Raw genomic sequence first — 57,671 nt, 5'->3', positions numbered from 1 at the left:
CACAATGTGTTCAATCCTAGGTTCACTACAACAGTAATGACAACAACAGCTAAACTGACACGCAATAAAGATTTAGGCTTTTTGTATAAAAATACCCCATAAATCAGTCCGCCTAGAAAAGCTGATAATGTGAAGCCTGGGAAAAACGGTCCTCCACTGCCAAACAAAAATGTCCCTGCTAAATCTGCCAGTGCTCCAGCTACCCCTGCAGCTAAGGGTCCGAATAACATCCCAATCATAGCGGAAGGTAAAAAGCCGAAACTGATCCGTACAATAGGTGTCTGAATGGCGATAAATCGAGTTAAGACTATGTCTAACGCCATTAATAAAGCAATTCTCGAGATGGTCCTAGCATCCCATTTTATATCTTTCATCTTGAAGATCTCCTTTATAGAGCTCCCCACACATTAATTATGCAGCGAATGCAAAAATAAAACCGCAAACCAACTTAGTCGGTTTTTCGTCTGAAGGCAACATCCCATCCATTCAGCACTTGACGCTTTATTTTCTACTCTGATTTTTAAAGAATTATTTCAAATTCTCCACAGACCACTATACTATGTTTCACACCTTTCTACAATGTACTTTTCATTTCTAGAATAAAGCAAAGTTCATTTAGGAAATGAATTTGATTTTAGACTAAAGAAGAATTTTCATCTTCTTTTTCAGCATTCAAAAAAATAAAAATGAGTTTTTTCAAATTTTTCTATTGACATCCTCATAAATTACCGTTATATTAAGACACAAGTTAAACAACAAGAAACGCAACGAAAAGAAGAGTACGTTTTGGCAAAACTTTTAGAGAGCTCATGGTTGGTGAAAATGAGCAGCGGAGCCTGGCAGAAGATGGTCTTTGAGTGGAATAAGCGACTACCCTAAAAAGGATATAGCTTATTACGGGAGCACCCGTTACAGTGCCGCAGTATAAAAAGACGCGTTGGTCTTGAGTACTGTATGAGGTGAATTCAGTGATGAATTTACAAATTAAGGTGGTAACACGAAGCGAAATTAAGCTGTCGTCCTTAACAAAAGTCTTTTACAGGCTTTTGTTAAGGACGACTTTTTTTTTACAATTTTATACAGAAAAAATGCGATGACGAGAAAAGTACTTCTTTGTAAAGCAACAACAGAGAGCCTGGATGCTGAGAACAGGTTTGCTGGAGAAGAAGGAAAATGGCCTCCGAGCGGGATACCGAATGTGAAAACATAAGGCTATCATGGATGCACCCATTACAGTGCCAGAGTCTCTAAACAAAACTGTTTAGGTACTTGATGAGAAGATTTCTGTGAAGGAATCTTGAAAAAAGGTGGTAACACGAACAGAAGCGTTCGTCCTTTTCTATAAACAAATTATAGAAAGGACGAGCGCTTTTTTTTAGAGAGTGGAGTGAGGCGCTTAGCTTACTGTATATAAGAAGAATTCGACCAGTTAGGCGCACTTCCTAACAGGACGAACTCAGCTTATATACACGTAAGCTGCCTCGCGCAACTCGTTTTAGACAGAGAGCGAAACAGAGCGTTAAGGATTCCGTAGAGTTCGATTTCCTCTTTTTTATTGGGTGTTCTTCCCAATAAAAAAGAGGAAACGAAATCATAGAAAGTTTGGCTTTCGCAACGCATTTTGAAGTGGAGAAACTCGTTTAAACCAAAAGGAGGAAAATAAAATGATCACATTAAAAGATGTCGGAGTTGCTTTCAAAGGAACGCAGGGAACCATAAACGCTGTAGAAAAAGTCAACCTCTCCATTGATAAAGGGGATGTTTACGGAATCGTTGGTTACAGCGGCGCAGGAAAAAGTACTTTGGTTCGAACGATCAATTTGCTGCAAAGACCTACTAAAGGTTCTGTGTGGGTAAACGGTCAAAACATGTTGGCTTTAAGCCCTAAAGAGCTGCGGAATGCGCGAAAAAAAGTGGGAATGATCTTCCAACACTTTAATCTGATGGATTCGCGCATCGTAGCTGGAAATATCGCTTACCCATTGAGAAAATCTGGTTTAAGCAAAACAGCTATCAAAGAAAAAGTGATTGAGCTGCTGGAGTTGGTGGGTCTTTCAGATAAATACGACGCCTTCCCTTCTCAACTCTCTGGAGGTCAGAAACAACGTGTAGCGATCGCTCGAGCATTAGCCAATGATCCCGACGTTCTCTTATGTGATGAAGCTACCAGTGCTCTAGATCCTAAAACGACTCTTTCGATTTTAGAATTGCTGAAAGAACTGAATAAACGATTAGCTTTGACCATTGTTATCATTACTCATGAAATGCAAGTCGTGAAAGAAATCTGCAATAAAGTAGCGGTTATGGAAAATGGGCACGTTGTTGAGAATGGCGATGTCGTTTCTATTTTCACCCAACCTAAAGAACTCATTACAAAAGAATTCATCAATACAGCTACACACATTGACCAAGCTTTAGATAAAATCTTAAGCCACCCTACTTTGCTGAATTTGCAGGAAAACGATACTTTAGCAAATATTTCATATGTCGGAACTAATACAAGTGAGCCATTAATTTCTCACTTATCCAGTCGCTTCCATATCGCTACCAATATTCTTTATGGGAATGTAGAAATCTTACAAGGAATTCCTGTTGGCAATTTATTGGTCGTTTTATCCGGAGATCCTATTCAAAAACAAAAGGCTTTTGCCTATTTAGAAAGCAAAGACGTTTCAATAGATACCTTAAAAAACCAATCCGAAAAAATCGTTCAATTTAAACAAAAAATCTGTTAAGGAGGACTTATCTTATGTCGCAATTTTTAACCCGCTATTTTCCAAATGTGATTGAAATCCAAGAGGAAGTGATCGAAAGTACTTTTCAAACGATTTATATGGTTCTTGTAACCGCAGCTGTCGCAGGTATCCTTGGGATTCTTTTAGGAGTTGTTTTAGTAGTTACCAGTCCTAATGGAATACTTGAAAATAAACGGATCTATAATTTCTTGGATCAATTTGTCAATATTTTCCGTTCTTTGCCTTTCATTATTATGATGGCCCTTATTGTTCCCTTTACTCGCCTGCTGGTCGGAACGTCCATCGGTACTTCAGCCGCTATTGTTCCCTTAGTAGTTGGGACTACTCCCTTCTTCGCTCGCCAAATTCAAAATGCTTTATTAGAAGTCGACGAAGGAATCATTGAAGCAGCACAAGCCATGGGATCTACTCCACTAGAAATTATTTTTAGGGTTTATTTGAAAGAAGGATTGATTCCGATTATTCGTGTCTCTTCCTTAACAATCATCAACTTGATTGGTCTAACAGCTATGGCAGGAGCTATTGGCGGAGGCGGTCTAGGGAACTTAGCTATTGCCAGAGGCTACAATCGTTTCCAAACAGATGTCACTCTTGTAGCTACTGTTTTGATTCTCTTGCTTGTTTTTATCAGTCAAGGAATCGGAAATTATTTGATTCGAAAAATCAGTCACTAATACTTACCATCAAACAACTAAAAAGGAGTTTTTAACATGACAAACAACAAAAAATTATTCGCTAGTATTATATTAGGTTTTGGAGCTTTCATTCTAGGCGCTTGCGGCAACGCAGCTTCTGGAGACGAGAATACGACAGTCACTTTAGGCGTTGTCGGTGAGGATCAAGACGTTTGGGATTTCGTTTCAGACAAATTAGCTGATGATGGGATTACCTTGGAACTAGTCAAATTTACAGACTATGCTCAACCAAATAATGCACTAGCAGAAGGCGAGATAGATCTAAACTCTTTCCAACATCAAATATTCTTGGATTCTTATAACGCAGACAGCGGCACCGACCTAACTGCCATTGGAAATACGGTTATCGCTCCGCTTGGGGTCTACTCTCAAAACATTTCTTCTATCGAAGAGATCAAAGATGGCGACAGTATCGCTATCCCTAACGATGTTACAAATGGTGGGCGCGCATTATTACTGCTGCAAACTGCAGGATTGATCACAGTTGATCCTGAAGCAGGATCAACACCTACTGTAAACGACATTACAGAAAATCCTTTGAACCTAGACATCCAAGAATTAGATGCTGCTCAAACAGCACGTGCACTTCCTGATGTAGCGGCTTCTATCATCAACAGCGGTATGGCCGTTGACGCTGGATTCGTCCCAACAGAAGACTCTATTTTCTTAGAACCAGTCGACGAAAACTCTGAACCCTACATCAACATCATCGTTGCAAAATCTGAAGACACAGAAAACGAAGTCTACCAAAAAATAGTCGAAGCCTACCAATCAGAAGATACCAAAGAAATCATAGAAGAAACCTCAAAAGGATCATCCGTCCCAGCTTGGTAGAGAGCGGAGCAGAGCGTTAAGGATTCCGTAGAGTTCGATTTCCTCGTTTTTCATTGGGTGTTCTTCCCAATAAAAAAGAGGAAACGAAATCATAGGAAGCCTGCTCTGCGCAGCTCGTTTTAGACAGAGCGTAGAGAAAGCCGTTTAAACTTTTGTAGAGTTCACTTTTGACTTTTAGGTGTTGCTCTTTACCACCAAAAAGTCAAAATGAAATCATAGAAAGTTTGGCTTTCGCAACGCGTTTTAGAGTAGAGAGTGCAGAAAAGCGTTTAGCCTATCGGGTATAAGAAAATCCCAATGGACAGGTGCTTTTTACCTGGCAGTTGGGATTGGCTTATAAACGCGAAAGCTGCTCTGTGCAGCTCGTTTTAGACAGAGCGTGGAGAAAGCCGTTTAAACTTTTGTAGAGTTCACTTTTGGCTTTTAGGTGGTGCTCTTTACCACCAAAAAGCCAAAATGAAATCATAGAAAGTTTGGCTTTCGCAACGCGTTTTAAAAATCAAATAACTACAACCTAACCCCAATTTCAAGGAGGAATTTATTATGACAACGTTAACCAAATCAACTATTAAGGAAGAAATACAACAAGGGGCAGATGAGGTCATCGCTTTGAGAAGATATTTCCATCAACATCCTGAACCTAGTTTAAAAGAATACGAAACGATCAAACGAATCAAGCAAGAACTGACTAAGTTAGACATCCCTTTTGAATCAGTCGGCGAGACAGGTGCTATAGGTACTATTACAGGCGGAAAAGGACCAGGAAAAACGATTCTGTTACGAGCTGACATCGATGCTCTTGAGTTGCCTGATGCAAAAGACAAACCTTATAAATCGTTGAAGCCTGGTTTACACCATGCTTGCGGACATGATGGTCATACTGCAGCTTTATTAGGAGCAGCAAAAATTTTGAAAAATCACGCTGCTGATTTCAACGGCACCGTCAAATTAGCTTTTCAGCAAGCGGAAGAAATCGGTGCAGGCGCTCGTCAATTTGTACAAGGTGGTTTTGTGGACAATGTCGATCAAGTATTCGGCATCCACCTCTCCTCTGCTGTACCTACTGGAAAAATCGAAATCACTTCCGGTGCTTCTAATGCTTCGTGCGACATTTTTAAAATTAATGTTCATGGAGAAAGCAGTCACGTGGGAAAACCGCATTTAGGAAAAGATGCTTTATTATCAGCAGCGGCTATCACTGTGGAATTACAAAGCATCGTAGCTCGTGAAGTCGATCCACTAGATCAAGCTGTTGTAGCTGTAGGTGTTTTAAACGCCGGGACTCGTTACAATATCGTAGCAAATGAGGCTAGTTTAGAAGGCACCGTAAGAACTTTCAGCCACGAAACACGCCGATTCGTCTTGGAAGCGGTGGAACGAGTCGCTCGTGATGTCGCAAAAGCACACCGTACAACGATCGACTTTGAGAATTATGATGCTGCTGCTCCTTTGATCAATGATTCGATTGCAGCAAAACGGGCGCGAAAAGTGGCGGCTCAAATCATTGGTGAAGAAAATATTATTACAGATGTGCCAAAAAGCATGGGAGCAGATGATTTTGCTGACTTTTTAGCGGTTGCTCAAGGAGTTTATGCTTTTGTCGGAACACGTAATCTGGAAGATCCAGATACTTGGTATGGACATCATCATGAAAATTTTGATATTGACGAAAACGGATTGGCTATCGCTACTGAATTACATGTCAACTATGCCCTCGACTTCCTAAACGAAATTTAAATAAAAATTTCCATTCAAAAAACTTAGATATTTTTTCTAAGTTTTTTTTTTTTCAAAAACTCGTTTACTCGAGCTTTCATATACTTTTCAAATAACAAGCACAATCGTTCCTCAAAATCAAGGCTAAAAAACTTTGTTTTTATGAGGTATAATAGATGAGGTTTCACAACATATAGATTATAATCATTAATAAATACACTACATATAGTGTTCTACTACTTTGATTATGGACTTATATTCTACAGATTGGAGTGCTGGTTATGGCGATGAATGTATCATCAAAAATTACTTTAAATAAAGAACAATTGAATAAGGATATAAAGGGGTTCTCTCAAGTTCACCCTATCACGGAGGATATGAGACTGACTTTTGAAGGGGTCTCTCGTTTAGTTATGCTGGATCGTTATTCATTTAAAGATACTTCCAAAATAACTCTTTCTACTGGTGATTTAGTCGTCTTGACGATCAAAGACGATCCGCAATACCCTGCTCGAGGCGTTGGGTACATCAAAGAGTTGAATCATCAAAAAAATCAAGCAACAGTCATCGTAGAAGAAGAGTACAGAAGTATTCTAGAGCACGATCACGAAAGAGAGTCTGGAGAAATCGTACGCAGCATCGATGCCATCGAAAAACCTTTAGAAGTCTTCTATGAACAAATTGCTAAACGAAACGCAACAGGTTTAGCTTCTGTTGAAACTGATCCTGAGAAAAAGGCAGCAGCCTTTGATACGTTTTATACTGAATTGAAATCATTGAATTTTGTTCCTGCAGGACGTGTATTGTATGGTGCAGGATCCGAAACCGATGTGACTTATTTTAACTGTTACGTCATGCCTTTTATCCAAGATTCACGTGAAGGGATTTCAGAACACCGTAAACAAGTCATGGAAATCATGAGTCGTGGCGGTGGTGTCGGAACGAACGGTTCAACTTTACGTCCTAGAAATACCTTAGCACGCGGAGTAAACGGAAAGTCTTCTGGTTCTGTATCTTGGTTGGATGATATTGCTAAACTAACTCATTTGGTCGAACAAGGCGGCAGCCGTCGAGGTGCTCAAATGATCATGCTGACTGATTGGCACCCTGACATTATCGAATTCATCATCTCTAAGATGCAGAATCCGCGTATTCTTCGATTCTTGATCGAACAAACAGAAGATGAGCAAATCAGAGAACTAGCTCAGGAAAAACTGAAATTTACACCTTTTACAGAAAAAGAAAAAGCTCTATACCGAGGAATTTTGAATTACAAACATATTCCTGGAACGGGCGGATTTGATGCAGCTACGATAAAAGAAGCTGAAGATAAACTAACGGCTGGAGGAACGTATTCTGTTCATAAACCAGACTTTTTAACAGGTGCTAACATCTCTATTTGTTTAACAGACGACTTTATGGAAGCTGTAGAAAATGATGGAGAATACCAATTGAAATTCCCGGATGTTGAAAATTACAGTCCTGAAGAAATGGATTACTACAATACTCATTGGGCAGATTGTGGAGATGTGCGCGAATGGGAAGCTCAAGGACATGGTGTCCGTGTCTACCGCAGCGTGAAAGCTCGAGAGTTATGGAAACTGATCAACATTTGCGCTACGTACTCTGCTGAGCCTGGAGTTTTCTTCATTGATAATGCCAACAAGAAAACCAATGCTGCAGCTTACGGCCAAAAAGTCGTGGCTACTAATCCATGCGGCGAACAACCGCTAGCACCTTATTCAGTTTGTAATCTGGCTGCTGTCAACTTGGCTTTGATGGTAGATAAAGAATCGAAAACAGTCGATTTTAACAAATTGACTCAAACTGTTAAGACCGGTGTAAGAATGCAAGACAATGTTATCGATGCTACTCCTTATTTCTTACCAGAAAATGAAAAACAAGCCCTTGGCGAACGTCGAGTTGGTTTAGGTGTTATGGGACTAGCTGACTTATTGATTTACGCAGGAGAAGTTTACGGTTCTAAATCTGGGAACCAATTAGTTGACCAAGTCTTCCAAACTATTGCGGTTTCTGCCTACGAAGCTTCTATTGAATTAGCTAAAGAACGTGGAAGTTTCCCATTCTTAATCGGTGCTTCTCAGGAAGAAACTCAACAATTGAGAGAAAACTTTATCAACAGCGGCTACATGAAAGACATGCCTGAACACATTCGTGAAGGTGTATTGAAACACGGTATCCGCAACTCTCACCTATTGACTGTAGCGCCGACAGGTTCAACAGGAACCATGGTAGGAGTCGCAACAGGGTTAGAACCTTACTTCTCTTTCTCTTACTTTAGAAGCGGCCGTTTAGGCAAATTTATTGAAGTCAAAGCAGATATCGTTCAAGAATACTTGGACAACCATCCTGAAGCAGACACTCAAAACTTGCCGGACTATTTCGTTTCAGCTATGGAACTTTCTCCTGAAGCGCATGTGGATGTACAAACAACAATCCAACGCTGGGTAGACAGTTCGATTTCTAAAACAGTTAACGCTCCTCAAGGGTACAGCGTAGAACAAGTGCAAAAAGTTTACGAGCGATTGTACAATGGCGGCGCAAAAGGCGGAACAGTCTATGTTGACGGAAGTCGTGATACTCAAGTCTTGACTTTGAAAGCTGAAGACAATAACTGGAATGACGAATCTTCATCAATCGTTGAACAACCGGTTGAATCCTCTCCACAAACTTCAACGTCAGATATAGAAGTTTCTTACGGAAATGAGGTTGGCGACACATGTCCGATCTGTCGTCAAGGAACCGTTGAAGATTTAGGCGGCTGCAATACATGTACCAACTGCAATGCACAATTGAAATGCGGCTTATAATAATCGAGTAGGAGATAAATAATTAATTTATTTATCGTCCTCTCACACCACCGTACGTACCGTTCGGTATACGGCGGTTCAATTTCATATAACATGCTTTTGTCTTAAATAGTAACTATCTGGAGATACTAGACCTTTGAAGGCTAGTATCTTATTGGTTACTGTGGTTGTCATAACCCAGGACAGGGCTATTCGGGCAGTTCCTTTGGAACTGTGGCTATTCATGTAGGCGTTGTAGTCGCTCATCCCTAGTTTAGTGAGGGCTCTTCTTCGATTTTTGGCTGTTTTCCATTGGTGCCAGATACACATCCTCAGTCGATAACGAAGATGACTCGCTATTTTCTTGAGTTTTGTGTGCATATTTCCTATTTTGAAATAGTTCACCCATCCTCTGATGACTTGATTCAATTTAACGATGCGGTAAGCCATATCAATGCCCCAGCTTTTCTTGCTTAGCTGATGAAGCTTATATTTAAACGTCTCGATTGATATGGCATGAGGCTTTGCTTGATAGCCTTTATCTGCTTTCGACCAATAGAATCCAAATCCCAAGAATTTAAAGGTTGGGTCATTAGGTTTAATGATTTTCGATTTACTCGTGTTCACAGTTAAACCCAGAGTTTCCTCAATATATCGTGTAACCGAACGCATTACGCGCCTTGCTGCGAATTCGCTCTTAACGAGGATAATGCAGTCATCTGCGTATCGCACGAAGTGTAGACCTCTTCTCTCTAGTTCTTGGTCGAGTTCATTTAAGAGGATATTACTCAATAATGGCGAGAGGTTTCCCCCTTGGGGAGTGCCAACTGGACTTTCCTCATATTCTCCGTTTACCATAATGCCACTCACGAGATATTTCCGAATCAATGATATCACATCACCATCGGTTATTTTCCGAGAAACTAGATTCATCAGTCGATCATGGTTAACAGTGTCAAAGAACTTCTCTAAATCAATGTCGACAATCCAGTGATAACCTTCGTTCATATCTCTTAGCCCTTGCGCTATAGCCATATGGGCGTTGCGGTTTGGACGGAATCCATAACTACTGTTGTGGAAGTGTTCGTCAAAAATGGGTGTGAGAACTTGTGCAATCGCTTGTTGAATAACTCGGTCAACCACTGTCGGTATACCCAGTAGTCTGACCCCACCCGATGGTTTAGGTATTTCTACTCTTCTGACAGGTTTAGGTTGATAGTGACGTTGACGAATAGTCTGAATAAGCTCTTCTTTGTGCTGACGAAGATATTCTTTAGCCTCTTCGATAGACATACCGTCAATGCCTGCGGCACCTTTATTCCGTTCCACTTGTCGAAAGGCTTCGTTTAAATTATTTCTGGATAGGATTCTATCCAGTGTCCTGTTTTCCTGCATGCTTGTTACTCCTTTTCTGCTCTCGTAAGGCAGCTATCTACTTTTACGCTGTCGTAGCCAATAGTCTTTGGCGGCCTCCAATAAAGATGTTTGTAACGATAAAATTGTTCGGTCCTTCGCTCTTTCTAGCTTTCACTAGCTGTCTTCACTACTACGACCTCTGCTGACTTCTCATGAGTCAAGCACTTATCACTAAGTGTATTTGGTATAACGTCATGAGACCTCCCCAGTTAAGGTGCGAACTCTTTCACTCCATCTATCTGCCACATTTATGCTTCGAGTTAGGACAGTTATCGGACTTTAGCTTCTTTCGCAGCCTTATCCACTCGACTCACCTCTTATGTGATTTCTGTTCGTCAGACCAGAGTTTTGCCTTAGGCTTCCTTCAGATTCCACCTCACGGTGGACACCCTTGCCGTCAGCTATATGCTTACCACTGTCAGGTCGCATTCGGGACTTGCACCCGTTAGAGTTCGCCCATGCTGGGCGAACGAAAACAACACCCGCTATTGATAGCGGGTGTTGTTTTTTTGTTAATGTTAATTGTCGTCAAGAGGATCAGCTGCAGGATCTATTTCTCTTTTTTTAGCGATCGGTCTCCAATCTAAAAATCCGGCATCTAAACCGAGCAGCAGCATCTCAGCTGTTCCAAGATTAGTGGCTAGCGGGATCTCATACACATCACTAAGGCGCAGTAAAGCAGATATGTCTGGTTCATGAGGTTGTGATGTCAAAGGATCACGCAAAAAGATGATCATATCTATTTTATTGTCTGATACGTAAGCTCCTATTTGCTGGTCTCCCCCTAGTGGGCCGGATTTGAATAGGTGAACAGAAAGTCCTGTAGCTTCAACAATTCTTCCACCCGTTGTCCCAGTAGCGTAAAGGGTGTGATCTTTTAAAATTTCTTTATACGCTATGCTCATTTTTACCATTTCATCTTTCTTTTTATCATGAGCGATTAAAGCAATATTCAGTTTCATCAAATCATCCACTCCATTCAGCATTCTTTTCTCTTTCATCATATCACTTAATCTTTGAAAACCAAATGAAGTTTGTTCCGTGGCACCTTTTTTCTGTAAGTTCAATTTCTTGAAGCCTGTTTCTACTTTCGTTACACTAAAAATAGATCAAAAATACAAAAAGTGAAGGGGATTTTTATGGGTAAAAAAATTGCAACAGTCATTACCAAACTATTCGAGGACTCAGAATTTACTTCTCCAAATGAAGCTTTGACCGAAGCTGGTCACGAAGTCGTTACCATCGGATTTGAAGCTGGTGAAACAGTTGAAGGTAAAAAAGGCGAAGCGTCTGTCACTATCGATAAAGGGATTGACGATGTAAAACCTGAAGAATTTGACGCTTTACTGATTCCAGGCGGTTTTTCTCCAGATCAACTTCGTAAAGATGATCGTTTCCTTGCTTTCGTAAAAGCTTTCTCAAATGACGAAAAGCCTATCTTCTCGATTTGTCACGGTCCACAACTGTTGATCAATGCAGAAGTTGTAAAAGGCAAAAAAATCACAGCCGTTAAACAAGTCGCTGTTGATTTAAAAAATGCTGGCGCAGACTTTGTAGATGCTGAAGTAGTAACGGATGAAAGCGGACTGATTTCAAGCCGTACTCCTGAAGATTTACCTGCTTTCAACAAAGCGATTGTAGAAGCATTAAATTAATCGCTTACTAAATAAGTAATTTTTCATAAAAGTACCGTAAAAACTTCACCATGCTTTCATGAACTAAATCCGTGAAGTTGGTATACTATTTTTAGTCGTTTAAGTAAACTTAAAATTTCATTCTCTTTTCTCCCCCTAATGAAAAGAGACTTATCCCTTAAAGCAGAAACCCTATCCCGGTTTCTGCTTTTTTATTTGGACAGTAAAAAAAAAAGTCGAGACAACTCGACTCTTTTTAAAATCTAGATTTTCTTCCTGCTTATTCCTTTTTAACCGACTTCATTTCACCATCATACAACCGAAGCGCATAAGATATCAGTGCTGCCCCAATAAAATCTATCATACTGCCTAAAATCAGACCAAAAAACCGATAACTGACCAAGTCGTTGACAAATGCTCCGCTTGATAAATTTGCCAACAACAGAGATAAGGGGTTGGTAAAAAAGTTGGCTATGGCGTAATTGCGGACCATCGCATATTCCACGAATACATTGAGAATCACAATAATGGTGATCGTCGAAATGACATTCAAATCAAAAGAAAATAATACGATCCCCACTAATAAACCAACCATTCCTCCGACGATTCTCTGTATATTACGTTGAAAGATGGCAATCAGCTCACTTCCCTGCAAAACCGCAGCACAAGAGATTGTTACCCAATAAGGGTTCCCTAATCCTAGAGCCATTCCGATGTAGGTAGCGAAGAAAATAATACAAGCATGATGAATCGAAGATAACAATAACCGTGAATCATGTGTGAGTGTATGTTTCCATCTTTCGTTAAAAGAACTATTCTCTATAGAGACCTCCACACCGCTTAATTTGCGATGTGCGATCCTGACGATGACAGCAACTCCAATGGATGCCGCGACTCCTAAAGCAACATAGGCAGTAGCCGCTGCAATTCCGCTAAAGTCTAAGGAGGTTCCTGTTGCCATCGAACTGACCATAATGATGAAAAACGCTCCAGGTCTTGGCGCATGTAGAACTCTAAATACAATAAAACCGGCTAAACTGATTAGACTGATCGTGATGGGAATCACCCAAGGGACAAAGGTAGATAGGGCTCCTAAAAAGAAACCCGTTGTCATACACAGTCCTACTCTAAATATTCGCTTGATCAACTGTCTATTGGGGATAGGCAAGTAATATAAAAAGGCAAAAGCTCCTAATGCACCAAAGGTTCCGATCTGCATATTCCCTGATACATACCCTAGTAAAAGCATGATACCAGTTGTCGCTCCAGCTCCCAAGACACGTAGTATAGAGTCTTCTGTTTCTTTTATCTTCAGCAAGTCTTTAAATGCTAGGCTTATTTTATTCATTTCATCCCCCATTTCTACTAACTTTATGCATTGATGAGTATCTGCAACTCTTCTATTATATACTTTTTTTACTTACTTTTGGTGTTTTATGAGACTTTTTGGACTAAGCCTGAAAAGAAAGACAATAGAAAAAATACATTTTGAACACAATTTCTTCACAAATATTCAGTAGTATAAATACATACCAATAACAACCAACTTTTTTATATTTTCATTTTTACCTTATACTCCTCCAAAGTATCAGGTACTACTCCTTTAAACCACTTGCTCAAGCAGCAAGTGGTTTTTTTATACCTCTTTAACGGTCGGCACGCAAACACTTGACTACGCAATTCAGCTTCATAAACACGTGAACAAGAATCACGCATGACTCTTAAATAAATTCGTTAAAAGAAAAAAGTTCTATCACACTTTCTTCATATTTTGTCGCTATACTCTCTTTATACCAAACAAACAAGCTACCCCTTGTTGCTCTTTACTCCTCCAAAGTAAAGATACCCTTATCTATGATTCTAAACGAATCTAAAAGTCACCCGACGCTATCAGCAGATAGCGTCGGGTGACTTTTTGTCTTCCACTCCTTTTAGAGTAAAAAATAAGTTAGCTGTCTTTAAGCAACTTGATTTGCTTCAATAATTGACTATACTCTTTTTCTAACGGATCAGAAGAATCTTTTCCTGACAGGAGCGACAACCGTGCGATAACCGCATTTAATCGATTCTCTAACACCATCAACTCTTCTTTTGTTTCAACGGAATTTTTCGTTGGAACTTTTGACCTTGTATCAGCTGTTGCTTCTCTCGAAATCAAAGTCTGATTTTGTATTTTCCAAATATGGGTCGCAACGTTTTTAACAAATTGTTCGTCATGAGAAACAAACAATAGTGTGCCTTCGTATCCAGCTAAGGCTGCTTCGATGGCCTCTATGGAAGCTATATCCAAGTAGTTCGTCGGTTCATCCAATATGAGTACATTTGCATCACTGACCAGTAAAAGAGCCAGAGAAACCTTGTTTTTCTCTCCTCCGCTTAACACAGAGACCGGCTTAAAAACATCTTCCCCTTTAAACAACAATCTCGCCAGCAACATCCGGACGAAAGATTCTTCTTTCGTGCTCTTATGCATCACATTTTCAAGAATCGTCTTAGTTTCATCCAATAAGTCTAGGGACTGGCTAAAATAACCAAAACGAACATTTTTAGCTAAACGGATCCCATTCTCTTCTTTTAACATCATTTTTAATAAAGTTGTTTTTCCTGATCCATTCGGCCCTATTAAAGCTGTCCGAGAATGGTTCAACAATTGGAAATTGACATCATCGAACAGCTGTTGAGTTCCAAATCGTTTTACGATATGAGTTCCTGTAACCAAAATAGGGTTATGAATTTCGCTTCCTTTGTCTAACTGGATAATAACAGTAGACAATTCTACCGGCTTTTCTTTCACCTCAAGATGTTCGATTCTCTTCTCGTAGTTTTTAACCGCTCTGTCCAATGTTTTCTGATTGGACTGTCCTCCCATTTTATGCAACCGAGCTTCTGATGGACCCATCCTTTTAGGAGCTGACTTTATGCCTTGTGACTTTCGATGGGTAGTTTCCATGGCTTTCTTTAATCGTTTCTTTTCTCTCACATAGTTTTCGTACTCCTGCTGAGCAAACCTTTTTTCTAAGTTTTTTTGCTCGAGGTAATCATCGTAGTTTCCTGAGTAAAATTGGACTTTGCCTTCTTCCAGTTCTACGATCCGATTGCAGACGCGGTTCAAAAACGCCCGATCATGCGAGACGACTAAAACAGCTCCTGAAAACTGCTTCAATTGTTTTTCCAAATAATGACGCGCGTCTGTATCCAAATGGCTGGTCGGTTCATCAGCAAATAAAATCCCTGAGCGGATCGATAGTGCCTCGTTGATTTGTTGTTTTGTCTGTTCGCCTCCGCTTAACGTAATATGCGGACCATTTTCCGCTAGCTGTTCGATAAAACCGGCTAGTCCATTCAATTGAACCATTCCAGCATCGGGAGCCTCTTTACCAGCTAACACACGCAGCAAAGTTGTTTTCCCTGACCCGTTTCGCCCGACGATCCCGATTCGGTCTCCTTCATAAATGTGCCATTCCGGAATGGCGAACAATTCTTTTTCTCCAATGGCTTTCTCAATTCCTTTTGCTTCAATAAGCATAAAAAAACCTCCTTCAAATTACTGAAGAAGATCGTTTAAACGTAGCCAAATAAACCTATTTGTAGTATAGGCAAAGTCAGTTCGTTCATTCAATCTACTTTCAGTCCTCATATTGTCCACGTCAAATAAGCTGAGCAATAAAGCCGCATTAACTGAACTGTTTGATTGGTCTCTGAATTAAGATTGAATAATACGCATCGCTTCACACCTGTACCTTTCTAAGATTTCACGACTTCATTTTAACAGCTTCTGAATGCGGATACAAGATTTTATCCAAAGGAAAATAAGTTTTCTTTCATTTTAAAAGCCTTTCACGCTAATCCTTCCCTTGGTATGGTGGTTTTTCCTTTGCTAAACTGATACAATAATCATTAAAATGATGCATTATTGCATTTCTAACATTAAGGTGGGACAAACTTGAAAACTCTAGCAAGGCAAAAAGTTTCTCAAAGCAAACGAATCATCATCAAAGTAGGAACTAGTACTTTGATGTACCCGGACGGAAGCGTCAATTTGCAACGAATCGAACGTTTGGCATTTGTACTGACCGATCTGAACAACCGAGGTAAAGAAGTTATTCTTGTCTCTTCAGGAGCTATCGGTGTAGGGATGAACCTGATGAGCCTTTCTCAACGCCCGAAAACGATTCCTGAACAACAAGCTGTAGCTGCCGTTGGTCAAAGCCAATTGATGAATTTGTACAGCAAGTTCTTTTTGAGCTATGGACAAATCATTGGGCAAATTTTAATGACACGCGACATTGTTGATTTTCCAGAAAGCCGCATGAACGCTTCAAACACATTTGAACAGTTACTAAAAACCGGCGTAATTCCTATCGTAAATGAAAATGACTCTGTTTCAGTCGAAGAATTGGATCATTTGACAAAATTTGGGGATAATGACCAATTATCTGCAGTCGTAGCCGAAATCACTAATGCTGATTTATTGATCATGCTGACCGATGTGGAAGGCTTTTATGATAAGAATCCGAACACGCATCAAGATGCTGTCTTATTTTCAGAGATCTCAGACATTACAGATCAGCATTACCAACAATCCGGCGGGCAAGGATCTCGCTTTGGAACTGGCGGTATGATCACTAAATTGAAAGCTGCCGAATACATGATCGGGCTTGATGCTCAAATGGTACTGACGAACGGGAAAGAACCGGATACGATTTTTGATATCGTAGTTGGTAAAGAAGTCGGCACATTATTTACTTCAAAAGTCCAATAAGAAAGGAAGTTTATTATGGAGAGTGTAATTCAGTTAGGAATAAACGCTAAGAAAGCTGCACGAAAGCTGGCTCAAGCTTCTGCAAAAGAAAAAAAAGCGGCTTTATTTATTATGAGCGAGTTGTTGATTGAAAAAAAAGACTTGATCATTGCAGCGAATCAAAAGGATTTGGCTGCTGCTGAAACAAACGGGATCAAAGGTACCATGTTGGACCGCTTATCACTAGATGAAGATCGTATCTTGGCTATGGCAGCAGGTATCGACCAAGTGGCAGACTTGCCTGATCCTGTAGGGACCATTCATTCTATGCGCACGTTGGATAATGGATTGAAAATAGGTCGTCAAAGCGTTCCTCTTGGAGTGATCGGGATCATTTATGAGTCTCGTCCAAACGTGACTACTGACGCTGGTGCTTTATGTTTCAAATCTGGAAATGCTGTGATTTTACGTGGCGGAAAAGAAGCTATTCACACAAATAAAGCCATCATTTCTATTCTTCAAGAAGCTCTCAGCCAAACTGATTTCCCACAAGAATCAATCCAATTAGTAGAAGACACTTCACGAGCTTCTTCTGTTGCATTGATGACCTTGACGGATTATCTAGATGTGCTGATCCCTAGAGGCGGAGCTGGCCTGATCAAAGCAGTAGTAGAAAATGCTACTGTTCCAGTTATTGAAACAGGTGTCGGAAACTGCCACGTGTATATTGATCAACATGCTCAACTGGATATGGCAAAAGATATCATTGTGAATGCGAAATGTTCTCGTCCTTCAGTGTGCAACGCTGCTGAAACTTTATTGATCCATGAAGAAGTTGCTGCTGCGTTCTTACCAGAGATTGAAAAAGCTTTGTCTGAATACGATGTTGAATTGCGTGCCGACGACAAAGCAGCTGCTATTTTATCTTCTTCTGTTCCTGCAACCCAAGAAGATTGGGAAATAGAATTTTTAGATTATATTTTAGCTGTGAAAGTCGTCTCTTCTATTGAAGAAGCGATGGAACACATCAATAAATACAGTACCGGTCATTCTGAAGCAATCGTTACAGATGATTACGCTGCCGGACAACGTTTCCTTCACGAAGTTGATTCTGCTGCTGTTTATATCAATGCTTCTACTCGTTTCACTGATGGTTTTGAATTTGGTTTTGGTGCAGAGATTGGAATCAGTACTCAAAAAATCCATGCTCGCGGACCAATGGGCTTGCCTGAATTGACCTCTTATAAAACGATCGTGTATGGGAATGGTCAAATACGATGAACGAAAAAATGTCTATTGCTGTTGTGGGCGGCGGAATCGTCGGTTCCACAACAGCTTTTTACCTTAGTCAACAACCTAATTATGAAGTGACGTTATACGATAACGGAGTAGGTCAAGCAACTTCTGCTGCTGCGGGGATCATTTGCCCTTGGTTGTCTCAGCGCAGAAACAAAAAGTGGTACCAACTAGCGGCTAAAGGTGCAGCTTTTTACCCTGCTTTGATTCAAGACCTTGGTGAAGACCCTGATCGTTCTGCTATTTACCGTCAAGTAGGTGCCTTAGTCATCAAAAAAACGCCTAAGTTGCTGGAAAAATTAGAAAAAATAGCGACTAAAAGACGGGAAACCGAACCGACCATTGGAGAGTTGTCGATTCTATCCCCTGAAGAAGTCCACGAAAAAATGCCGCTCCTTCATATATCAGAATCTGCCCTGTTCGCTTCGGGAGGAGCTAAAGTAGACGGTGCTTTACTAACAGAAAAATTGCAAGAACAAGCTTTGAAAAATGGAGCTTGTGTCATGAAAGAAGCTGCCGAGCTTTCTATTCAACATACACAACCTCAGCCTTATACATTGACCACTTCATCTGGTCAGAAATCGTTTGATAAAGTTGTCTTGGCTGTCGGAGCGTGGCTTCCTGAGGTATTAACCCCATTAGGGTATGACGTCGATATACGCCCGCAAAAAGGGCAATTGGTCGAGCTGCATGTAAATGCCGAGACCGACGACTGGCCAGTAGTGATGCCGGATGGTGAAAAAGACATCATCCCATTTGCAAACGGCAAAGTGATTGTAGGGGCAACCCACGAAAACGATCAAGGTTACGATTTAGAACCAACTAAACGGCACTTGCGAGTGATGCTGGATGAAGCGATCGAACTGGCACCGGATCTGGCTGAAGCGGAGATTAAGGGTATCCGAGTAGGAACAAGAGCTTATACATCTGATTTCGCTCCCTTTTTCGGCGAAGTTCCTGATGCTCCCGGCCTTTACGCTGCCAGCGGTCTGGGTTCGTCAGGCCTGACTTCAGGACCAATCATCGCTCGTATCCTTACACAACTCATCAACGGTGAGGATGCGGACCTTTCGCCAAATGACTATCCTATTGAAAATTACATCTCAAAACGATAAAAAACTCGAAACCTGACTTATAATCAGGTTTCGAGTTTTTTTACTGAATTTCCTCGCCATTTACAATTAAGAAATTATCGTTCACGGTCGCATCGATAATAGAATGCTTTTTAATATAATCTGCAATCAATTCACTCATATCCTTCGTTACTTCTCGAATGATTTTAGATGCATCGAACATGGTATAGTCTCCACCTCCGATGGCTCTGTACTGATTCGTCACAACTTCAAGCCGCTCTTCATCTTGGATAGAACGACCATCTTTTTCAAATCGAACAATACGTTCGCCAATTGGTTTACTGACATCTATCGTGTAATCGATCCCTTCATACATATCGTAATTATAATATTGAGGTTTAGGATGTACATATGCCCAATTTAGCCCTATGGATCCATCACTTTCCAGTGCAAAATAGCCCGCAGCTTTTTCTATAGCAGCTTTTAATTCAGCCCCAGTCAAATCTAGTATGGCCAAAGTATTCGGATAAATATAATTAGTAACGATATCCCTCATCGTAATCGTTTGTTGGAATCCTTTTCCCGTATCTGTGAGCAGCGATGTGCCAGAAATCGCTGCACCCGTAGCTTCCATTTGTACTTTATGGATCAGTTCTATGTAAGGATGTTCTTTCAAACGCACCATATGAGCATCTTTAATCTCCATATTTCCAGATACTGTACCTAATGGTTCATCCAGCCACTTTTCTACTTCATCATGCAATGCTTGGAACTTTTGAGTCAGTGCTTCTTCGCTTTTCTTCCCTTCCACAGAAATCAGCGTCGGCTTTACAGAATTGACTTTAAATTTAGAACCCGCCTTCTCAAAATCCACTACTACTTTGCCTACAAAGCTTCCTTTATCCCCCGGTTGGACAATAGCTACTCCATTGACCACTTCAGCTATCTTGCGGTGCTGATGACCTGTTAACAGAACATCTATCCCTTCCACTTCGTAGAGCAGCTCATACCCCTCGTTTTCTCCAGTCAACAGTTCAGTAGGTTCGCCTGTTTTCAGATCTCTTTCAAAACCGCCGTGATAACTGACAACTACGACATCTGCCTCAGCTCGCAATTTAGGAACGATTTCTTTTGCACACTCTACAGCCGATTGGAAATGAAGTCCAGCATAATTGTCCGGGTGCTCCCAGTGAGGAATGTACTGTGTTGTCAGACCTAGAAAACCGATTTTTACGCCTTCTTTTTCAATTATTCGATACCCTTGACCAAATGCAGATTCTCCATCTTCATTCAAGATATTGGCCGATAAAACAGGAAACTGACTAGCTGAAACAGCTTTTTTTAAATACTCCAGGCCATAATTCAAACTGTGGTTCCCGATAACGCCTACATCGTAGTGCATCTCATTTAGTGCTTGAATCAATTCACTTGGGTCTTGTCGCTGTTTTGCCAAATAATAACTCAGCGGAGAACCTTGTATGTAATCTCCATTTTCTACGGCAAAAACAGGCCCTTTTGCATTTAGACGTTCTTCTTTAAAAATACTTGCTGCTTTCAAAATACCGAATGGTTCATCCATATTTCTTTTCTGGTAATTAGTCGAAAATAAATAACCGTGTAAGTCGCTTGTCTCGAGTATTGTCAGTTCCATGAGCGTCATCTCCATCATTTGATACTTCTCATTTTAGCATATAAAATACCGACCGAGAAAACAGCTTTCTCGGTCGGTATGTTTCAATTATAAACAAGGTTAAATCTTTTTGTAGAGCTTTCGTTTTTTATCTAATCATTTTATTGTGGAGCTACTACTTCGTATTCCCCAGTAACAGGATTCATTCTTTTAACTTGATCTTCAGAAAGACTGTACTCAAACATTCCAATCATATTAGATATTTCTACTCCATCTACTTCATGTGAATGACGGATCTCTATTTGATAAGTATCTTCTCCTATTTTAGAAGTGAAGAATTGGTTTTCAGCAGGCGAAATGCCTGTTTGAGCAATCACTTGATCCAACACATAAATTTCTTCTTCTTCAGCTGTCATTTCTGATTCAGAAGTAGCTGTTTCGCTTTCTTCGGAAACTGTTTCAGTTTGTTTGGTTTCTTCTTTTTCAGTTAACCATGATGCTAGTTCTTCGTCAGAAACAGTCGCAATATCTTTGCCGGTTTCATCGGAGTATTCTTGACTGACTAAAACAGAATTCCGTTCATCTTTATACTCTGAATCTTCGACTACTTCATTGACCGGTTCTTCTTTAGCTGTTTCTACTTGTGCTGCAGTAATTTTTTCTTTCAGCTCCAAAGCTTTCGTTTCTAATTCTTCGTATTCAGAAAGATCGTTTTGCAATAACAGTTCCAATGTACCGCCTGCTTCACTGTATTTGCCTGATTCATATAACACTAGACTTTCGTCATACATATTTTGGTAAACACTTTCGCTCTGTGTAGTTTCTACACTAGATTCCATTTCTTGCGAACTGGATGTTGCTGCACTGTTTTCACCATTTCCACAAGCTCCAATAACTAATGTACTTAATAACAGAATGGCTGACGCTACTTTTTTGTGTTTCATGTCATTCCTCCCTTTCTTTTTTGAGCTGATTTTTGTACTCTCTATTGCATCAGCTTTAAGGAAGCAATCGTTTGGATAAGAACTACCTTCCTTGAATCAATTATATAAAGAATACACGAAAAATACTATCAAAATAATATTATTCTCACCGGTCATTCCTTTTCAAATTTCCTCAAAGCCTGTATACTGGTACATGGAGGTGAAAAAATGAAACAATTTATTCAAGAATTTAAAGATTTTGCTTTTAGAGGCAATGTCTTAGACCTAGCTATCGGGGTCGTTATCGGTTCAGCGTTTACAGGTATTGTTACTTCGCTGGTAGAAAATATCATCAACCCTGTTGTTGGTGCTCTTACAGGAGGAACTGATTTAGCTGGTCTTTCTTTAACGATTGCCGGAGTTGAATTAACTTATGGCGCTTTTATTAGTTCGATCATTGATTTTCTGATCATTGCACTTGTCATTTTTGTATTTATAAAATTTATCAACAATGCACAAATGAAATTCAACAAAAAAGTGGAAGAAGAAACTGCTGAAGTTGAATTGCCGCTGACAGAACAATACTTAAAAGAAATCCGTGATTTATTAGCAGATAAAAAAGATTCGACAATTTAATGAAAAAAATAGCGAGACAAAACAATGCCGGATGAGAAGTCTATTCTCATTCGGCATTTTGTTTCTCGTAATCTAGGCTGCGTTTTGTTCCGCTCCTTTTATTATCCTTCGTACGTTGCGTATAAGATAGCTTTTAGTTCAGAGATCAGTGGTTCTTTTGGATTAGCTGTTGTACATTGATCTTCAAAAGCTAACTCTGCCAATTTGTCTGCTGCTTGGTCCAACTGTTCTTTCGTCACGCCTTGTGCTTTCATGCTCATTTCGATGTTTAACTTTTTACCTAACTGGTAAATATTTTGCACTAATGCTTCTACCAACTCTTCAGTTGTTGAACCTTCCAAGCCAAGATATCTAGCAATCTCAGCGTAGTCTTCATCTGCTCTGAAGTATTCATATTTTGGAAAAATTTGATGCTTTGTTGGAGCTGATGCATTGTAGCGAATGACATGCGGCATTAAAATCGCATTTGCTCTGCCATGCGGTATTTCGAATTCAGCACCTATTTTATGAGCTAACGAATGATTGATCCCTAGGAATGCATTTGCAAATGCCATACCAGCTAAAGTAGAAGCATTATGCATTTTTTCTCGTGCTTCTTCTGTGCCATAAGCATAAGATTCTTCCAAGTATTCAAAGACTAACTTGATCGCTTGTAAGCTCAATCCTTTTGTATAATCACTTGCCATAACAGATACATAAGACTCTATGGCATGTGTCAGCACATCCATACCTGTATCAGCTGTGATCGATTTTGGAACAGTCATGACAAACTGGGAATCGATAATTGCTACATCAGGTGTCAAAGCATAGTCTGCTAATGGGTATTTCACATTGATCGCATTGTCTGTAATAACTGTAAATGGTGTTACTTCTGATCCTGTACCAGATGTTGTTGGTATCGCAACAAAGGTCGTTTTCTTTAAGTCAGGAATCTTGTACGTTCTCTTACGAATATCCATAAATTTTTGTTTTGCTCCGCTAAAGCTGGATTCCGGTTGCTCATAGAACAGCCACATTCCTTTAGCGGCATCCATTGCTGAACCGCCTCCTAAAGCAATGATCGTATCTGGTTGAAATTCTTTCATTGCTGCTGTACCACGTTCAACCGTCTCAATAGATGGGTTCGGTTCAACATCTGAAAAAATACGAACAGCTACTGAATCTTGGCGTTTGTTCAATTCATTTTCCACAATATCTGCATATCCGAACTCCACCATTCCTGGGTCACAGACGATAAATGCACGTTTGACATTCGGCATTTTCTGCAAATACTGAACAGAGTTTTTTTCGAAATAGATTTTTGGCGGCAATTTAAACCATTGCATGTTGTTTCTCCTTTTGGCTACTGTTTTCAAATTGATCAAATTGACCGCTGAAACGTTTGTAGAAACTGAGTTACGACCGTAACTTCCGCAACCAAGAGTTAATGATGGAAGCATATTGTTGTAAATATCTCCGATTCCGCCTTGAGCAGTTGGCGAATTGACGATGATTCGACCAGCTTTCATTTTTTCACCAAATTCTGCTGCAAGATCCATTCGTTTTGTATGAATAGCAGCGGAGTGGCCTAAGCCGCCAAGCTCCAACATTTTTTGGCACAATTCAAATCCGTGTTCAGTAGTCTCTGCTTTTAACATGGCTAACACAGGAGATAATTTTTCTCTGGATAAAGGATAATCGCTTCCTACGCCTTCCAACTCCGCCATCAGTATTTTTGTTCCTTTCGGAGCTTTGATGCCTGCAAGCTGTGCAATCGTGTCTGCAGACTGTCCGACAATAGCAGGATTAACTGCTGTTTTATCCATTGTCATGACTGCATCTTCCAATAAAGGCAACTCTTTTTTAGAAACGAAGTAAACACCTTGACGCTCAAATTCAAAACGGACCTCTGAGTAAATTTCTTTGTCGACGATCACTGCCTGTTCAGAAGCACAGATCATTCCATTATCAAAGGTTTTAGAAACAATGACATCATTTACAGCACGTTTGATTTTTGCTGTCTTTTCAATATAACTTGGAACGTTTCCCGGTCCTACCCCAAGAGCTGGCTTGCCTGTTGAATACGCTGCTTTGACCATTCCTGAACCACCTGTAGCTAAAACGATGGCAATATCCGGATGGTTCATCAAACCATTCGTTGCTTCTAAAGATGGTGTTTCGATCCATTGAATGATATTATTCGGTGCTCCTGCCTTTACTGCAGCTTCATACAATACTTTAGCTGCTTCAGCAGATGACTTTTGTGCACTTGGATGGAATGCAAAAATGATTGGATTTCTTGTTTTAACCGCAATCAGTGCTTTGAACATTGTAGTTGAAGTTGGATTTGTCACTGGAGTCACTCCGCAAACCACACCAACTGGACTAGCGATCGTCATTACACCTGCTTGTTCATCATCTTGAATAATCCCTACTGTTTTATCATTTTTAATGTCATGCCAGATGGATTCTGTCGCAAACATATTTTTCACACATTTGTCTTCGTAAATCCCTCTTTTTGTTTCTTCTACAGCCATTTTTGCTAAGCGCATATGGTCGTTCAATCCAGCTAACGCCATTTGATGAACAATATGATCGATCTGCTCTTGATTGAAATCTTCCAATTCAACCAAAGCATGCTTCGCTTTATTGGTATATTTCTGAATCATTTCTTCTACAGTAACTTCTGACTTTTTCATTTCTTTTACAACTTCTTTTAACATTACTTTCCCTCCATAACTTGTTATGTTTTTCACATATGATTATAGCTCGCTATTTTCGGAAAGTAAAGCATTTTTGTGATTAAATTCACTTGAATCTGTATCACAAATTCGTTCTTCCTGTTTCAGTCTGTTCAATCATTTTCGTTTGAAAAGAAAGGAAAAACTTCTATTTAATGTGTTGTACATAATTGAATGTTCAAAAAACAGTTCAAAACATTGTTACATTGTGAGCATATTTTTTTGAATTTTTTTATTTTTTGTCCTAAATTTATACCAAAACAGGTATGGGCCTTAAAAGGCTCATACCTGTTTTCTTTACTAACCTATTTCATGATAAGCAGCATACACTTCTTGTTTTTTCAGTTCACGTACTTTGGCTACTTCTTTTATCGCTTCTTTACTGCGCAAGTTATGTTCTTCCATCATTAGTTGAACGTGTTCTTGTATCGTCAATGTGTTCCAACTTGTATCTTCTTCAGGAAATAAAGAGCCTTCACTATTGCCTTCTGCAATCAAACAAAACTCTCCGCGAATTTCTGAGGTCTGAGCCCATTCAAGTACTTCACTCAGGGTTCCGCGAATAAATTCCTCATAACGTTTCGTCAGTTCACGACACAAAACGATTTTTCTAGTGTCACCTAATACGGTTCCCATATTTTTCAACACCTCTTTTAAGCGATGCGGCGACTCATATAAGATAACCGTCTCTGGACGCTGGTTCAATTCTTCTAGCGCTTCGATCTGGTCTTTCTTTTTGCGGGGTAAAAATCCATAAAAATAAAAAGGCTGTGGGCTGAGTCCAGAAGCAATCAATGCTGTAAGAGCTGCATTAGCTCCTGGAAGCGGCACGACTGTGATTCCCGACTCAATACAAGCTACTACTAAATCATGGCCTGGATCGCTAATAGAAGGCATTCCAGCATCACTCACTTGAGCAATATCTGATCCATTTTCTAAACGTTCGATCAATTGCCCAATTCTTTCTTGAGAATTGTGCTCATGGAAACTGATTTGACTTGTCTTGATCTCAAAATGATTTAATAACTTTTGTGTATTGCGCGTGTCTTCCGAGGCAATAAGGTCTACCTCGTTTAAGGTTCGAATCGCCCGAAAAGTCATATCTTCTAAATTTCCGATTGGAGTCGGAACAAGATACAACGTTCCTGTGGACTGAACCTCAAAACTCTTTTGCTGAAACATGTGCAGTTTCCTCCTTAGTTTCTACCATTTCCAAGTTCACCACGCATGCCTGCCGGGTATCGAGCGGGAATTTCACCCCTCGTTGCATGAGATAGCTTTCTTTCTTTTTACGGGTTTGCTTCTTAAATGCGTATTCTGCTTTTGTGGCTTCGCTTCTTGTGAAAAAGCCCTCAGCATAAATCATCTTTGCTGGACGCCTGTTACTCGGCTTCGTATACTTAGCACCTGTTCCAGCATTGTGTTCAGCTTCTCGGCGCTTTAAATCGGTTGTATAACCGCCATAAAATGTTCCGTCCGCACAAAACAATACATAAAAGTAGCTAATCACTTTCTTTTCCAAATAACATAGCACTCACTTCCGGCAAGTATTCATTCTCTTCGTTGTAGACGATCAAAGGAGGCAACACTCTAAAACCAGTATCTTTACCATCTTTGATTCCTTCAATCAAAATCGTATTGGCTTCTTTCCCAATTTTAGGATACACAAACCGTAGTTTTTTCGGTGCTAAACGATGGGCTTTCATCGTTTCTAAAATCTCCAGCAACCGATCCGGACGATGGACAAAATAAGCTTTGCCATTCATTTTCAGCAATCCGCTGGTCACTTCCATCACTTCTTCCAAGTTCGTGTGCAGTTCATGACGGGCGATCGCTAAATGTTGATTCGGATTGCGCGTACTTTTCTCAGTAGCTGCGAAATAAGGTGGGTTGCACGTCACTACATCCACCGTATCTTTGGGTATCCAATTCGATACATCTCCAATAGCTCCTTTAATTACCGACACCTGATCTTGTAGATTATTCATGCGAATACTGCGCTCAGCCATATTAGCCAATCGCTCTTGCAATTCGATTCCGATCACTGGGCTCTTTGTTTTTTGACTAAGGATTAACCCAATAACGCCATTTCCTGCACATAAATCCACTACTTTTCCTTTGTGGTGCTTAGGAACTTGAGCAAAATCTGCTAGTAAAATCGCATCAAGTGAAAATGAAAACACTGATGGACTTTGGATAATACTTAAATCATGGCTGATCAATCGGTCGAGCCTTTCGTCGTTTTGTAATAACTGATCCATTTTTACACTTCCTCCATACACTATACTTTTTTATTATAGCATAATGAAGGTATCCCATTTGATAGAAGTTTTGCCTTCACAGCGTTATTTATCTAAAGACAGAATAATTTTTCCGATATTTTTATTGGCTTCCATATAGCGGTGCGCTTCTTGCACTTCTTCAAATGGAAACACGCGGTCTATGATCGGATGGATTTTCTTATTTTTGAAATGAGGCAAGGCATCTTTGACAAAATCAGCTGTCAATTCAGCTTTGTATTCATCACTTCTAGCAGTCAGCAAAGTTCCTTTAAGCGTGATTCTTTTCCCCATCAATTCCCACAAGTTCATTTCTTTTATCACTGCTCCGCCTAATGTTCCAATAACGATCCAACGACCATCCACTTTGATCGATCGGAAGTTTTTCTCCCAGTAAGAAGCCCCTACAAAGTCTAAAATCAAATCGACTCCTCTGCCTTGAGTCACTTCTTCAACGCGTTCAGAAAAATCCTCTATTTTGTAATTGATCACTGCATCTGCACCTAAGTTCTTGCAAAAATCCAATTTTTCTTGCGACCCGGCAGTAGTGATCACCGTTGCTTTTGTCAAAACTTTTGCTAGTTGAATAGCAGCCGTTCCTACTCCGCTCCCGCCTGCATGAATCAATACCGTTTCGCCTTCTTTTAACTCACCCAGCCAGTACAATGTCTGATACGCCGTCAAGAATACCTCAGGGATGGCTGTTCCTTCTTCAAATGAAAACTCATCTGGCAACACAATAGCTCTTTCCACAGGTATCGTCACATACTCTGCATAACTTCCGTCATTCACTAAACTTGCTACTCGAGTTCCTGGAGCAAAATCAGGATTTCCACTGTTGTTTTCTTCCACTACCCCAGCCATTTCGACACCTAAGATAGGATAAGGAGGCTGCAGTTGCTTGCTTTCTCGTTTCAAAATGTCTGTTCTGTTGATAGCACTGGCAGCCACTTTCACTAGCAGCTCTCCTTCACGAGCTACAGGTTTTTCACGGTCTTCAATCACTAGTTCCTCTGCACTTCCTGGTTGTTTGATACTAACAGCTTTCATGTTATCTCACCTTTCTGGGTCCTTTTGTTTATTTACTATAACACGTCATTTTTTAGATATCTATTCGCATGCCACAGCTTCAAAACTGGGCGAATTTCTATTTTTCGGCCATGAGTTGTTATGCATTAGTGCTCATGGCCGTTCGTTGCTGCCTTTTCGGCCATGAAGAGTTTGTCGCTCGCTCTCATGGCCGAAATGAATCCAATATTAGCCATGAGGTCTCAATTCTAGATCCTCATGGCTGATAAATGGTTTCCTTTGTCTTTTGCGATTCTAGCAGCATTTATTTGACCCACAAAAAATACCCATCCATTACCAATCATTAGACTGGTATTGTCTGAGTATTCTAATACGTTTTAAATTAGCGACGCTCACCATAAATAACGTTCAAACAAAACGCGCACGATTCATCGTTGACTCTTCTTGAGCCGTAGAACACATTACAGACATGGAATCCATCTTCATAAATTTTTTCCAAATTCAGTCGGGATTTTGACATTTCCGTTCCGCTTGCTTCTTTGTTTGCATCTTCTTGCTGTTTTTCCAAATCTGTCAGACGGTCTCTTAAATGTTGATTCTCGATTCTCAATGATGCATTTTCTTCAACAAGTGCTTCGACTTCATCTTTTAATTCTGAAATTCGATTCAATGTTTCGCCTGCATCATTTTCCAAACGATTGAAACTATCAAACAATGCTTTTTTATCCATTTTCTCACCCACGCTTATCATTGATCTCCTTTCAAAATAAGTTATTCTCTTGATAAAAGGGCTCTTTCGTCCATCAAACGAATAGCTAACTGTTCAAATACGCCTTGCGCATTGACATTACTCTCTAATTTTTTTTGACTGGTTAAAACTTCTTCCAAGGATGAAACGATGATCCTTGAAGATTTATCCTCCGCAAATCGCGTCAATTCCTGACGGTATCGAGGAAAAGCCAACTGCTTAGTATCAGCATCAAAAGCCAGCTTCAAAGCGTCACGATAAATAATCAATAGCAACTCCAGAGCCATTTGATAGTGAGTACGTTCTTTGAAATGGTTCATGATAGACGTTTGGACAAACACAAAGCTTTGTTTGTCTTTTTTCGCTATTTTCAAAAACCATTTCCATATCAATTGATGGGCATCTATAAACCATTCATCTTGGCTCATCTCAACAGCTTTTGTTACATCATTAGTCAAGTGGACTAATAACGCTGCTTGGTTTGGGGTAACTCCAGTGTTCTCTAATTCTTCTTGCAGTACCGGTTTTGGAAGAGGTGAAAAGTGAATCAGCTGACATCTAGATAAGATAGTAGGCAAGACGCGATTTTTAGCAGTCGTTAATAGAAATGCCGTCACATTTCCGTTAGGTTCTTCTAGAAACTTCAATAGACTGTTCGCTGCTCCAGCCGTCATTTTTTCAACGTCTGTTACAATGAACACTTTTTTGTTTCCTTCCACTCCACGTTTGCCGAATTCAGACTTTAAGTAGCGTATTTGTTCCACTTTGATCGACAGCCCGCTCGGTTCCACTTCCACGACATCAGGATGATGTCCTTCCAATATTCGTGTACAATTTTGGCAAGTTGTACACGGCAGACCTTCATTTTTGTGTTCGCAAAAAATGCCCGCTGCGACCCATAGAGCCAATTCTTTTTTACCAGTCCCTCGTGCGCCTTCAAATAGATAAGCGTGAGCCAACTTATTGTGTTGCATGTTTTTTTGAAATTGCTGTATTAATACAGGCTGAAGCCGATTTATTCTATTTTTGATTGGATTTCACGACCTTGCTGTACTGAAATTTTTATTTCATTTGTTAAATTCATTTCGTTGTTAGAAACGTTCAAATTGTTCGACAGGCATAACAAAAACCGTAGCGCCTCCGACTTCAACTTCAACAGGATAAGGGAAACTCGTTTCAAGAGAAACATCAAAACTAGTAGGAGGAAGCATGTATTGTTCTCTTGCAGAACAATTTTCGCGAATAACGTCCAACACTTCATCCACTCGTTCTTCTTCTACCCCTACGATAAAAGTCGTATTTCCCGCTTTTAAAAATCCACCTGTTGTAGATAACTTCGTAGCTCGAATACCTCTTTCTACAAACTCGTTTGATAACCGGTTTCCATCTTTGTCTTGAACAATCGCTAATATCAGTTTCATCCTTAACACCCTCCTGTTTCACTTATACTCTGTTTTTCAATTTTTCCACGATAATTTTATAGCACTCATCCACTACTTCATCCAGCTCTTGAGCAGCATCAATCAGTGTGATGCGTTCTGTGTGTTCATCTGCTAATTTCAGATAAGCTTCATGTACTTTTTCATGGAACTCCAATTTTTCTTGGTCTAAACGGTCAAACTGACGATCAGCTTTCCCTTTATGAATGCGTTCCAATCCTACACTTGCTTCAATATCCAAATAAAGTGTAAAATCCGGTTCAATGTCATTTGTCGCAAAACGATTGATAGAAGCTACTTCTTCCATTCCAATCCCGCGAGCATGTCCTTGATAAGCCAACGAACTGTCTACGAACCGATCACATAAAACGATTTCACCACGATCCAAAGCTGGTAAGATTTTCTCCATTAAATGCTGTCTTCTGCCCGCAGCATACAGCAGTGCTTCAGTGCGTATATCCATTTCTGTATGTTCAGGGTCCAGAATCAATTCGCGAATTTTTTCAGCAATTCGACTGCCACCAGGTTCTCTTGTAGATACAATACGTTCTCCCAAAGTTTGTTCCAATTTTGGAAGCAACTCTTTTATGACACTCGTTTTGCCGGCCCCATCTGGACCTTCAATGGTTATAAAAATTCCCTTCAACTTCAAAAACCCCTCAATCTTTTATCTTATTTATCATTATACTGTATCTCAACGATTCAGTCTAATCGATTTCCTGCAAGTTTGAAAAAAAATCCATTTCCAATTGATCATTTAATCCAACTACACGCATGTTTTGTTCCAGATAAAAGCTTAATTGTTCAACGGTTTCTTTTGTGCATTTTTCTCCTTTTAGCACTAAAGGTATTCCGGGAGGATAAGGAACGATATTTCTAGCAGCAATCTTCCCAGCAGCTTTGTCTAACTGAACTTTTTTGATCGACAATTGTTGCTGTTGTTCATAAGAAATCGCCAATTCTGAAAGCAACGGAAATTGTCCCATATTGAAGTGAACCGAATGGTCATTCAAAATCTCTGAGGAAGTTTTAGGCAGTTTCACTGTCTTCACTCTTTGTAGAGACTGGTCGTCTTTTTTCACTAGAGGGAAAGTCAGCAAAACGCTGTCTTCATCGTTTTTTTCTGGAAACATTCCTTGTTCTTCCAATACACTCAACAATTGATTGCCGCTTTGTCCCGGCCAATACAATCTGACTTTCAAAGGATCGTCACTATGTAAATAGACCAAGCCTGACTGTTTAAACCTTTCCATCCAATCATCACGATAAGCCAGTGTTGCTTTCAGGTCTTCTTCATCGAATTGAGAGGCAAAGAAGCGTGCGTATTCTAAACTGTGCATCAACACGTAAGACGGGCTGCTTGATTGCAGCATATGCAGGTACTGCTCGACTTTTTGCTGGATTGTTGCTGAGGTTTCGTGGTGAATATGCAAGTAGCCCGTTTGGGTCATGGCCGGCAACATTTTATGAGCCGACTGCACCACAATATCTGCTCCTAAACTAAGAGCTTGTTTTGGAAATGGATCTCCCAATACAAAGTGTGCACCATGCGCCTCGTCCACCAAAACAACCGCTCCTCTTTGATGAGCATATTTCGCAATTTTGTCCAATGAAAATACTTGGCCGTTGTAAGAGGGATAGGTCAAGATGACTGCTTTTATCTCTGGGTACTTTTCAAATGCTGCTTCTATACTTTCCAACGATACTCCGACTGCTTCTCTTTTTTCTGTTTGATAAGCTGGTGTTACAAATACTGGTCGGACACCTGCCAACTCCAAAGCATGAATAATCGACTGGTGACACGTTCTGTCCACCAATACCCAATCTCCTTTGGAAGTTGCTCCCATAACCATGGCCAAATTTCCTACTGTTGAACCGTTGACAAGATAGTAACTTTTTTTACTGCCGTAAAAGCTGCTCAATAATTCTTGACTTTCTTTCAACACATCCTCTGGTTCGTGCAAATAGTCCAATCCTGTCACTTCTGTTTGGTCGAATGGCAACATTTGCTTCATAGCGGAATCCATCGGCCAATTCATACCGTTTTTATGTCCTGGAACATGAAAAGACATTGTTTCTTTTTTTACGTGATCGTTGAGTGCACAAAAAAGAGGACGGCGCTGTTGTTGAACATTCTTGCTTCGTTTCACAACTTTCACCATCCTTAGTTAGTTTTATTCTTATTTTTTTGAGCTGTATGCGCTCAAATCGCCTTTTATCTTTCGATACCGCGCTTCTTTGAACAAATAAAAGAACTTCGCTTCAGCTAATTTTGTTTGCGCAAATAAGTAATCATCCGTTTCAATAGAGGTTTCTTCTATTTTTCTTGCATGCTCCCAGTCTTCTCTCAATCTGGTCATAAGAAGCAATAAAGATTCATCATATTCTCTGCGCAACCGATATTTTTTCTTCCATTTCATTTTGCTTCCAACTTTCTTATGGTACATGAGACAATGCTACGTAGGTGACTTAGGTTTAAGGACGACGAGCGAGCTTCATTTTCTATCTAAAACGAGCTTCACATGGCAGCTTTCGCGTCTATAAGCTGATGTTGCCCTGTTAGGAAAAGCACCTAACTGGTCAAAATCTTCTTATATACGAAAATCTAAACGCCATGCTGCGCTCTCTGCTCTTAAATGAGCTTCTAAAAGCAGCCTATACGTTTATAAGCCAATCCCAACTGCCAGGTAAAAAGCACCTGTCTATTGGGATTTTCTTATACCCGATAGGCTAAACGCTTTTCTCCGCTCTCTGCTCTTAAACGCGTTGCGAAAGCCAAACTTTCTATGATTTCATTTTGGCTTTTTGGTGGTAAAGAACACCACCTAAAAGCCAAAAGTGAACTCTACAAAAGTTTAAACGGCTTTCTCCACGCTCTCTCTAAAACAAGCTGCGAAAGCCAAACTTTCTATGATTTCATTTTGGCTTTTTGGTGGCAAAAAGCACCACCTAAAAGCCAAAAGTGAACTCTACAAAAGTTTAAACGGCTTTCTCCGCTCTCTCTAAAACAAGCTGCGCAGAGCAGGCTTCCTATGATTTCGTTTCCTCTTTTTTATTGGGAAGAACACCCAATGAAAAAGAGAAAATCGAACTCTACGGAAACCCTAACGCTCTGCTCCGCTCTCTCTAGATTTCGCGGCGTCCTTCTACGGCTTTCATTAGGGTGATTTCGTCGGCGTATTCGATGTCGCTTCCGACGGATAGTCCGTGTGCCAAGCGGGTTACTTTGATGCCTGCTGGCTTAATCAAGCGTGATAGATAAGTGGCTGTAGCTTCACCTTCAGCTGTTGCATTGGTTGCTAAAATGACTTCTTGGACTTCATCTGATTGCAGTCGTTTTAGTAAAGAAGGGATGTTGATGTCTTCTGGACCTGTTCCTTCTATCGGCGATAAAATACCGTGCAATACATGATACAAACCATTGTAGTCTCTCACTTTTTCAATTGAGATCACGTCTTTAGCATCTTCTACCACTAAGATCATACTGCGGTCTCGGGCTTTATCTTGGCAAATCTCACATGGATCGCCTTGAGTGATGTGCCCGCATATAGAACAGTAATGCAAATCACGTTTAGCACTGATTAACGCTTTTGCAAAATCAGTTACATCATCTTCGTCCATGGAAAGAGTATAGAACGCCAAACGAGCAGCTGTCTTAGCGCCAATTCCCGGCAATTTCATAAAACTATCCATTAATTTTGATATCGGTTCAGGATATTGCATGTCCATTTCCTTCCTGCTTTTAGCCTTTTATTCCTTTAAAAAAGGGATCCCGCATCGGCATCCCTATTCATTCTTCTATTTAGTCTAACGATTAAAGACCAGGGATTCCTAAGCCTTTAGTGTATTTACCCATTGAAGCTTCTGTTTGAGCATCGATTTTAGCTAATGCATCATTGGTTGCTAACAAAATCAAGTCTCCTAAAATTTCGCTATCTTCTGGATCGATCACTTCTGGATCAATGTTGATAGCTGTCATTTTTTTGTCTCCTGTAAAGGTTACTGTTACTAAATCTCCATTTGCAGTCCCCACAAATTCAGTAGCGTTCAACGCCTCTTGAGCTTCTTGCATTTCTTTTTGCATTTTTTGCATTTTTTTCATCATACCTTGCATATTTCCCATTCCACCGCGCATATTTAATCTTCCTCTCTTTTTCTAATCATTTTTGATTTCTACAATATCCGAGCCGAATAACTGCATCGCTTGGCTGACAAGCGGATCATCTTTCTCATCCACTTTTTCTTCCAAATCTTCTTCATCACTCGGAATCAATTGATTCAAACTTTCCCAATCTCCTGTAACTTCTTCAGGAGCAGAACTCTCTTCTTTCTGGTTTCCTTTAGGAGAAGTTTCAGCGGGGGCAGCTTTTTTTGCTTTTAATCGATCTTTGTTTTGCTTGATATACGTATTTCTAATTGTAGGCCATTGTTCAGCCGGCACACAGATCATTTGCGGAGAGTGACCTATCAATCTTCTTAAGTATTCACTCACAGCTTCAATCAGCTCAGCATCATTTGTAGCCTTTTGACACAAAATATCATACTCAAACGAAACAATCAAACCATTCGGACTAGCTGCTACAGGGGTAGAAGCCTTCATGACGGCTCTTTGCGTAACTGACAGCATATTCAGCAAATCAGGCCAAACGTCTTTTAACTGTACCAAATCGTCTTTTGTCGCTACCTCCAAGACTTTGTAAATAGCTGCTGAATTCGGCTTGAAAGCCCCTTTTTGAGGAGACTTCGGCTTAGCTTTAGCTTTTTCAGCTGGCTGAGCTGCTCCATTGGCAATGACTTCTTGGATTTTCTTTTTCATTTGAGCTAATTCAGATTCCAATTCTTGCATGCGAGATCCAGCGTTCTCCACTGTCTGTTCCGGTTGCATTTGATTGGAAACAGCCGTTGCTTGAGCCGTTGACTTGAATTGGGTCAGCTTAACGGTTGCAACTTCTATATAAACGTCAGCGTGGCTTGTCAAACGCATTTCGCGTTGTGTCTCGTTTAGAGTAGCAATCACTTCATACAAAGTATGGACAGGCACTTGCTGGCTCAATTCTATAAACTTGTCATCAATATGAGCGCTCTCCAGCAAATCCGCTTTTTGAGGCGCTTGTTGATAGACTAGAATGTCTCGGCTGAATAAAATAAGATCTTCTACAAAGCGAGCCACATCTTTTCCTTCTGCAAGAATCTCTTGGACAAGGGACAACCCTTTTTCAGTATCGTTTTGTATGATTGCTTTGAAATAACCAATCAATCGTTCTTGCGTCAAACTTCCGGTAACCGCCATCGCATGTTCCATCGTGACTAGATTATCACCAAAAGAAATCGCTTGGTCCAAGATACTCAACGCATCTCGCATACCACCTTCTGCAGCTCTAGCAATTACTTTTAATGAATCTTCTTCAAACGCAATTTTCTCTTGTTGTAAAATGTATTCCATCCGGTTACAAATATCTCTGACAGAAATGCGTTTAAAATCAAATCGTTGCGTACGAGAAATGATTGTCAACGGAATTTTGTGAGGCTCTGTAGTGGCTAAAATGAAAATGACATTTTTAGGCGGTTCTTCTAACGTTTTTAACAACGCGTTGAATGCGCCAGTAGAAAGCATATGCACCTCATCAATGATGTAAACTTTATAGTCTGCACTCGTTGGAGCATATTTCGCTTTGTCTCTGATATCACGAATTTCTTCGACCCCGTTATTGCTGGCCGCATCAATCTCGATTACATCATTTAGTTGGCCTGTAGTAATAGCTGTACAAATTTCGCAAACATTACACGGCTCACCATCTTCTCGATTAGGGCAGTTGATCGCTTTAGCAAAAATTTTTGCCGCACTTGTTTTCCCCGTACCACGAGGGCCAGTAAAAAGATAAGCATGACTCGTCTTTTCTTGAATCAAAGCATTTCTTAACGTTTGAGTAATAGCGGTTTGCCCTGCAATATCTTGAAATCGTTGAGGCCGCCAGACTCGATAAAGTGCTTGATAACTCATCTTGCTTCTCCCTTCCTTTAACCACTGTACTAGTTACTATTATACGGTAAATCCTATCAAATTTAAACCGTCCTAGAGATTGTTTTTTGCTTAATTGATTGTGGTGATTTCGTTTCAATCTATAGAGGAGCGAACTTTATGTTTTCGTCTATGAACCTGTTGATTTATCCACTCATGGCCGAAAATAACTAATAGACAACCATTAGCGGTTCAAACAACCTGCTCATGGCCGCCTTTTGTTTACTAAACATCCATGAGCTAAGGAAACTGTCCCTTCATGGCCTTTTGTGCACCTTACAGACATGATATTAAAAGAATCAACTGGCTTAGAACAAAATAAAACCAGTCGAATAAACGACTGGTGTAGGTTAGTGCTATGTTATAATATCATTTTGATAAAATAATTATTCTATGTAACATACAGCACATGGTGAAGCAAACTTAGTGCTGCTTCCTTCCAGACCTGACACGATTCATAAGTCCACCATTGCTATATGGCCTTTCGGCAATTCTTATTATACTAGATATTTGAAGTTATATCTACCCTTTTTCAAAAGATTTTTTATGTCCCCTGTTTTAACAGCCTTTATCGTGTTTCAACGTAGACAGAAGTCCGCTTTTCCAAGTACTCCTGCAGTACTCCAAAAAGACTGCAAACGATCCAATACATGACGGCTACCAAAATGTACATTGTCATGTAATCAAACTCACGTCCTCCTACGATTTTAGCGTTTTGAAACATTTCTGGAACAGTGATCATTGCTGCCAGAGATGTTCCTTTGATAATATCCAGCATAACATTACTCAAAGGCGGAATAGCGATTCGCGCTGCTTGTGGAATAATAACTTTACGCATGATAAACGATTTCTTTAATCCTAAAGCATACGCTGCTTCCCATTGTCCGTGATCCACTGAAGATAATGCAGATCTGATCGTTTCAGCAATATACGCAGCAGAGTTGATACTAAACCCTATAACAGCTGCTGTTACTGCATCAAACTGGACGCCTATAAAAGGCAGGCCAAAATAAAGTAAAAACAATAAGACTAAAGCCGGCGTTCCTCTCATGAAAGAGATATAAAACCGAGCCAACCACTCTAATGGTCGAACAGGCGATATCCGCATGAGAGCTACTATAAATCCAATAATGGTCCCAAAAATAGTACTGACTAAAGCAATGCCTAATGTATAAGGCAATCCTTTTAACAGGAAAGGTATACTCTCTAGAGCGAGTTGCGGATCAAAGATGTATTGCCATTGTATGTCAGACATGTTTTATTGCCAGCTCCTTATTCTTCAGAAACGTCTATTTCTTGGAATTCGTAATCTTTTTGAACCGTTACGTCTTCTCCGTTGTAGAATTGTTTAGAAATTTCACTTAATGTTCCATCATCATGCATCGCTTCTAATTGTGCATTGATTTGTTTAGTGAATTCATCATTTCCTAATTTGATCGCATAATTCGTTTCACTAGGATTATAAAAAACGTCATGAACTTTAACTGGTATTTCGGGTAATGCTTCTGTTGCCATTAGTTGACCATAATAGTCATTCAAAACGACATCTGTACGGCCATTCGCTACATCCCACAAATATTGGTCATTTGTCGCATTATCATAGATGACCAGTTCAGCTCCAAATTTTTCTGCTACTTTCATATAAGAAGTTGTTGCTGCTCCAGCTGCTTTTTTCCCTTTTAAATCTTCCAGTTTTTCGATACCAGAATTGTCCTCTTCTCTAACGACCATAGATCCAAAAGAATATTTATACGGAATCGTAAAGTTGTATTTATCCGCGTTTTCTCCGTCTCGATCGATTCCAAGAGCAGCAATGTCAATTTGTTCACTGTTTAAAGAAGTCAGCATGCCGTCTACTCCCATTTCAGTAAACTCAACTTCCAACCCTAAACGATTGGCTATTTCTCGTAAAATCTCTACTTCAAAACCAGTCAGCTCATTTGACTCTTCATCATGGTACGAATTAGGGAAGTACGTCCCTGATGTAGCTACTTTTAAAGTTCCCTCTTCTTTAATAACTTCCCAATCTCTTGAAACCAACTTTTCTGTTACATCTTTTTGTTCTTCCTCTGTTGTTTCTTTAGTCCCGCAAGCTGAAACAAACAGCATCGCGCACACCAGTAAAGCCGTTGCCCAAATCAGTTTCTTTTTCATTTTTTATCCCCTCTTCTTTTTAGTCGCCTCCCAAATAGTAACAGTGTGTATTTCTGTCGTCAATAGGACGTAAAAAAAACACATTTTATGATCTTACCAAAAAAATGTAAAGCCTTTAAAAACCGTGAAAACAAACTTTTCGAACAACGTCAAAAAATGCAATATTGTTTATTCAGATGTCGAAACAGGATTGGAATCTGTATTAATCACCTCTATATTTCTTGTGCCTTTCCCTGTTTTAATGATTGTTTTTGCGCATGAAAAAACTGCTTTTCTATCTGTTGATTAATGATAGAAAAACAGTTTCATTTTTTTTATTCTTTAAATTGCGGCCAGAATTGTTTGTTGTACCATTTTATGACGCTCGCACTCACTGCAATAGGCACTAAAACCGCCAGAACAGAAACGGCTAATCGGCCAATTGGAGGAAGTGCAGTTACCAAGAACGACAGCAGCGCAACTAAAATCACACCGATGAAAATCGACCCCATGATACTGATGACTTGAATGAAATTCCCACCGCCTCGATTGAACAATTCCGTCAGATTCTGCCAATCAATGTACAACTTTTTATGGTCGCGTACAAAGTAGAACAGGCATAAAGCATATGTTCCTATCACAAGACCTAACAACAGCAACAATCCTAGAAGGATAGGTAGTTTGATAAGTACCATGAAAATGACTCCTAGCACAAATGGAATAATCAACTCTACCGCGTAAGCAAACCATAGTTTTTGCTTTAAATAACGCTTCATTGAAAAAGGCAGTGATTTCATATAAAGAAAATTTTCTCTGTCCAATGAAATGATAACCCCTACGATCGAAATACTATTCAATGTCAAGAAGGCATAAATGAATCCGCCAAAGAAAAATACTCCCCAATAATCAAGCGGTATAGAACTTAAGTCTAATCCGCCCCATAAGGTAGGGCCCAATAACAATACCGGGAACAAAATTTTTGAACTGATAAATTGCATGATCAGTGTTCCGTCTTGAATCAATCCTGCATTGTATTTCCACAGAATACGATTGACCGATTCTGGTTTAGCATTCTTGACTCGACTGCCAATAAATGGTTTCTTGTTTTGAATAGGCTGTTCTGTTTGTTCTTGTGTTTCATTTTCAGCTGAATCTGTTTGTTCTCCATAGAAATTGGGAATGACCCATTTGTACACAACGATAGATAAAGCGATCAGTACCGCAAGCCATCCTGCTAACCCCAGCCAGCCTTCAAGTTGAGAAGGATAAACGAGTAATGTATAAAAGCTTTCGATGAAAGGAATCGCTTTACTGTCTGGTATCAATTGCCCAGGAAGAGTCGTATCCCCACCTAATGGATTATTTGTTATGAACAAAACCGCTACGATCATTCCTATGCTGGATACTGTATAAAGAACAGTGGAAACGACATTCTTGTTCTTACGAAAAACAGCTAACCGGGTCATGAAGTGGACCAGCAAGAAAGAAACAAGTACGAGTATGGCCACCAATAAGAGAAACAACAAAACTGCTCCAATGACAGACAGCAAGTAGATATTATCTGTGCTCAATCCGAGTAAAACGAACAACCCCAGAACAGGCACCATGTAAGGTGAAATCATTAATGCCAATACCGAAAGCTTGGCAACAAATATCTCGCTCGATTTAAAAGGCAGCGGCAAATAATACTCTAAGTCTTTGGATTCATAGAACAAGTTGTACACGATTAGAAAAGACTGTAAAAAAGACATCATCAAAAAGACAAGTACATTGATAGTAAACAATCCCGGGTAATCGGCGTAGTTGATTCCAATAGACATCGTGACAAAAAATAAAAAGAAAAAAATGACGAACATCAACAAATTTTGACCTAAAACACTTTTATAAGCCGACACTTTAGAAGGTTTCCCCGTTTCAGCTTCTTTGTTCCGCTTTTTCTCGATCATTTGTGGATTGGCGTACAGAAGATTCACTTTGGTCAATTCACCAACTAGTTTCCACCTCATTATTCGACGCCCCCTGTTGCACTTTGAGCTTCTCTTCCAGCCATTTTTAGATAAATGCTTTCTAGAGATTGATTTTCATTCTTAGCTTGCAAGTCTTCAATCGTTCCATCATAAAGGATTTCTCCTTTTTTAAGGATGGCGATGTGATTGCAGATCTGTTGCGCTACTTCTAGAGCATGTGTCGAGAACAACACGATTTTCCCTTTTGCAGCATGTTCTTTCATCATTTCTTTCAAATCAAATGCTGCTTGCGGGTCTAGTCCAGTCATCGGCTCGTCTAATATCCAAATATCAGGATTAGATAATATAGCTCCGATTATAAATGTTTTTTGTCTCATCCCATGAGAAAAAGAACTAATGATTCCGTACTGATTCTCTTTCATATCAAATAAATCCAATAAATAGGTTAGTCGTTGAGTCATTTCTTCATCAGATAATTCATAAGCTGAAGCCATCAAGTTCCAATATTCTGTTGCCGACAATCGAAGAAACATATCTGGAGAATCAGGTACATAGCCTATCTTTTTCTTAATTTCTAGTCGGTTTTGGTCCAATTTCTCTCCATCGACCCATATTTCTCCTCGAGTCGGATTGATGATGCTGACTAAAGATTTGATTGCGGTCGATTTCCCAGCTCCGTTGTGTCCAATCAATCCAAATATTTCTCCCGGTTGTATGGTAAACGAAACATCCCTCAATGCTTGCTTAGTCCCATAAACTTTACTCACTTGCTTGAATTCAATCATTTATGTAGTCTCCCCCAAAAATAAAAATAGTCTTGGTTTCATTAACCAGTATAACAAACTCATGTAAATAATTGAGTGGGTTTCAGATATTTCACTCAATTTCTTTAACAAGTTTAGTTGTGTAAAAAAAGCCCCAATTTTCAAGTTAAATTCATTTCTCTTAACTTGGAAATTAAGGCTCTTCTTATTAAACCAGCAATAATTCATCTACCTCTAAAATTTCAATTTGTCTGGTGCTTTTTTGGCGGATCAGCCCTTTAGCTTCCAGTTCTGCAAACTTTCGACTGATCGTCTCAGGAGTCGTCCCTAAATAAGAAGCTAAATCTTTTTTACTCATCGGCAAATAGACTATGTTGCGGTCATTTTTCTGATCCATTTGCTCAGTAAGGAAAAGAGCAATTCTCGTTTCCACTGTTTCACTGGAAAAACGAGTCGTTTGTGTTTCTGAAGTATTTAAACGGTTCGAAAATTCCTGCAAGATTTTTAACGAGATACTTGGAAACTTCAATAGAAATCCTTGCAATACTGACCGTTGAATCACACAAACTTTCGTTTCCATCATAGCCTCAGCGTACGATTCGTGAACAGATTCTGTAAACAAAGCGGTTTCTCCTGTAAAATCTCCTGGATTCAATAAGCGGACCAGCTGTTCTTTTCCTGCTTCTGTCAATCGATAAATGCGGACTTTCCCTTTATGGATAATATAAAGAGAATCTGCTTCATCTCCTTCTCGATAAATGATTTCACCTTTTTCAAATGAAACAGAACGAGTTGCCGCCATGATTTCATCTAATTGTTCCTCGTCTAGATGCTTGAAAATAGGGACTAAAGAGACACACGCTTTATGAGATTCTAAACTGTGATCATGGTTATGTTTTTCTATTGAAGTCATTCGCTTCGCTTCCTTTCCTTCTTCTCAAGCTATCTTTATTGAGATGCCTTTATTGTAGAGGAAAAAACATTTGAAAGAATTGACGCTCATCAAGTTTTTTTGCTCAAAAAGACTCACACCAAACAACAGATGATTCAGAAAGTGACTTTATAATTTATTCAGAAAAATAGTCTTCTTTGATGATGCTGTAACATTTATCGTCCACGAATTCTCCTTTGACAAAACGATTTGTCCGATAATGACCTTCATAAGTCAGTCCCATCTTTTCCATCACTTTGCCAGAAGCAGGATTCCGCACGTCATGAAAAGCAAAAATCCGCTGTAGCTCAAAGACTTCAAAACCTAACTGGATCAACATTTTTCCAGCTTCCGTTGCATAGCCTTTTCCCCAATAATCCTTATTTACAGTATAGCCCAACTCAGCTTTCTTATGTGTTTCTTCAATACGAAAATCGATTGTCCCAATCATTTTTTCTGTTTCTTTCAAGACGATAGCATATTTGCCTAATGGACTGCTCAAAAAATATTTAGCGATATTTTTTCGCGTATCTTCTAAGCTCTCATGTCTATCAAAAACAAATTTAGTCGTTTCTTCATCCTTAGCGTATTCATGCATATCTTCTGCATCTTTCAGCAACACGTGTCTTAAGTAAATACGTTCTCCGTCAATATGATCGTGCAAAGCAAAAAGGTATTCTTTATCCATAATAGACACCGCCCTTAAATTTAATGGTCAAATCACTTGATTGCTGATGAGTTCCTCATTTTCATTATAATGAAAAAAATGTTCCTGCTTTTCTGGATAGTTGAACACATCAAGAGTTTTGCAAAACCTGGCGCACAATTCTCTTCTGTCAGGTCTTCCATTTTCATCCAATGCAGTGACCCTTCATCAGTTTCTTTCAATAGTGTTCCTGTAAACTGATTCGTTTTGTAAAGAAAAACAATGTATCGAAAGTCTTCTTTCTCTTCATACCAATCCTTCACTCCGCATAACGTTAACTGAGTGACATCGAGTCCCGTTTCTTCTTTCACTTCTCTGATCGTTGAATCGATGATCTATTCTCTTGGCTCTACTTTGCCTCCAGGAAAAGTTAAGCCTTGCCAGCTTTTTTTCCGATTTTGAACTAACACGACTTCTTTTTTCTCGTCTACCACCATACACATATTCGTCAACACAATTTTACTCATATTATTTACCTGCCTGTATCTTGTTTTTCTAAAACGACCATGTTTTGCTGAAATGTTCTTCAGCTGTAGCTACGAAATCATCATTTTCGACATCGATCAATTCATTACCTTCTTCTTGATCAACAATAATGTGATCATACATGATATAAGGAGGATTGCGGAAGCCGATGTCAAAATAAGATTCATCTAGCAAATAAAAGACGCTTCCCACCATTTCCGTTTCAGTTGCATCAGCGTCAAACACGACGTTGCTTCGCTGTTTAAACAAATCATCGTCTTTTTCAAAGTAATAAAAATTGGCATCTTTTCCTATATAGGTAATTGGTTGAGTGACTATTTCTTCTCGATACATCTCCAATGATCGTACGCTGTCTGGATCATGCAATTTGGCAAAATATTGCATCTCATCTTCTGAACGATAAGTATAATCGCTAAACTTTTTTTGTCTGTCGCGTACGAGAGGTGTGACATGGTCATTCACTTCCAAGAATTCTTGATACCTCAAATGCCCGACCGCTAACCAAATACTAAGTCCTAAAACTAAAATTCCGCCTGCTGCAGCGATTTTTTTCTTGTGCCGACTTTTTGAATAACCTAAAATCATACCGGACAACATCAGCAGTACTAAGATAACAACGGCAACTGCAACCATTGTAGTATTGTAAAAGGTCTCTGCAGCGACCCAAAATTCAACTGACACCATTCTTCACTCCCTCGTTGTTTGTTTCCTTCTATTTTACCTTAGAAAAAAACAAATAGAAACGGTAATCAAAAAGAACCCTAACAGATTTTTTTCATCGTCGGGGTTCTCAGTAAGTTATGTTTGATGATTTGAATGCAAACTATCTTTCTATATCTACATCTGGTGCTTCAAAATCATCGAATTTCAACTTGTTCAAGTAGTCCATATATTCTTTTGAAATCTCAAAATCAAAAATTTCAGCATTTTCTGTAACCCGTTCAGGGTGCGCTGACTTCGTTAATGGGACGAAGTTGTGTTGCAGACTGAAGCGCAGCAACAGCTGTGCCACGGATTTCCCATATTTTTCTGTCATAGCTTTGACTTTTTCATCCTCAGACATTTGCTTGATAGGAGACAGAGGTGACCAGGCTTCTACAATGATTTGTTCTTTCTCACAAAAAACGACCGTTTCTTCTTGCAGCACGCCAGGGTGCAATCGAATCTGATTGACCATCGGCTTGATTCGGCAGTTGGCGAGCAGGTTTTTCAAATGTTTCACCATAAAGTTGCTGACACCGATAGCTCTTATTTTTCCTGCTTCATAAGCATCTTCCAATGCGCGCCATGTTTCGATATTGTCTTCCTGCCAATTCTCTCCTCGGCCTTTAACAACTGGCCAATGGATTAAGTACAAATCAATAGCATCTAGACCCAGCTTTTCCAGTGAATCATCAATCGCTTTACTGGCTGCTTCATACCCATGATTCGGATTATCTACTTTACTGGTGATAAACAACTCTTCAACCGCAATACCGGATTGGCGAATGGCTTTTCCAACCTGTACTTCATTCCCATACATTTGGGCTGTGTCAATCAACCGATAGCCAGCTTCAACCGCAGCTTTTATTGTATCATTACAAACTGTCTGATCCTTATTTCCTGAAGTGCCCAAACCATAAATAGGCATCCTTACCCCATTATTCAATTCAACGGTATCAAAAATACTTTCCATCCTTCTCATCAGCTCCGATCTATTCAATTAAAAAGCGCTTTCTTTACTCACTTTGTATTGTATCCTTTTGAAGCTCTTCTCTTCAACTAATAGACCTGAAACTAAGTAAACGAAGGTATTAATCGTTAATGAAAAAATAACCGTCTCTGATTTTATCAGCAACGGTTACTTCTACTTGTTAAGGACTCTGCCTCAATAATTGCTTTCATCTTTACTTCTAATAAATTCTGCTATTCTCTCTGCAGTCTCTTCTGGTTCTAAATAAGTATTGTTTATCCTTAAATAATTTACTGGTTGGAATCTCTCATCTACCTCATTTGGCAAAGAGTTTAATCGATGCTTCTCATGAGTCTTCAGCAATTCATTACGCGAAAATTCAACATTCCGCTTGGAAGGTTTAGCCATCAAGCGGCTTTCACCAACATTTCTTTCTAAGCGAGTCTCTAGGTCTGCTTCAAGTTCAACGAAGAATACTCTACCATCAGCATTTAAAAAGATGTCACTGATTTCTTGCAGAAATTCTACATCCTCTTTCAAATCAAATGCCACGACCACTGTAAAAATAATGCTTGCTACTTTATTTGTCTTGTTTTTGACAAATGCTTTGAACAACTCTTTTCTAGTCTGGTCAGATAAACGAAACGTTTCCTCTCCGTAATCTAAAAATTTAGCGAATAAATCAATCGTTTCGTGATTATACAACAACCTTGCATCCATTCTTTTTTCCAATTCTCTTCCCACAGTCATTTTCCCAACGGCTTGCGGTCCTATGATAACGACTAAATCCATTTACAATCCACTCCTAGACGCTCAACTCGGTTTAATCACTAACTTGTATTCTTCCCAATGTGGATGAATACTTTCTTGCTTTCCGCGCAAATAGACTTTCCCATATTCATCAATCAGTCCATGAAATTTCTGCCATTCTTTCAGCGTAAAATCAGCAGAGCTTTCTACATATCTCTTCAAACTTAGATAATCTGTACTCTGTTCACTGCCTAACTGGCGGAATAATTTGAGCGCATAATTATCCGCTACAAACACAGGTATTTCAAAAGCGTACAACAATAGAACATCCGCGGTCTCATTACCTATCCCATTAAATTGAAGCAATCGCTCGCGCAACTTATCCTGGTACTTGCATTTGATTTCTTCCAAATCAAATGCATGTTTTTTCAACCAACCAAAATAATCTAGAATCAGTTGAGATTTCCGTTTATGAAATCCGCTCGAATAAATCAGTTCTTTCACTTCTTCAATGGTTAGAGCAGAAATAGCTTCCGGGTCGAAATGAGTGGCTTCGCCTATGCGCGCTAAAGAAAGAGTCGTATTGTGCCAGGTGGTATTTTGTACTAAAATAGCTCCCAACATCATTTCATAGACACTATCAGCCGGCCAAGTCGTTCCTGCGGTCACATAATGATCCAACTGACTATACAGTTCTTTTAGATTGATTTCTTTCTTCATGCCTATTCCTTCCATTAAAATTAGATTATTGCTCCATTCCAGCGATCCCAAAAGCACCAGGTCCGTCGTGTGTAGAGATAACTGATCCAGCTTGGATCCAAGTTACGTTTTCAAATCCTTTTTCTTTAGCATATTGCTCCATCTGTACTTTAACTTGTTCATCTAAACCGATTGAAAAGACGAAGTAGATCTGCTTTTTATCGATGGGGTATTTTTTCAAATAGTCTTTCAACGGTTCTTCTGCCACTCGACTCATTTTTCCTCGGTATTTCTTCGTAGAGACCAATTTTCCATCGATCAACTCAATCAACGGTTTGATTTGCAATAAAGAAGCACTGATATAAGCTGCATTCGACACTCGTCCGCCAGCTTTTAAAAATTCTAAACTACCCGGTACGAATGACATTCTGCTTTTCGGCACACTAGCTTGAATTTTTTGAATCTGTTCGTCCATCGGAATATCTGGGTTTGATTCTAAAAGTTGAGCTGCATATAACGTCACTACCGTCAATCCCGCAGAAACGTTCAACGCATCAATCAAATAAATATCCTCGAAGTTTTGTTTTCTGCAGCAATCTCAGCGTTATGGAAAGAAGAAGATGCTTTTGAGGTGTATCCAATGTGGACGATCGTACAGTCAGGATTTTCGGCTTTTATTTGTGCAAAAAACTTTTCGTACTCATTTGGATTAGTTGATGTAGTGGAAGGTATCAATTTCGTTCTATTGTAATAGTCATAAATTTTACTGACCGGTAATGATCCATCGTCTTTATAATCTGTTCCATCCATCACCACATGCATGGGTACGGTTTTGATATTGTGCTTTTCAGCTAACTCTTTTGGCAAGTCAGCCCCGCTCTCTGTCGTAAAAATAATCTTTCTTATTTTTTCTCCTCCTAGGTATACTTGCTTTTTTCACCAACTATTTATTCTCTTTTTAAAATCCCTTACATTTTTCAGTATAGCATTTTCAATACCTTTAAGGAATTTATAATTGGTTGGTTCTTGGACGGACTTTGAAAAGAAGATAAGGGATAAAAAAGACTCTTAAAAGATAGACAAGGTCTAGCAATAATCAATTTAGATCAATAGATTTAATTCTGCAAAAAGCAACGCAAAGGATTCATTAGTTGTATACGTTAATGAATCCTTTGCGTTGCTGTATTTACTATACACTTATCTAAAAACAATAGGGATTAAAACACCTATTTATATTCATTCTCTGAAATTTTAATCTAACTTCTAAACTAAAGTTGAAAGAATTTTCTCCACTACGAAACAATCAGTTCTTCAATCTAAGCGTCATCGCATTGATCGCTACGATCACAGTAGACAAAGACATCAAGATGGCGCCAACTGCTGGACTCAGAGTAAAGCCTATTGGGGCTAGGATTCCTGCTGCTAACGGAATCGCAACAAAGTTATATCCCGCTCCCCACAATAGATTTTGTTTCATCTTGCTGGTTGTTTTTTGAGCCAGCTCAATAAAGGACTCAATGTCTCCAGGGTCCGACTGGGTCAAAATCACATCTGCCGAATCTAAGGCTACTTGAGTTCCTGCTCCAACGGCTACTCCAACATCTGCAAGAGCAAGAGAAGGTGCATCGTTTACTCCATCACCTACCATGATGACCGTCTTACCTTGATTTTTCAGCGACTCCACTAAGTTGTATTTGTCTTCTGGAGATTGATTAGCTTTGTAATCGATACCTAGTTCGGTTGCAACGGCTTTAGCTGCAGTTTCATTATCCCCCGTAGCCATCAATGGCCGGATCCCATTTGCTTTCAATACTTTAATGAGTTCTGAACTCGTTTTTTTCAATTCATCTCCCAAAGCTACTGTTCCAATTGCTTGATCATTTTCTAATAAGACACTGAGGGTTGCCCCTGCAGGTGTATTTACTGGTAAATCTTTGCCATAAGCTTTTTGACTGATCAGTTTATACTGTTTGTCATTAGCGGTTCCGTTGACCCCAGCGCCTGATATGACATTAATAGAATCGAACAGGACCGGCTTAATGCCTTTTCTGTCTGCATAAGCTCTAATGGACTGTGCAATTGGATGACTCGATCCGCCTTCGATTCCTGCCATCAACGCTATCAGTTCCGATTGGGAATAACTCTCATCCAACGCCTCAACTTCCAACACTTTAAAGTCACCAGTAGTTAATGTGCCCGTTTTATCCAACACCATTACATCAGCATTTATGGCCAATTCCAATGCTTTACGGTCTTTGACCAATAATCCTCTGCTTGCCCCTAAACTAGTGCTGCGAGCTACAACTAAAGGAATGGCTAAACCTAACGCATGAGGACAGGCAATGACTAAAGTCGTTACGGTAAAAATAACGGCATTTTCTATATCTGCTGCCAACAACCAGACGACAAAAGCGACTCCTGCAACTGCTACCGCAATGTAAAACAACCATCCTGCTACTTTTTGCGCAATGTTTTCAGCTCTTGAAGGTTGATCTTGAGCTTGTCGAATAAGGGTTTGGACTTGAGAAATAAACGATTTATCTCCGGTTTCTTTTACTTCTACATACAAAATACTGTCGCCGTTTGTTGAGCCGCCAATAACTTGTTCTCCTTCACCTTTTTCAACAGACTTCGATTCACCAGTCAAAAGTGCTTCGTTCACCCGAGACTCGCCACTTTTGATCACACCATCGGCTGGTATATTTTCGCCTGCTTGTACCCGTACAATATCTCCAACTTTTAATTCAGACACGGAGCGCGTCTCAATTGAATCGTCTTCCAACACCACATGAGCATCTTTTGGCAGCAACTCAGCTAAAGATTGTTGTGCATCGCCTGCTTCACCTACTGCTTTCATTTCGATCCAATGTCCCAACAGCATAATTAAAATCAAAGATGCAAATTCAAAGAAAAAATCCATCACGTGTTCGTTTGTCAGATACCTGGCTGCCACTGCATACATACTATACAAATACGAAACGGTGACTCCTAAAGTAATCAGCGCCATCATTCCCGGAGCTCGTTGTTTAAATTCATCTACAGCCCCTTGATAAAATGGTTTCCCCCCGTAAACGAACAAAACTGTCGCCAATACGGCTACCAAGATATCCGAGTAAGGAAACGTAAATTGTAACGGAAGTGTGATTCCCATCAGTGGCGACAAAATCAAGATCACAATTCCTAAAGGCAGCGACTTCAAAAAAATCTCTTTGAAATTCCCATGGTGATGATGTCCGCCATGGCCCATGTGATCATGATGATCACCATGGTTATGCTCTGTGTGATGATGATGATCATGTGTTTCAGAAGGATTTGAATCCTCCTGCATCCCTTCTTCTACTTGTTCTTCATGATAAATATGACCCACGTGTTCTTCATCCATAGATTTGTGATGATGCATATGCTCATGACCATTGTGGTGATGGTGGTGGTCATGATGTTGATGCTCATCGATATTTTTCTTATCCATTCAAATCACTCCTTCATTTTATATTGAGGATTTAAACCTCATCTAAATCAAAGAAAAGTTTAAATAAAAACGCCTATCTCATTAAATAAGACAAGCGTTCTGTTTTCAATTAGGCATCCATTTCCTTGATGCCAACTACTGAATAATTTGTATCTGATAACGACTCGCGCAATTCGTTTTCATCTATTGCTGAATTCCCTTCAATAAGGGCGCTTTTAGCTTCTAAATTGACAACGACATCGTTGACTCCTTCAACACCTAAAAAACGTTGTTTTACAGCATTTGAGCAGCCTTCACATTTCATACCTTCAATTGTAATTTCTTTTCTCATCTGTCATTTCTCCTTTTGTTTTGTCATTATCTCTAGTGTAATCCTCATCGAGTTAAACGGCTACTGATTTGCAGACGGCGTAAATCGTTTCAGTCTTAAAGCATTCAATAATACCGATACAGAACTGAAACTCATCGCTGCTCCAGCAATCATCGGGTTCAATAATGGTCCGCCGAATAGATACAACAAGCCCATTGCAACCGGAATACCCAATGTATTGTAAGCAAATGCCCAGAATAAGTTTTCTTTGATGTTCTTAATGGTGGCTTTACTTAATTCAATGGCTGTTGGTACATCTATTAAATCGCTACGCATCAAAACAATATCCGCAGACTCGATCGCAACGTCCGTTCCTGATCCAATCGCAATTCCAATGTCCGCTTGAGCTAGTGCGGGAGCATCATTGATTCCATCTCCAACCATCGCGACTTTTTTGCCTTCTTCTTGCAATTTTTTGATTTCTTTCGCTTTGTCTTCCGGCAAGACTTCACTTAAGACACGATCCACACCCACTTGTTTCGCAATAGCCTCAGCAGTTCGACGGTTGTCCCCAGTGATCATCACTACTTCGATCCCCATACGGTGCAGCTTAGAGATTGCCTGACCACTTGTCTCTTTTACTGTATCGGCTACAGCGATGATTCCCATCAAGTCATCATTTTTAGCTACATACATCGGGGTTTTCCCTTCGCCAGCTAATTCATCTGATTTGCCGGAGAAATCATCCAGTGAAATCTGTTGGTGCTCCATCATTTTCTTATTACCGAGTGCATATACGTCTCCATCAATTTGAACAACGATTCCGTGTCCAGGAACCGCATTGAAAGAGTTCGTTTTCCGCAAATGCAATCCTTTTTCTTCTGCTGCACGAACGATTGCTTCACCTAATGGGTGTTCTGATCCCTTTTCAGCAGAAGCCGAAATCTCAGCAACTCTTCATCTGAAATGCCTGTTGCAGATAAAATATCTGTCACTTTGGGTTTACCTTCTGTAATTGTTCCAGTCTTGTCTAATACGACTGTCTGGACTTTATGAGTAGTTTCCAACGCCGCCCCGCTTTTGATTAAGACTCCGTGTTCAGCACCTTTTCCTGTACCGACCATGATCGCTGTCGGCGTTGCTAAACCTAAAGCACACGGACAAGCAATGACTAAAACAGAAATCGCTATGCTTAATGCAAAGACGCCAGATTGACCACCAATAAACCAAGCCGCTCCAGCTAAAACAGCCAGTACCATAACGATTGGCACAAAATAACCTGAAATGATGTCTGCCAATTTGGCAATTGGAGCTTTGGATCCTTGCGCATCTTCCACTAATTTGATGACTTGCGCAAGAGCTGTGTCTTTACCGACTTTTGTCGCTTTGTATTGAATCGTTCCATTTTTATTGATGCTGGCTCCGATCACTTGGGAACCAACTGATTTCTCCACAGGGATACTTTCCCCTGTTAACATCGCTTCATCAACAGAAGTCGTTCCCTCAGTCACAACCCCGTCTACCGGCATTTTTTCTCCCGGACGAACCACCACAATGTCGCCAACTTGAACTGCCTCTACGGAAATCTCCGTTTCTTTGCCGTCACGAATGACTTTGGCTGTTTTTGGCGCCAATCCCATCAATTTCTTAATGGCTTCAGAGGTTTTCCCTTTCGAACGAGCTTCAAAGTATTTCCCTAAAGTAATCAGCGTTAAAATAACTGCCGCTGACTCGTAATACAGATCCATTGCCAACGAATCGTTCCCTTGCCAAATGGATACCGTAGCAACCAAGCTATAGATAAATGCTGCACTGGTTCCTAAAGCCACCAAAGAATCCATGTTAGGGTGTCTTTTTACTAACGCTTTAAATCCTGTAGTGAAGAACTTTTTCCCTAATACCATTACTGGAATGGTCAATATCAATTGAACTAATGCAAACACACCAGCATGATGCATCGGATCTAAAAAGCTTGGCAACGGTGCTCCAATCATATGCCCCATCGAAATGTACAGTAGCGGTACAGTGAATACTGCTGACAACCAGAATCGACGCCACATTTCTTTCATGTGAGCTTCTTTTTTCTCGCGGTCTTCGTCTATCGAATCTGCATTACTGACTTCTTCATGAGCACTATATCCAGAAGCCGAAACCGCACCTGTAATATCATTGACAGAAAGAATAGACGGATCATATTGAACAGTCATTTTTTCAGTTGCTAAATTTACTGTCGAATTAGCAACACCATTCAAATTCGCTGTTGCTTTTTCAACCGTTTGAGCACAACTTGCGCAACTCATTCCTTCGATCACAAACGTTTTTGTTTGGCCTTCTTCTACCGCTTTATAGCCAGACGCATCAACTGCCGACTTGATGTCTTCCATATTTGTTTTGGCTTCATCAAATTGGACTGTTAATTTTTCCGTCATCAAATTTACATTCGCCTCTTGTACCCCTGCTAGTTTAGCCGCAGCCTTTTCAACGGTTTGGGCACAACTTGCGCAACTCATTCCTTCTATTTTTACTGTCTTTTGTACCATCGTTACCCTCCTTTAATCCTTCTTATTCATGCATGTGTTGGCAAGTACATTGTCCAGGAACACAGTCACAAGGTACTTCATCAACAGCTGCCAGTTTTTTTTCCTCCAAAATCGCTTCGAGCAAAGCAACGTCGTCATGACTTAGCGTGGCCTCACTGAGCAGATCTGCTATCGTTTCCCCAACTTTTCGATTGCAGACATTTTGTAAAATACTTTGAGCCGCATTTTTCACTTCTGCTTCTTCACTCACAGCAGCTGAATAAATGAATCGATTTCTTTCATTTTCTGTGATCAAAGCACCTTTTTTGACTAGACGTCCAATCAATGTTTTAGTTGTAGCCGGTTTCCAATCCATTTTATTTTGTAAAACAGAACTGATGTCTTTGCTGGTTGCATTTTTTAATGTCCACACGACTCGCATGATTTCCCATTCAGCACCACTGATTTTCGTTTTCTCAATAGCTTCCATCGTCTTCTTCCTTTCGTAAAAAAAATTATATCGTTTACGTTTGTAATCATCCACAACTAAAATTTACAACTGTAATCGATTTAAGTCAACCCTTTTGTTTCTAATGGTCAAATCTATGCTAAAATAAGACAGTAGTTTTCTAGTACTACCTCACCTTATTTACTAAATAGTGTAGAAAAATAGTTCTAGTATTGAAAGGAGATTGAATGATGAAAGTAGGTTTTATCGGTACAGGCAACATGACGAGTGCCATCGTAAAAGGGATCGTTGCTTCAGGGCAGATGCCTAAAGAGAATCTTTATCTTTCTAACCGAACACCAGAAAAACGAGATCGGTTAGCTAGTGAAACAGGGGCTACGGTGTGTTCAACCAATGAGGAACTGGTGTCAACAGTAGATGTTATCATCTTATCCATTAAGCCGAATTTATTTTCTACCGTGCTCCCAGAATTAGCTCCATTACTGATCGAACACAATCCTGTCGTTGTTTCTATTGCAGCAGGTATTTCTTTAGCTCAAATGCATTCCATGATCGGACAAGATTCAGCTATGCGTATTATTCGTGTCATGCCTAATTTAAATTCGCAGATCAGTGAAGGAATGGCTGCAGTTTGCGGGAATGAGCACGCTTCTGCTGAAGAAATCGGTTTTATTGTCAGTGTATTTGAATCTATTGGTGAAGCCATCGTGATGAAAGAAGAAGATTTTAGCGTCTTTTCTGCGATTGCAGGCTGTTCTCCAGCATTTACCTTTTTATTTGTCGATGCTCTTTCTCGAGCAGCTGTCAAATACGGTATCCCAAAAGAGATGGCCACTAAAATCGCTGCCCAAGCGGTTCTCGGCAGCGGTAAAATGCTCAAAGAAAGTGACCAGACACCTTGGAACCTGATTGATCAAGTCTCTTCTCCAGGTGGAACCACTATTGAAGGTGTACTAGCTTTAGAAGAAAATGGGTTTATGACTTCTGTGGTTAAAGCTGTTGACGCCGTTGTAGAAAAAGACCGTAATATGAACAAAGAATAAGTAAAAGAGAGTGTGAAAAAAGGCGTTCAGCCCCGAATCACTGGAGTGAATAAGCACAGGATGGTCGTAGACCATTCGAGCATTATTCGCGAAGTGGACGTCGGGGCTGCCTTTTTGAGCACGTTTACGAAACCAATATTCATAATCGAGTAGGAGATAAATAATTAATTTATTTATCGTCCTCTCACACCACCGTACGTACCGTTCGGTATACGGCGGTTCAATTTCATATAACATGCTTTTGTTTTAAATAGTAACTATCTGGAGATACTAGACCTTTGAAGGCTAGTATCTTATTGGTTACTGTGGTTGTCATAACCCAGGACAGGGCTATTCGGGCAGTTCCTTTGGAACTGTGGCTATTCATGTAGGCGTTGTAGTCGCTCATCCCTAGTTTAGTGAGGGCTCTTCTTCGATTTTTGGCTGTTTTCCATTGGTGCCAGATACACATCCTCAGTCGATAACGAAGATGACTCGCTATTTTCTTGAGTTTTGTGTGCATATTTCCTATTTTGAAATAGTTCACCCATCCTCTGATGACTTGATTCAATTTAACGATGCGGTAAGCCATATCAATGCCCCAGCTTTTCTTGCTTAGCTGATGAAGCTTATATTTAAACGTCTCGATTGATATGGCATGAGGCTTTGCTTGATAGCCTTTATCTGCTTTCGACCAATAGAATCCAAATCCCAAGAATTTAAAGGTTGGGTCATTAGGTTTAATGATTTTCGATTTACTCGTGTTCACAGTTAAACCCAGAGTTTCCTCAATATATCGTGTAACCGAACGCATTACGCGCCTTGCTGCGAATTCGCTCTTAACGAGGATAATGCAGTCATCTGCGTATCGCACGAAGTGTAGACCTCTTCTCTCTAGTTCTTGGTCGAGTTCATTTAAGAGGATATTACTCAATAATGGCGAGAGGTTTCCCCCTTGGGGAGTGCCAACTGGACTTTCCTCATATTCTCCGTTTACCATAATACCACTCACGAGATATTTCCGAATCAATGATATCACATCACCATCGGTTATTTTCCGAGAAACTAGATTCATCAGTCGATCATGGTTAACGGTGTCAAAGAACTTCTCTAAATCAATGTCGACAATCCAGTGATAACCTTCGTTCATATCTCTTAGCCCTTGCGCTATAGCCATATGGGCGTTGCGGTTTGGACGGAATCCATAACTACTGTTGTGGAAGTGTTCGTCAAAAATGGGTGTGAGAACTTGTGCAATCGCTTGTTGAATAACTCGGTCAATCACTGTCGGTATACCCAGTAGTCTGACCCCACCCGATGGTTTAGGTATTTCTACTCTTCTGACAGGTTTAGGTTGATAGTGACGTTGACGAATAGTCTGAATAAGCTCTTCTTTGTGCTGACGAAGATATTCTTTAGCCTCTTCGATAGACATACCGTCAATGCCTGCGGCACCTTTATTCCGTTCCACTTGTCGAAAGGCTTCGTTTAAATTATTTCTGGATAGGATTCTATCCAGTGTCCTGTTTTCCTGCATGCTTGTTACTCCTTTTCTGCTCTCGTAAGGCAGCTATCTACTTTTACGCTGTCGTAGCCAATAGTCTTTGGCGGCCTCCAATAAAGATGTTTGTAACGATAAAATTGTTCGGTCCTTCGCTCTTTCTAGCTTTCACTAGCTGTCTTCACTACTACGACCTCTGCTGACTTCTCATGAGTCAAGCACTTATCACTAAGTGTATTTGGTATAACGTCATGAGACCTCCCCAGTTAAGGTGCGAACTCTTTCACTCCATCTATCTGCCACATTTATGCTTCGAGTTAGGACAGTTATCGGACTTTAGCTTCTTTCGCAGCCTTATCCACTCGACTCACCTCTTATGTGATTTCTGTTCGTCAGACCAGAGTTTTGCCTTAGGCTTCCTTCAGATTCCACCTCACGGTGGACACCCTTGCCGTCAGCTATATGCTTACCACTGTCAGGTCGCATTCGGGACTTGCACCCGTTAGAGTTCGCCCATGCTGGGCGAACAAAAAAAGGAGCTGGGACTTATTTCCCAGCTCCTTTTTAGTGAACTTTAACGCTGTTCCATCTCTTGTTTCGTTTTCCATTTGTACAATTTCTTTTGCTGCTTTGAACGACGTAGCGTTTTTTTGAGCCAGCCTTTTTCCGGAGAAAACAAGAATGCTGCAAATGCTGTGACACCTGTGACAACAGCAATCATTCCAGCTAGTGAAGCATCTACAGCGAAAGCCAGCTGCACACCAACTATACTATTGATGACAGCGGTTATGACAGTTACCCAAATCATGTGATGCAATTGCCGTGTGAGAAGGTACCCTGTTAAAGCAGGACCTACCATAAAACCGACGACCAACACTGATCCCACAGAATCATAAGCTCCAACAGCCGTCAGTGAAACTAAAGACATTAGTCCATAATGCAATAACACTGGAGAAAATCCTAATGCAGCAGCTAAAGCCGCATCAAAAGTAGAGAGTTTCAACTCTTTATAAAAAAGGAGTATAAACACACTATTGATCAATAGAATAACGATCATCGTCCATAATGCTTGTGGTCCAATATCCATTCCGAACAATTGAGTCCGCTTGAAAGGAGCAAAAGCCAATTCCCCCATCAATACAGAATCGGTATCCAAATGCACACTTCCTGCATAGCGCGTGATCAAGATGATGGCTATACTGAAAAACAAAGGAAACACGATCCCGATCGCAGCATCTCCACTCAATAATTTCGTTCGTTGTAGAGCACCGATCACCCATACTGTAGCCACACCGACAAGGGTAGCTCCCAGCATCAATAAAGGAGAGTTTAAATCTTGAGTCGCAAAGAACGCTAAAACAATTCCTAACAAAACGGTATGCGTTATAGCATCAGACAGCATCGTCATGCTTCTCAAAACTAGAAAAACACCTGGTAAAGCACAAGCAACTGCTACTACAATGGCAATCAATTGAATCTCAACCAGCATATTCTTTCCCCTCCTTTTTTAGTTCCATTTGTTTCTTATACATTTGCTGCTGTTTTTTCTGAGAGATATATTTTCGAATCAAACCGCGGTTAGGAGCAAAAAACAGACTGAAGACTACGAATACACTCATCACCAATACGATAGTAGGACCAGTAGGGATTTGTTTTCCAAGTGAACTGAGTATCGTTCCAATCACTCCAGAGAAGAACCCAAACACGCCCGCTAATCCCATGACCCCGCTTAATCGGTCAGTCCATTGTCTGGCAGCTACCGATGGTCCGATCACCAAAGCACTCATTAAAATGACCCCTACCGATTCCAATCCCAAAATGATAACCAAGACCATCATCGTAGACAACAAAAATTGGAGTATGGAACTAGAAAACCCAG

At 40.0% G+C, this 57,671-nt stretch carries 50 protein-coding genes, 1 other RNA gene, 2 pseudogenes, 1 riboswitch and 2 other annotated features (2 of these 56 running past the window's edge); of the genes and pseudogenes, 11 read left to right on the top strand and 42 right to left on the bottom strand.

The genetic code is table 11. The annotated features are described in order from the left end of the window. Positions 1-374: the 5' portion of a folate family ECF transporter S component gene (locus LMF32_RS07525; protein ID WP_092481071.1), read on the bottom strand. 148 nt of this gene lie to the left of the window's left edge; only the first 374 of its 522 coding nucleotides appear in the window; its start codon is at positions 372-374; the stop codon falls past the left edge of the window. Between the two features lie 40 nt (positions 375-414). Next, positions 415-518: riboswitch (THF riboswitch) on the bottom strand. A gap of 240 nt (positions 519-758) precedes the next feature. Continuing rightward, positions 759-1,027, top strand: a binding site (T-box leader). Between the two features lie 57 nt (positions 1,028-1,084). Further along, positions 1,085-1,340, top strand: a binding site (T-box leader). Between the two features lie 324 nt (positions 1,341-1,664). Here LMF32_RS07525 and LMF32_RS07520 point away from each other — a divergent pair. The 5 genes from LMF32_RS07520 to LMF32_RS07500 all read left to right on the top strand — a co-directional run bounded on the left by LMF32_RS07520 (position 1,665) and on the right by LMF32_RS07500 (position 8,832). Beyond that, positions 1,665-2,735, top strand: coding sequence for a methionine ABC transporter ATP-binding protein (locus LMF32_RS07520; RefSeq protein WP_230524385.1), 1,071 nt, complete (start codon positions 1,665-1,667; stop codon positions 2,733-2,735). A 14-nt stretch (positions 2,736-2,749) separates the two neighbouring features. After that, a complete protein-coding gene (locus LMF32_RS07515; protein ID WP_188205292.1) occupies positions 2,750-3,430 on the top strand; it encodes a methionine ABC transporter permease in 681 nt (226 codons plus the stop codon). 36 nt (positions 3,431-3,466) lie between these two features. Next, positions 3,467-4,285, top strand: a complete 819-nt coding sequence (locus tag LMF32_RS07510) for a MetQ/NlpA family ABC transporter substrate-binding protein (RefSeq protein WP_092481074.1) — start codon at positions 3,467-3,469, stop codon at positions 4,283-4,285. A 543-nt stretch (positions 4,286-4,828) separates the two neighbouring features. Then, positions 4,829-6,022 carry an amidohydrolase gene (locus LMF32_RS07505; RefSeq protein ID WP_230524384.1) on the top strand — a complete coding sequence of 398 codons (1,194 nt, stop codon included), beginning with the start codon at positions 4,829-4,831 and terminating at the stop codon, positions 6,020-6,022. 260 nt (positions 6,023-6,282) lie between these two features. Beyond that, complete coding sequence (locus LMF32_RS07500; RefSeq protein ID WP_230524383.1) at positions 6,283-8,832, top strand: vitamin B12-dependent ribonucleotide reductase; 2,550 nt, start codon at positions 6,283-6,285, stop codon at positions 8,830-8,832. An 84-nt stretch (positions 8,833-8,916) separates the two neighbouring features. On the opposite strand, the gene ltrA (LMF32_RS07495) is transcribed toward LMF32_RS07500, so the two are convergent. Together ltrA (LMF32_RS07495) and mgsA are read right to left on the bottom strand one after the other, a co-directional pair. Beyond that, positions 8,917-10,206 (bottom strand): group II intron reverse transcriptase/maturase, encoded by a 1,290-nt coding sequence (ltrA, locus tag LMF32_RS07495; RefSeq protein WP_230524382.1) that lies wholly within the window; start codon positions 10,204-10,206, stop codon positions 8,917-8,919. Positions 10,207-10,745: 539 nt separating this feature from the next. Beyond that, positions 10,746-11,183, bottom strand: coding sequence for a methylglyoxal synthase (gene mgsA / locus LMF32_RS07490; protein WP_230525095.1), 438 nt, complete (start codon positions 11,181-11,183; stop codon positions 10,746-10,748). Positions 11,184-11,366: 183 nt separating this feature from the next. Between mgsA and LMF32_RS07485 the strand changes: the two genes are divergently transcribed. Continuing rightward, positions 11,367-11,882 carry a type 1 glutamine amidotransferase domain-containing protein gene (locus LMF32_RS07485; protein WP_188205285.1) on the top strand — a complete coding sequence of 172 codons (516 nt, stop codon included), beginning with the start codon at positions 11,367-11,369 and terminating at the stop codon, positions 11,880-11,882. A gap of 259 nt (positions 11,883-12,141) precedes the next feature. Here the strand turns inward: LMF32_RS07485 and LMF32_RS07480 are convergent, their stop codons facing one another. Together LMF32_RS07480 and abc-f are read right to left on the bottom strand one after the other, a co-directional pair. Continuing rightward, positions 12,142-13,209: an FUSC family protein gene (locus tag LMF32_RS07480; protein WP_230524381.1), complete on the bottom strand. Its 1,068-nt coding sequence runs from the start codon at positions 13,207-13,209 to the stop codon at positions 12,142-12,144. 600 nt (positions 13,210-13,809) lie between these two features. Next, positions 13,810-15,387 carry a ribosomal protection-like ABC-F family protein gene (abc-f, locus tag LMF32_RS07475; RefSeq protein ID WP_230524380.1) on the bottom strand — a complete coding sequence of 526 codons (1,578 nt, stop codon included), beginning with the start codon at positions 15,385-15,387 and terminating at the stop codon, positions 13,810-13,812. Between the two features lie 417 nt (positions 15,388-15,804). Between abc-f and proB the strand changes: the two genes are divergently transcribed. From proB to LMF32_RS07460, 3 genes are read left to right on the top strand one after another with little or no spacing between them, the layout of a single operon-like run. After that, a complete protein-coding gene (proB, locus tag LMF32_RS07470; RefSeq protein ID WP_278046278.1) occupies positions 15,805-16,623 on the top strand; it encodes a glutamate 5-kinase in 819 nt (272 codons plus the stop codon). Between the two features lie 15 nt (positions 16,624-16,638). Then, a complete protein-coding gene (locus tag LMF32_RS07465) occupies positions 16,639-17,883 on the top strand; it encodes a glutamate-5-semialdehyde dehydrogenase (RefSeq protein WP_230524379.1) in 1,245 nt (414 codons plus the stop codon). After that, complete coding sequence (locus LMF32_RS07460; RefSeq protein WP_230524378.1) at positions 17,880-19,013, top strand: FAD-dependent oxidoreductase; 1,134 nt, start codon at positions 17,880-17,882, stop codon at positions 19,011-19,013. The genes LMF32_RS07465 and LMF32_RS07460 overlap by 4 nt, the downstream gene beginning before the upstream one ends. Before the next feature lie 40 nt (positions 19,014-19,053). Here the strand turns inward: LMF32_RS07460 and LMF32_RS07455 are convergent, their stop codons facing one another. Both LMF32_RS07455 and LMF32_RS07450 read right to left on the bottom strand, forming a co-directional pair. Next, on the bottom strand, positions 19,054-20,622 hold the full coding sequence (locus LMF32_RS07455) for a bifunctional UDP-sugar hydrolase/5'-nucleotidase (RefSeq protein ID WP_230524377.1): 1,569 nt from the start codon (positions 20,620-20,622) through the stop codon (positions 19,054-19,056). 140 nt (positions 20,623-20,762) lie between these two features. Beyond that, positions 20,763-21,545 (bottom strand): hypothetical protein, encoded by a 783-nt coding sequence (locus LMF32_RS07450; RefSeq protein ID WP_230524376.1) that lies wholly within the window; start codon positions 21,543-21,545, stop codon positions 20,763-20,765. A gap of 207 nt (positions 21,546-21,752) precedes the next feature. Between LMF32_RS07450 and mscL the strand changes: the two genes are divergently transcribed. Next, positions 21,753-22,160, top strand: a complete 408-nt coding sequence (gene mscL, locus LMF32_RS07445) for a large conductance mechanosensitive channel protein MscL (RefSeq protein ID WP_230524375.1) — start codon at positions 21,753-21,755, stop codon at positions 22,158-22,160. 101 nt (positions 22,161-22,261) lie between these two features. Here the strand turns inward: mscL and adhE are convergent, their stop codons facing one another. From adhE to LMF32_RS07290, 32 genes and pseudogenes are all read right to left on the bottom strand, one after another. After that, positions 22,262-24,862 (bottom strand): bifunctional acetaldehyde-CoA/alcohol dehydrogenase, encoded by a 2,601-nt coding sequence (adhE, locus tag LMF32_RS07440; protein ID WP_230524374.1) that lies wholly within the window; start codon positions 24,860-24,862, stop codon positions 22,262-22,264. Between the two features lie 318 nt (positions 24,863-25,180). Continuing rightward, a complete protein-coding gene (gene rsmI / locus LMF32_RS07435) occupies positions 25,181-26,062 on the bottom strand; it encodes a 16S rRNA (cytidine(1402)-2'-O)-methyltransferase (protein WP_230524373.1) in 882 nt (293 codons plus the stop codon). Continuing rightward, on the bottom strand, positions 26,040-26,402 hold the full coding sequence (locus LMF32_RS07430; protein ID WP_092481099.1) for a GIY-YIG nuclease family protein: 363 nt from the start codon (positions 26,400-26,402) through the stop codon (positions 26,040-26,042). The genes rsmI and LMF32_RS07430 overlap by 23 nt, the downstream gene beginning before the upstream one ends. Then, entirely contained in the window at positions 26,383-27,141 is a 759-nt protein-coding gene (locus LMF32_RS07425) for a tRNA1(Val) (adenine(37)-N6)-methyltransferase (RefSeq protein WP_092481100.1), read from the bottom strand. Before LMF32_RS07425 ends, LMF32_RS07430 begins: the two co-directional genes overlap by 20 nt. 84 nt (positions 27,142-27,225) lie before the next feature. Further along, on the bottom strand, positions 27,226-28,209 hold the full coding sequence (locus tag LMF32_RS07420) for an NAD(P)H-quinone oxidoreductase (RefSeq protein ID WP_230524372.1): 984 nt from the start codon (positions 28,207-28,209) through the stop codon (positions 27,226-27,228). A gap of 361 nt (positions 28,210-28,570) precedes the next feature. Beyond that, positions 28,571-28,918 (bottom strand): DNA replication initiation control protein YabA, encoded by a 348-nt coding sequence (locus tag LMF32_RS07415; RefSeq protein ID WP_092481133.1) that lies wholly within the window; start codon positions 28,916-28,918, stop codon positions 28,571-28,573. Between the two features lie 41 nt (positions 28,919-28,959). Further along, positions 28,960-29,955 carry a DNA polymerase III subunit delta' gene (gene holB, locus LMF32_RS07410; protein ID WP_347401932.1) on the bottom strand — a complete coding sequence of 332 codons (996 nt, stop codon included), beginning with the start codon at positions 29,953-29,955 and terminating at the stop codon, positions 28,960-28,962. 72 nt (positions 29,956-30,027) lie between these two features. Beyond that, on the bottom strand, positions 30,028-30,357 hold the full coding sequence (locus tag LMF32_RS07405) for a cyclic-di-AMP receptor (RefSeq protein WP_092481103.1): 330 nt from the start codon (positions 30,355-30,357) through the stop codon (positions 30,028-30,030). Between the two features lie 22 nt (positions 30,358-30,379). Then, entirely contained in the window at positions 30,380-31,021 is a 642-nt protein-coding gene (gene tmk, locus LMF32_RS07400; protein WP_230524370.1) for a dTMP kinase, read from the bottom strand. Between the two features lie 61 nt (positions 31,022-31,082). Further along, complete coding sequence (locus LMF32_RS07395; RefSeq protein ID WP_230524369.1) at positions 31,083-32,525, bottom strand: aminotransferase class I/II-fold pyridoxal phosphate-dependent enzyme; 1,443 nt, start codon at positions 32,523-32,525, stop codon at positions 31,083-31,085. Between the two features lie 30 nt (positions 32,526-32,555). Then, entirely contained in the window at positions 32,556-32,795 is a 240-nt protein-coding gene (locus LMF32_RS07390; protein ID WP_092481106.1) for a YaaL family protein, read from the bottom strand. 706 nt (positions 32,796-33,501) lie between these two features. After that, a complete protein-coding gene (gene recR / locus LMF32_RS07385) occupies positions 33,502-34,098 on the bottom strand; it encodes a recombination mediator RecR (RefSeq protein ID WP_092481107.1) in 597 nt (198 codons plus the stop codon). Between the two features lie 91 nt (positions 34,099-34,189). Continuing rightward, the gene (locus LMF32_RS07380) at positions 34,190-34,510 is read right to left on the bottom strand and encodes a YbaB/EbfC family nucleoid-associated protein (protein ID WP_188204775.1); all 321 of its coding nucleotides are present in this window, start codon (positions 34,508-34,510) and stop codon (positions 34,190-34,192) included. Positions 34,511-34,531: 21 nt separating this feature from the next. Continuing rightward, positions 34,532-36,376 carry a DNA polymerase III subunit gamma/tau gene (dnaX, locus tag LMF32_RS07375; RefSeq protein WP_230524368.1) on the bottom strand — a complete coding sequence of 615 codons (1,845 nt, stop codon included), beginning with the start codon at positions 36,374-36,376 and terminating at the stop codon, positions 34,532-34,534. 405 nt (positions 36,377-36,781) lie between these two features. Then, positions 36,782-36,880, bottom strand: an RNA gene (gene ffs, locus LMF32_RS07370) — signal recognition particle sRNA small type. A gap of 82 nt (positions 36,881-36,962) precedes the next feature. Beyond that, a complete protein-coding gene (locus tag LMF32_RS07365; RefSeq protein WP_230524367.1) occupies positions 36,963-37,649 on the bottom strand; it encodes an amino acid ABC transporter permease in 687 nt (228 codons plus the stop codon). A gap of 17 nt (positions 37,650-37,666) precedes the next feature. Continuing rightward, positions 37,667-38,548, bottom strand: a complete 882-nt coding sequence (locus tag LMF32_RS07360; protein ID WP_092481111.1) for a transporter substrate-binding domain-containing protein — start codon at positions 38,546-38,548, stop codon at positions 37,667-37,669. A 314-nt stretch (positions 38,549-38,862) separates the two neighbouring features. After that, positions 38,863-40,533, bottom strand: coding sequence for a hypothetical protein (locus LMF32_RS07355; RefSeq protein ID WP_230524366.1), 1,671 nt, complete (start codon positions 40,531-40,533; stop codon positions 38,863-38,865). Then, the gene (locus LMF32_RS07350; protein WP_230524365.1) at positions 40,533-41,279 is read right to left on the bottom strand and encodes an ABC transporter ATP-binding protein; all 747 of its coding nucleotides are present in this window, start codon (positions 41,277-41,279) and stop codon (positions 40,533-40,535) included. Before LMF32_RS07350 ends, LMF32_RS07355 begins: the two co-directional genes overlap by 1 nt. Before the next feature lie 187 nt (positions 41,280-41,466). Beyond that, a complete protein-coding gene (locus LMF32_RS07345; protein WP_230525093.1) occupies positions 41,467-42,162 on the bottom strand; it encodes a Crp/Fnr family transcriptional regulator in 696 nt (231 codons plus the stop codon). Between the two features lie 163 nt (positions 42,163-42,325). Then, complete coding sequence (locus LMF32_RS07340; protein WP_230524364.1) at positions 42,326-42,877, bottom strand: GNAT family N-acetyltransferase; 552 nt, start codon at positions 42,875-42,877, stop codon at positions 42,326-42,328. A 32-nt stretch (positions 42,878-42,909) separates the two neighbouring features. After that, a pseudogene (locus LMF32_RS07335) lies at positions 42,910-43,332 on the bottom strand (8-oxo-dGTP diphosphatase). 58 nt (positions 43,333-43,390) lie between these two features. Next, positions 43,391-44,062 carry a hypothetical protein gene (locus LMF32_RS07330; protein ID WP_230524363.1) on the bottom strand — a complete coding sequence of 224 codons (672 nt, stop codon included), beginning with the start codon at positions 44,060-44,062 and terminating at the stop codon, positions 43,391-43,393. Between the two features lie 142 nt (positions 44,063-44,204). After that, positions 44,205-45,056, bottom strand: coding sequence for an aldo/keto reductase (locus LMF32_RS07325; RefSeq protein WP_230524362.1), 852 nt, complete (start codon positions 45,054-45,056; stop codon positions 44,205-44,207). A 192-nt stretch (positions 45,057-45,248) separates the two neighbouring features. Continuing rightward, positions 45,249-45,845 carry an AAA family ATPase gene (locus LMF32_RS07320; protein ID WP_230524361.1) on the bottom strand — a complete coding sequence of 199 codons (597 nt, stop codon included), beginning with the start codon at positions 45,843-45,845 and terminating at the stop codon, positions 45,249-45,251. Between the two features lie 21 nt (positions 45,846-45,866). Further along, complete coding sequence (locus tag LMF32_RS07315; RefSeq protein ID WP_177192562.1) at positions 45,867-46,523, bottom strand: deoxyribonuclease I; 657 nt, start codon at positions 46,521-46,523, stop codon at positions 45,867-45,869. 25 nt (positions 46,524-46,548) lie between these two features. Next, positions 46,549-47,064 carry a DegV family protein gene (locus tag LMF32_RS13605; RefSeq protein ID WP_278046277.1) on the bottom strand — a complete coding sequence of 172 codons (516 nt, stop codon included), beginning with the start codon at positions 47,062-47,064 and terminating at the stop codon, positions 46,549-46,551. Continuing rightward, a complete protein-coding gene (locus tag LMF32_RS13600; protein ID WP_347401931.1) occupies positions 47,061-47,396 on the bottom strand; it encodes a DegV family protein in 336 nt (111 codons plus the stop codon). Before LMF32_RS13600 ends, LMF32_RS13605 begins: the two co-directional genes overlap by 4 nt. A gap of 409 nt (positions 47,397-47,805) precedes the next feature. Continuing rightward, positions 47,806-49,971 carry a heavy metal translocating P-type ATPase gene (locus tag LMF32_RS07305; RefSeq protein WP_230524360.1) on the bottom strand — a complete coding sequence of 722 codons (2,166 nt, stop codon included), beginning with the start codon at positions 49,969-49,971 and terminating at the stop codon, positions 47,806-47,808. 109 nt (positions 49,972-50,080) lie between these two features. Continuing rightward, a complete protein-coding gene (locus tag LMF32_RS07300; protein ID WP_092481123.1) occupies positions 50,081-50,302 on the bottom strand; it encodes a heavy metal-associated domain-containing protein in 222 nt (73 codons plus the stop codon). Positions 50,303-50,362: 60 nt separating this feature from the next. Continuing rightward, positions 50,363-52,821, bottom strand: a pseudogene (locus LMF32_RS07295) (heavy metal translocating P-type ATPase). A gap of 22 nt (positions 52,822-52,843) precedes the next feature. Next, positions 52,844-53,290 carry a CopY/TcrY family copper transport repressor gene (locus LMF32_RS07290; RefSeq protein WP_230524359.1) on the bottom strand — a complete coding sequence of 149 codons (447 nt, stop codon included), beginning with the start codon at positions 53,288-53,290 and terminating at the stop codon, positions 52,844-52,846. A 209-nt stretch (positions 53,291-53,499) separates the two neighbouring features. On the opposite strand from LMF32_RS07290, the gene proC reads away from it, so the two are divergent. Further along, positions 53,500-54,312 carry a pyrroline-5-carboxylate reductase gene (gene proC / locus LMF32_RS07285; RefSeq protein ID WP_188204786.1) on the top strand — a complete coding sequence of 271 codons (813 nt, stop codon included), beginning with the start codon at positions 53,500-53,502 and terminating at the stop codon, positions 54,310-54,312. A 226-nt stretch (positions 54,313-54,538) separates the two neighbouring features. Here proC and ltrA (LMF32_RS07280) read toward each other — a convergent pair whose 3' ends face one another. From ltrA (LMF32_RS07280) to LMF32_RS07270, 3 genes are all read right to left on the bottom strand, one after another. Beyond that, positions 54,539-55,828 carry a group II intron reverse transcriptase/maturase gene (gene ltrA, locus LMF32_RS07280; RefSeq protein WP_188205503.1) on the bottom strand — a complete coding sequence of 430 codons (1,290 nt, stop codon included), beginning with the start codon at positions 55,826-55,828 and terminating at the stop codon, positions 54,539-54,541. Between the two features lie 538 nt (positions 55,829-56,366). Then, complete coding sequence (locus tag LMF32_RS07275; protein ID WP_188204787.1) at positions 56,367-57,281, bottom strand: metal ABC transporter permease; 915 nt, start codon at positions 57,279-57,281, stop codon at positions 56,367-56,369. Continuing rightward, positions 57,271-57,671, bottom strand: partial view of a metal ABC transporter permease gene (locus LMF32_RS07270; RefSeq protein ID WP_230524358.1) — the 3' portion only. The gene runs 535 nt beyond the window's last position; 401 of the gene's 936 nt are visible here — the last part of the coding sequence; the start codon falls outside the window, past its right edge; it ends in the stop codon at positions 57,271-57,273. The genes LMF32_RS07275 and LMF32_RS07270 overlap by 11 nt, the downstream gene beginning before the upstream one ends.

The sequence above is a fragment of the Desemzia sp. C1 genome, from assembly GCF_020882875.1.
Classification (GTDB): domain Bacteria; phylum Bacillota; class Bacilli; order Lactobacillales; family Carnobacteriaceae; genus Desemzia; species Desemzia incerta.
Note: the sequence above shows the minus strand (reverse complement) of the source record. Positions and strands in the feature narration are given on the sequence as shown.

Coding starts and splice junctions, on each gene's coding strand:
- LMF32_RS07520 (WP_230524385.1), top strand. CDS start 1,665: ATGATCACATTAAAAGATGTCGGAGTTGCTTTCAAAGGAACGCAGGGA.
- LMF32_RS07515 (WP_188205292.1), top strand. CDS start 2,750: ATGTCGCAATTTTTAACCCGCTATTTTCCAAATGTGATTGAAATCCAA.
- LMF32_RS07510 (WP_092481074.1), top strand. CDS start 3,467: ATGACAAACAACAAAAAATTATTCGCTAGTATTATATTAGGTTTTGGA.
- LMF32_RS07505 (WP_230524384.1), top strand. CDS start 4,829: ATGACAACGTTAACCAAATCAACTATTAAGGAAGAAATACAACAAGGG.
- LMF32_RS07500 (WP_230524383.1), top strand. CDS start 6,283: ATGGCGATGAATGTATCATCAAAAATTACTTTAAATAAAGAACAATTG.
- ltrA (WP_230524382.1), bottom strand. CDS start 10,206: ATGCAGGAAAACAGGACACTGGATAGAATCCTATCCAGAAATAATTTA.
- LMF32_RS07485 (WP_188205285.1), top strand. CDS start 11,367: ATGGGTAAAAAAATTGCAACAGTCATTACCAAACTATTCGAGGACTCA.
- LMF32_RS07480 (WP_230524381.1), bottom strand. CDS start 13,209: ATGAATAAAATAAGCCTAGCATTTAAAGACTTGCTGAAGATAAAAGAA.
- abc-f (WP_230524380.1), bottom strand. CDS start 15,387: ATGCTTATTGAAGCAAAAGGAATTGAGAAAGCCATTGGAGAAAAAGAA.
- LMF32_RS07465 (WP_230524379.1), top strand. CDS start 16,639: ATGGAGAGTGTAATTCAGTTAGGAATAAACGCTAAGAAAGCTGCACGA.
- LMF32_RS07460 (WP_230524378.1), top strand. CDS start 17,880: ATGAACGAAAAAATGTCTATTGCTGTTGTGGGCGGCGGAATCGTCGGT.
- LMF32_RS07455 (WP_230524377.1), bottom strand. CDS start 20,622: ATGGAACTGACAATACTCGAGACAAGCGACTTACACGGTTATTTATTT.
- LMF32_RS07450 (WP_230524376.1), bottom strand. CDS start 21,545: ATGAAACACAAAAAAGTAGCGTCAGCCATTCTGTTATTAAGTACATTA.
- mscL (WP_230524375.1), top strand. CDS start 21,753: ATGAAACAATTTATTCAAGAATTTAAAGATTTTGCTTTTAGAGGCAAT.
- adhE (WP_230524374.1), bottom strand. CDS start 24,862: ATGTTAAAAGAAGTTGTAAAAGAAATGAAAAAGTCAGAAGTTACTGTA.
- rsmI (WP_230524373.1), bottom strand. CDS start 26,062: ATGTTTCAGCAAAAGAGTTTTGAGGTTCAGTCCACAGGAACGTTGTAT.
- LMF32_RS07425 (WP_092481100.1), bottom strand. CDS start 27,141: ATGGATCAGTTATTACAAAACGACGAAAGGCTCGACCGATTGATCAGC.
- LMF32_RS07420 (WP_230524372.1), bottom strand. CDS start 28,209: ATGAAAGCTGTTAGTATCAAACAACCAGGAAGTGCAGAGGAACTAGTG.
- LMF32_RS07415 (WP_092481133.1), bottom strand. CDS start 28,918: ATGGATAAAAAAGCATTGTTTGATAGTTTCAATCGTTTGGAAAATGAT.
- LMF32_RS07405 (WP_092481103.1), bottom strand. CDS start 30,357: ATGAAACTGATATTAGCGATTGTTCAAGACAAAGATGGAAACCGGTTA.
- LMF32_RS07390 (WP_092481106.1), bottom strand. CDS start 32,795: ATGAAATGGAAGAAAAAATATCGGTTGCGCAGAGAATATGATGAATCT.
- recR (WP_092481107.1), bottom strand. CDS start 34,098: ATGCAATATCCTGAACCGATATCAAAATTAATGGATAGTTTTATGAAA.
- LMF32_RS07380 (WP_188204775.1), bottom strand. CDS start 34,510: ATGCGCGGTGGAATGGGAAATATGCAAGGTATGATGAAAAAAATGCAA.
- dnaX (WP_230524368.1), bottom strand. CDS start 36,376: ATGAGTTATCAAGCACTTTATCGAGTCTGGCGGCCTCAACGATTTCAA.
- LMF32_RS07365 (WP_230524367.1), bottom strand. CDS start 37,649: ATGTCTGACATACAATGGCAATACATCTTTGATCCGCAACTCGCTCTA.
- LMF32_RS07360 (WP_092481111.1), bottom strand. CDS start 38,548: ATGAAAAAGAAACTGATTTGGGCAACGGCTTTACTGGTGTGCGCGATG.
- LMF32_RS07355 (WP_230524366.1), bottom strand. CDS start 40,533: ATGAGGTGGAAACTAGTTGGTGAATTGACCAAAGTGAATCTTCTGTAC.
- LMF32_RS07350 (WP_230524365.1), bottom strand. CDS start 41,279: ATGATTGAATTCAAGCAAGTGAGTAAAGTTTATGGGACTAAGCAAGCA.
- LMF32_RS07340 (WP_230524364.1), bottom strand. CDS start 42,877: ATGGATAAAGAATACCTTTTTGCTTTGCACGATCATATTGACGGAGAA.
- LMF32_RS07325 (WP_230524362.1), bottom strand. CDS start 45,056: ATGGAAAGTATTTTTGATACCGTTGAATTGAATAATGGGGTAAGGATG.
- LMF32_RS07320 (WP_230524361.1), bottom strand. CDS start 45,845: ATGGATTTAGTCGTTATCATAGGACCGCAAGCCGTTGGGAAAATGACT.
- LMF32_RS07315 (WP_177192562.1), bottom strand. CDS start 46,523: ATGAAGAAAGAAATCAATCTAAAAGAACTGTATAGTCAGTTGGATCAT.
- LMF32_RS07305 (WP_230524360.1), bottom strand. CDS start 49,971: ATGGATAAGAAAAATATCGATGAGCATCAACATCATGACCACCACCAT.
- LMF32_RS07300 (WP_092481123.1), bottom strand. CDS start 50,302: ATGAGAAAAGAAATTACAATTGAAGGTATGAAATGTGAAGGCTGCTCA.
- LMF32_RS07290 (WP_230524359.1), bottom strand. CDS start 53,290: ATGGAAGCTATTGAGAAAACGAAAATCAGTGGTGCTGAATGGGAAATC.
- proC (WP_188204786.1), top strand. CDS start 53,500: ATGAAAGTAGGTTTTATCGGTACAGGCAACATGACGAGTGCCATCGTA.
- ltrA (WP_188205503.1), bottom strand. CDS start 55,828: ATGCAGGAAAACAGGACACTGGATAGAATCCTATCCAGAAATAATTTA.
- LMF32_RS07275 (WP_188204787.1), bottom strand. CDS start 57,281: ATGCTGGTTGAGATTCAATTGATTGCCATTGTAGTAGCAGTTGCTTGT.